The organism is Arthrobacter sp. TMT4-20, from assembly GCF_054510775.1.
On record NZ_JBTNDW010000008.1, the window covers coordinates 1 to 56,871 of the forward strand.

Consider the following 56,871-nt stretch of genomic DNA (forward strand, 5'->3'; position numbering starts at 1 on the left):
GGGCTCATACTCAGGCCCCTAAAGTGTCGCCGATGTCCCGACTCACCGGCGGGTATCAACTGTCGCCCATGTCGCGACTCATGTGTCGCCTATGTCCTGAACCTAGACACCCCCTCGCGCACGGTTTAGACCCCCGGTCATCCGGGGGTCTTTCTCGTTAACGAGAAGTTGTGGGAGTAGTTCCGGGTTCTCGGGGACGGCAGCTACTGAAAGTCTCGCGACTTTGTGGTCGCCTTCATTGTCAACACCTCAAACTTGTCAGCCACAATATTGACTATTCCTTCCGTGGAGCGCTCCAGCATGCCCCGGACCAGGACACCGCTTGCTTCCCGGGCAATGCGCCGGTATCGCTGCCACACCCCCACAGAGCAGATGACGTTCACCAGCCCTGTTTCATCTTCCAGATTCATGAAGGTGATTCCGCTTGCCGTGGCGGGTCGCTGCCGGTGAGTAACCACACCACCAACCTCCACCCTGCGTCCTGGCTCAGCCTGCAGCAGGTCAGCTGCAGTCAAAACACCGCGTTTGACCAGAGTTGCTCTGATGTGACGAACCGGGTGATCGTCGGGTGTGATGCCAGTTGACCAGAGGTCTGAGGCTACCCGGTCTGCAGCAGTGAGGTCGGGGAATAGCGGTGGCTGGATGTAGACAGTGGTGCCTTTCAGTTGGCCCGCTCGCTCAGTGGCTGCCGGGCCGGCATTCCAAAGAGCCTCCCGCTCTGTAAGCCCCATTGATTCGAAGGCTCCAGCAGCTGCCAGGGACTCAAGTTGGCTGGAGTTGAGTTCAGTGCGCCGTGCCAGATCTGCCATATCCGCATAGCCGCCATTGGCGATGCGCTCGGAAACAATTTGTTCTGCAACACGAGTCCCAATTGACTGGACGCTGTCCAGACCCAGCCGGACTGCGAAGTGGGCATCCCTTCGGTGCAGTGTCGAATCAAAGGGGATGGACCTGTCAAAAGGACCTACGGGGGGCTGATTCTGGTGGCAGCAGGAATCCATGCCTGTAGCTTGTCCGGTGGAGGAGTTCGCAGGTCCAGTGAGAGGCTCAAGATCCGCGTGAATTCCTGAAAGCAGCAGGTCCGGCCGGTGTACCTTCACCCCGTGACGGCGGGCATCGGCAACAAGGGTCTGCGGTGAGTAGAAGCCCATAGGCTGGGCCCGCAACAGTGAGGCAAGGAATGCCCCGGGATAGTGAAGTCTCAGCCAGGCACTGACGTAGACCAGTAAGGCGAAGCTGATGGAGTGGCTCTCAGCGAAACCGAAATTAGCGAAGGCCTGGATCTTGAGGTAAATCGAATCGGCTGTCTCTCCGGTGATGCCGTTTGATGCCATCCCCGCGTACAGCTTGTCCCGCAACGTATCAATGCGTTCAAGACCACGTTTGGACCCCATCGCCCGGCGCAACTGATCAGCATCTGCTCCGGAGCAATTCCCCACCACCATTGCCATCTGCATGAGCTGTTCCTGAAACAGGGGTACCCCAAGGGTCCTTTCCAACACCGGTTCCAGTTTGGGGTGGAGGTAGGTGACCGGCTCTTCCCCCAGTTTGCGTTTAATGAAGGGGTGTACAGCGCCACCCTGAATGGGGCCGGGCCGGACCAGGGCTACTTCTATCACCAGGTCATAAAACCTTCGGGGTTGCAGACGGGGGAGCATCCCCATTTGAGCTCGGCTTTCCACCTGGAACACCCCAATGGAATCGGCGAAGCAAAGCATGTCGTAGACGCCCTGCTCCTCCTTTGGAATGGTGTGCAGATCCCAGGACTCACCAAAGTGTTTCTCCGCGAGGTCGAAGTTGTATTGGATGGCTGCAAGGATGCCCAGCCCCAACAAGTCGAACTTCACCAATCCCATCCAGGCGCAATCGTCCTTGTCCCACTGCAGGACAGTGCGGTCTTCCATTCGTCCATGTTCAATGGGACAGACTTCGCCTACCGGCCGATCGGTAAGCACCATCCCGCCGGAATGAATCCCAAGATGTCGAGGAAACTTGAGGACACTCTGGGCAAGGTGAACGACTGCTTCCGGGATGTCATGATCGTCACTGGACACGAGGCCACCCCAACGTTCAATCTGCTTGGACCAGGCATCCTGCTGTCCTGGGCTGTGGCCGAGGGCCTTGGCCATGTCACGAACAGCAAATTTTGGCCGGTAGGTGATCACATTGGCCACCTGGGCGGCATTGAATCGTCCGTATTTGTTGTACACATACTGGATGACTTCCTCCCGGCGATCGGAATCGAAGTCGACGTCAATGTCCGGTTCCTCGTCCCGCATGCTGGAGAGAAAACGTTCAAATGGCAGGTTGTACAGAATCGAATCAACTGCTGTGATCTCCAGCAGATAGCAGACTGCGGAGTTCGCTGCCGAACCGCGGCCCTGACAGAGGATGCCTTTGCTCCGCGCAAAGTGAACCAGGTCGTGAACAATCAGGAAGTAGCCCGGGAAATTCTTGCTCTCAATAACCTCCAGTTCCTTTTCGATCCGCTCCACCACGTCACGCCGGCCTGGATAAAACTTGTCTGCACCTTGCCACACCAGTTTCCGCAAATAGCTCATCTGGGTGTGACCGTCGGGGAGGGCAAGATTAGGCAAACCCGGTTTGACGCTCCGCAACCTGAACGCCAGATCGTCGGCGAGGTCCACAGTCCGTTCGATAGCACCGGGATAGGCAGCGAACCTGGCAGCCATTTCAGCCCCACTACGAAGATGAGCTGAACCTGCCGCGGGTAACCAACCATCCATTTCATCAAGGCTTCTCCTGGCGCGCACCGCAGCCAGAGCCGTAGCTAGCCGATGCTGTTCAGGTGAGGCATAGTGCACGTTGTTGGTGGCAATGACTGGGAGTTTCAACCCTGATGCCACTGACGCCAACGCATCGTTGATCGAACTATCCAGTGGGTTTCCCTGATCCGAGAGTTCAACGACAACGTTGTCCTTGCCAAACAGTTCAACCAACTGCCCGACGGCGTCTCGGGCCCCTAGCTCTCCATTGCGCACCAATGCTTGACGGACTGACCCTTTACGGCAGCCGGTGAGAATCAGCCAATTTCCTGACGCCTGTTCGGCCAGCCTTTCAAGGTTGTAGCGGGGCTTGCCTTTCTCGGCTCCTTCAGCCAATTGCGCTGCAGTGATGGCACCAGCCAACGTCCGGTATCCTTCGGTTCCGCGGGCCAGAATCAACAGATGGCTACCCTCGGGATCCGGTTCGCCATTTTGTGGTTTGGAAAGGTCCAAGGAGAGTTCAGTGCCATAGACAGTGCTCAATTGCGGGAACTTTTCTGCAGCTTCAGCGAGACGCACCACCCCGTACAATCCATCGTGATCGGTCAGCGCCAGTCCGTTCAGGCGCAACCGGTTGGCTTCCTCGACCAGTTGTTCCGGGCTGGAGGCACCATCCAGAAAACTGAAGTTCGAGTGGACATGCAGTTCCGCGTAGGGAACCAGCGGACCACCTGGTTCGGGGGGCGTCGTGGTAGGCAAACGGTATGGCTGCCGTTTCGGTGACCATGCGGGACTATCACCACCATCAGCTCCAGCAGGTGGTGCACCGGGCCTGCTTCGATCGGAGAGGGTCCGCTCAAATTCTGACCACGAGATCGGGGGGTTACTCCACCCCACAGTGGCCTCCCGTTTTCCATAAGGTGATGGCTGCTCTAGTCATAGCTGGCTTCTGCCCACCACTGGTGGTCTTCCAGGAGTAATAGCCAGGCAGCACCCGTCTCATCCACCAGTTGAAAACGGTTGAGAGCCCGCCCTGAGGAGTCCCACCACCGTTCGTTGATGGGCCATGGTCCGGCCCAGTGATGTACCAGGCGCTGCTTGGCGGGTGAACCTGGTGGTGTGAATTGCGCTGGCGCACGGGTGAGCATTCCTCGAGTGTCAACGTCAACGCTGTGACCACTATCGTCGATCACACGCACTTCACGAGGGGAGTCAAAGACTGTAGCTGGTGCTGGTCCGGGCAACTTGCCGGGCCAGGGCAACTGCCGGGCAGCCCTCACCGCTATTGGATTGCTGCCTGAAGAATCCCCCCACGGAATGAGCACTCTGCGATCTTTGAGCATCCGGCCACCAGCAATCATCGCGGTCAGTACGGCTCCATGACCCAACATGCCTTGGACGCGGGCCAACCCGTTGTGGACGCCTTCGTCAGGTCCGGTACCCCACAGGCCATCAGCATGGTCGCCTAGATCCTCGACAGTGTCAGGAATGGTTTGCACTCGGGTGATACCTGATTGAAGACCATGTTCAATCAGTCCGCCACCCTGCAGTTGCCACCTAACCCGATCAAGAATGTCATCGGCATCGAACCATCGTGGATGACGCCACAACCGGTCTGAAACTTCACCGGATTCAGAGTGCAACACCACCCTGACCACTGTGCAAACCAGGCCGGAATCACGCAACCGGTCCACGAATCGGTCCGCGGAGGTGCGGAAAGCAAACGCCAACTGATCAATTCGTACCAAGGCTGGTTCGAAGTCAACAAGGACGTCCAGTTCTGGTGGTGGCTTACGCACCACCACTGAGTGATGATCAAGTCCGCTGGCCTTCCGATGGGCGATTGCACCTTCAACGCCGAACCGGTTCCTAACGTCTCCAGCAGCAAGCGCTGAAAAGTCACCGAGTGTCTTGATCCCCAATCGTCGCAACAAAACTGCGAGTTTTGGTTCGGCCAACACGTCCAGCGGAAAAGAGCTCAAAAACTGGGCTGATTCGCTAGGTGGAACAACCCAGATGGCGTCCTGTTCAGCGCCCTCCAACACCTCAGTGGCACGGGCTGCATGCTCTGCAGCGAACGGTGAATCAGCAACACCGATCCTGGCGTTGGTTAGTCCAAGGGTCGAGAGAGTGGAGAGCAGAACCGATGCCGCTGCGGTTTCACCGCCGTAATACCGGCTCGGCCCCTGTGCAGGGATGGCGCATAAACCAGGGCGTAACAGTTGAACTCCGGGCATAATCTTTTCAATTGCTGAGACCACAGGTTCAAAAACCCGTTCATCGAGGGCAGGGTCGTATTGCTCAACGAGGAGGTCAGCACACCGTGCCTGAGCCTCACGGACCCTGAGCCTGCGTTTTACACCTTCAGACCGCGCCGCTGGTGAACAGGCATAGACCTCACCTTTATCGACCAGGGCTAGTGATGCATCGATAGGGAGGTTCAGCTCGCGCAGGGCAGCAGCGATGGGCCAGTCGGGGCACCAGAGCATCATGATCCTGGTGGCACCCTGCTTGAGTGTTTGAGAGGGTGTTTGCAGCTTCATCAAGCGCCAACCACCTGGGGGACGAAGCGCTGATCAATAGTCCTGCTGTCAGCAGTATTGAGTTGAGGCCAGGTGCGTTGCTGAAGTTCAGTGAGTGAAAGTTCAGAGCTCCTTGACCTACCGTTGTTCCCTTTGGCAGTGACTTTCAACCTGCGGGTTTGCAAATGACCTGATCCGGTTCCCAACCCGCCCCACTGATTGTCGGAGACACTGAGTACCGCCTCACTCTGTGGCCAGGCTCCGATGGTAATGAGCGCTGCTCCCCGTTGCCTTAACCGTGCCCGCAGCCGAGCAGCATCGGTGCTGGTAATAGTTGCCGGCGCGGTGGTCAAAATGATTGACACCACATCCACCATTGCCGCAGTCACAGTGAGCCACTGGCCGTCGAGGTGGGGGATAAGAATAAGACGGTCTAGATCAATGCCCAGATTTGCTGCAGCTTCTACATTGAAATCAGGGATACCTATCACGCTGCACCACGCGCCTGAACCCGAGGGGCCAGCAAGCAATGCCATTGCCAGCGTGGTGGAGTTCTCAACCGAGTAAGCCGCTCCCGCCATCAATCCTCCACCGGGAAGGATCCGTCCCAGAGCGGGAATGGTGGGTAAACGCCGTGAGCCCAACCGGCTTCCCTGCATCTGATTGATCTTTTCCTGCAACCCCGACTCGCTGCGCAGCTGACCAGCAAGTTCAGGTACCAGCAGGTCCTGATCCAGGGTGGTGCCCGGGGACATCCGGGGGCTTATTGCTAGTGCAGTCACCCCTTAATATTCGAAGATATGTTCGATTAAGTCAATCGGTTGTTTTGGTCCTCAGGCACCCCGGGAATGAGGTTTGAAGCTACCCCGGAGTACCCTATCCTCATGTGCGGACGTTTTGTGGTGGCGGGATCTGACCGGGACCTGATAGACCTATTTGACGTTGATTTCGTGGATAAGGATCTACCTGAGCCTTCCTACAATGTGGCGCCCACTGACACCGTGAGACTTCTCATGGAACGACTCGACGACACAGGTGAAACACCCACTAGGCGGCTCACCACAGCACGGTGGGGGCTGGTACCTTCCTGGATGAAAGACCCCAAAAAAGGTCCCCCCTTGATCAATGCCCGGGCCGAGACCATCCTTGAGAAACCATCCTTCCGCACCGCTGCCTCCCGGCGCAGGGGCATCGTGATGGCCAACGGGTATTACGAGTGGGAGAAGGGTCCCGAGGGTAAAATTCCCACCTACCTCCACGGCCAAACCAGCGACATGCTAGCTTTCGCCGCCTTATACGAATACTGGCCGGATCCAACCCTTCCCGAGGACCATCAGGACAAGTGGTTGCGCAGTTGCACCATTATCACCACGACCGCCAGCGACACCCTCGGTCATATTCATGACCGGACACCACTCATCCTTCCAGCAGACCTGTATTCAGACTGGCTTAACCCAAAAATGACCGGTAGTTCCGACGTGCAGGCACTGATTGACGCCATTCCGGAACCGAAACTTGTCCCCCGGGTAGTTGGCAACGCCGTCGGATCGGTCCGCAACAATGGGCCCCAACTAATCGAACCAGTTGCCTCTTGAGAACTACATCTACCCGGGACTTTTCGGTCCTCGTGATCAGCGCCAACCGCGATAAACATCTCGCGAACCTTGTGATTGGGTTGAATCGTTCAACCCGTACGCCTGCAGAGCTGGTCGTTGTGTATATGGGTCAGCCCAACCCCACTCCACTGGACACCGCAATCCCATTACGTCTGGTTCATCTTCCGGCATCCGGGTCTGGGACTTTGAACCTTGCGGCTGCACGGAATGCCGCCGCCGCAGCGGCTTCCACTGATACTTTGGTTTTTCTGGATGTTGACTGCATACCTGCCACCAGGCTCTGTGAAACCTTGATGCGGGACCTCGATAGTTTGGGTGGTCTGGTGATGGCCCAACCCCGCTATCTAAGCGAGGCCGGGTTTCCGATGGATGACTGCGACGCCGGACTAATGCGTGCCTCGATCCCGCACCATGCCCGCACCATGTTGGCACCCGCTGATGGCGAGCCCCCCGCCGCAACTGAGAAGTATGAGCTGTTTTGGTCTCTGGGTTTCGCGGTAGCGGCCGACGATTTCACCCTGATAGGCGGGTTTGATGAATCCTTCACTGGGTACGGCGGGGAAGACACCGACTTTTCCTTCACTGCCCGTGAGAGGGGGGTCATCCTTTCCTTCTCAGCCGCCACCATGTTCCACCAGCATCATGGGGTCACCAGCCCACCCCTGCAGCACTTCACTGACATAGTTGCCAATAGCCTGGTGTTTCACCACAAATGGGGACTGTGGCCAATGACCGGATGGCTGTCGGCCTTTGCGGCCGCCGGGTACATCGGCTGGACTGCCGATGCTGAGGGAATCGATGTACTGAAGCACCCCACTGACGACGACGTTGCTGCCGCTCGCGTGAATGCGCCCTACTAGATACCATCCGATCCAGAACCTGCCGAGTCTGACCCAGTCAACTAAGAGCCAGCTCCCGACGCTTTCGACACCAGATCCAACAACCCCACCTTGAAACTCTCCTGACTGACGAACAAGGCCTTCCGCAGGGCGTTCGCATCCGATGCCGCCGCCTGGCGGAGGAGATCCGGCCAGCTGACATCCGACCAGCTCTCAGCCATTGGAATCCCCGCTGTGATGGCCAACGCCCGCGCAAAGGCGGCCTGCTCACCGAACGGTCTTTCCTCCGGCACCAGGATGGTGGGGCGACCAGCTGCGGCCGCCGCTGCAACGGCGTGGTACCCCGCGGAGGTGATGATGATGTCTGCGGCGGCGAGTTCCTGGGCGGGATCCTTCAGAACGCCAAGCAGGCGAACATTGGGCGGCAGCTCAATGCTCCCGGTGCTCAGCCCTGCCACGTTCCATTGCCAGGAGGGGCAGGATCGAGCGGCCTGGACAAGATCACCGAGATTTACACCGTTGCCACCCAGACTGGTCTGCACAGTGATGATCCTGCCGCCTGGCTTTGCCGAATCTGTCTCAGCGCCGCCGGTAGGTGAAAGCATCCCCAGATACTGGGTCCGATGCCCAAATGCCTCGAGATAGGAGGATTCCTCAAGGCGTCGGGGGTAGTAGGCAACCAGCTCAGAAGCTGACGCATAGGCCAGCTCATGCACTGCATCGGAGCGATCCCCGGGCATGCGCCGGTAGATGACGGGATACCCACAGAGCCGGGCGAAGATTGCCGCCTCGGCCGAAACATCAATAATGATTACCTGCGGATCAAAGTCTCGCCATGCAGCATGCAGCTCGGCGAATCGGTGCCTGATCGCTGAATTGATGGGCGTGTAATGCAGAAATGGTTCCTCGGGTGTCGGGTATGGCTCGCCGTCGGGCCCGGTGTCAGTCGTGAGCTGGGCAAACCGGGTATGCGGAACTGTCCTGAGTCCGGCGGGTTCGGTGGATCCAGTGACCAACAGATCGACAACCTGCAAGCGCGCGATGTTCAGGGCGTGGCGCAGGTGTCCCGAACCGTGGTGGTGGGTGTAGTAGGCCACGCGGGGGAGAGTCGTCATGGGGACAATACGGGGGACGACACGGGGGACAACACGGGAATCAACACTGGCCTAGGATGCCAGCATCTCAGAGTCGGAGAGTATGTCCTGATTCACCAGTTCACCGAGGTGCTGCTCATAGTTGGCAATCATCACGCCGGCTGCAAACCGTGCCGCAGAAGCCCGAACCGCGGTGCTGTCCGCTCTGCGCGCCTGTTCAATTGCCAAGGCAAGGTCTGCAGCAGAGAACCCGCCTGCCACTACTCCGCCGCGCTGGTCAATAATCTCAGCCATCGCACCGCAGGGAAGCGCCGCCACTGGCGTGCCGCATGCCATGGCTTCGACTGTGGTTAGCCCGAACGGTTCCGCCCACAACGGTGAAGCAATAAAGACGGTCCCGGAGCTGAGGAAAGACGCCAGCTGGCCATGGTTCAGGTGACCTACGTGCTGAACTGATTCGCTCAGTAACGGCGCAATGGTTCGGGTGAAGTAGTCCTGATCACTAATGGGTCCGGCAAAGCGGATCCGCATTCCGGCGAGGGATGCGGCCTCGATCGCAACGTGCAACCCTTTTTCGGGGGTAATCCTGCCGGCCCAGACTGCCGTGTTGGAGCGCCGGCGGGTCAGTACTCCTGCATGCCATTCATCGAGCCGGATCCCGTTGTGAACAATGCTGATGTCGTCGAGGTGGTTCCGCCACTGCCGTGCATTGGCCGCTGAAACGCTGACAAACCGTTGCCGAGGCGAGGGGCGGTAGCCGGATGCCTCGAAGACGGCAGTCACCCGCGGTAGCGGAGGGGTATGGAGAATGGTCAACATGGGGGCTGTGGGCGGATCAGCATGAGGTAGCGGGCTGAGGGAGTTGTTGATGACGACGTCGAAATTGCCTTCGTCAATCAGGTTCAGGGTGGTGTTGTGAGCATCATCCAGGTGGCGTGTCTGCGCGTCACGGGCTGGGCCCTCGGGATGCTTGGCGAAGTGGAACCCGGCGTCAAGCACGGGCACCACGGTGCCTGTGGTGTGGCTGCCACCCTTGGCGAAAAGAGTGACCGAGTGTCCACGAGCCGTGAGTTCTTCAGTCAACAGCGCAGTATGCATTTCCAGTCCACCCGGAAATGGGCTGGCAATGGGGTGGTGCAGGTGGGCCATCACGGCAATGTTGAGCGGTTGTGCATGAAGCATAATAGTAAGTATGCTTCATTCCCGCGAAAAGTCGACACGGCCTAGCTGGTTTAGCCTACTGGTCGGCCTTCTCGGCATGCAGATTCTTGGTGATCAGATCCTGTTTGCGGACTGCCGCATGGGTCGAGCGTTCAGCTACCAACCAGGCCGGGGGCTCCTGTAGCAGCGCGGTGATGTCCGGCGTCGTAAGCGGTTCGGTGACCCCGCCACGAGCCAGACCGCTGATGGAAATGCCCAATTTCTGAGCCACCACTGGGCGGGGGTGCGGTCCGTTGCGGCGGAGCTCCGCGAGCCATTCCGGCGGATTCTGCTGCAGTTCGTTGAACTCCGCGCGGGTAACGTCGTTGTCCTGGAACTCTTGAGGAGAGGCTGGCAGGTAGATTCCCAGTTTCTTGGCCGCTGTGGCGGGTTTCATGGTCTGGGGGCTTTTTGCGGGGGTCATTCCTTAACCCTAGCTGCCCCCGCCGACCGTCAACCGCGTCTGGTGCGCATTTTTGCAAAGAACCCGGCAAGCTCTGCAGTCGCGGTCAGTGGCAGCACCTGAGCTACATACTGATCCGGGCGAACGACGACGACGACGCCGTCCCGGCTTACGCCCCGCAGGTCGAAGATATCCTCGGCAGGGTTAACGCCGAAGACCTTTTCCAGATAGTTGAGCTTGAAGGGTCCAACCTGCGGTTTGAACACAGCAGGAACGGCGGTGATGTCCAGGCTTTGGTGATCTTGCTGGTAGATCACCCTGACATCGAACCACGCGTCCTGGTCAGCACCCACGGGAGTTGCAGCGAGGGGTGACTCTGGTGAATTGGCGAGCCATTCCGCGAAGGTGGCCACCTTCGATGGTGCACCTGGCAGCGGTTCATCAGCGAAAACGTAGACGCGCCAACGTCCGTCGGCCGTCGCCTGGTGGCCCAGGTGAAGCAGATTGGTGTCGCAAACGCGGGCGACCTGCGCGGACTTGAACCGTTTGCCGATGGGGAACCCGGTGGCGAGTTCCTGATGGGTGGCCTGGCCGACGATGATGGATGGCTGGTACTCGGTCATGAATCCGGCGGGAAATTCCATGGTGCTGGTGTAAAAGTTTTCGAGTTCCGTGGGGTCCTCAAAGTCTTCTGGTTTTTTGGCCATCAACGAAGACCACTGCTTGTCGAAGTCAATCAGGTTCTTGGCTACTACCTGGCGTTCGGCGGAATAGGTGGAGAGCAGGCTCTCAGCACTGCGGCCCTCCAGGACATGTCCGAGTTTCCAGGCGATATTGAATCCGTCCTGCATCGAGACGTTCATTCCCTGGCCCGCCTTGGCGCTGTGGGTGTGGCAGGCGTCCCCGGTGATGAAGACCCGGGGTGTTCGGGTGCCGACCTCCTCGGGGAGGACGTCGTCGAAGCGGTCCGTCAGGCGGTGGCCGACTTCATAGACGCTATGCCAGGCGACGTTGCGGACGTCGAGGGTGTAGGGGTGGAGGATCGCGTTGGCCTTCTCGATGATTTCAGCAATCGTGGTGCTGCGGATTTCCCCTTTGGTGTGCGTATCGACATCACCCAGATCCACATACATGCGGAAGAGGTGACCACCCTCGCGGGGAATGAGGAGGATACTCCCGCCAGTACCGGACTGAATGGCGCACTTCAGCCGAATGTCTGGGAAGTCGGTGACGGCAAGAACGTCCATGACCCCCCACGCGTGATTCGCCGCGTCGCCGGCGAGCGTGCAGCCGATGGCGCTGCGGACCTTGCTCCGGGCACCATCGGCGCCAATCACGTACTTGGCCCTGACCGACCGCTGCGTTCCTTCGAGCGGCCCAGCGGTATGGGCGAGGGTGACAGCAACGGGATATTCGCCCTCGTTGGCAACATCGAGCCCGATGAAGTCCAGGCCGTAGTCAGGCTTCATCCGGGTAGGGGAGTTTGCCATGAACTCGGCAAAATAATCGAGGACCCGCGCCTGATTGACGATCAGGTGCGGAAATTCGCTGACCCCTGCCGGGTCATCGAGAGGGCGGGCGGTCCGGACAATCCGGGCGGGATCTGCGGGGTCCGGTTTCCAGAACGCCATCTCGGTGATCCGGTATGCCTCGGCGGTAATACGCTCGGCGAAACCAAACGCCTGGAACGTCTCAACACTTCGGGCCTGGATGCCATCTGCCTGACCAATCGCTAGCCGTCCGGGACGGCGCTCCACAATGCGCGTAGTGATCTCCGGGAACTGGGAGAGCTGGGCGGCCGCGAGCATTCCGGCTGGGCCGCTGCCGACAATCAGGACGTCAACCTCGTCGGGCAGTTCGTCCGGCCGATCGATACCGACGCCGGACGCTACCTGGACGCGGGGGTCACCTGATACGTAGCCGTGATGGTGAAAATGCACGGTCTTCCTCGCTCACTTCGTTGTGAAAGTTCTTTATTTGAACACGTAATCCGATAATCGAATGACGCTGCTCACACTGTACGACGGGTATGACCAGCGACACAACGGGTGCCATGATCATGGACTCTTGACGTGGTGCCGGTCACAGTGGGTAGTATATCGTATACGATTTCGTACATTGGGAATCGGAGAGAGAGTTCGACGACGACGAGGAGCGCGATATGACGATGGAGTCCACGACCGAGGCCGTGAGTGCCGAACTGCTGGCCCGCACCCGGAAGGTGATTGCGGTTCACATCAACTACCCCAGCCGTGCCGCGCAGCGAGGACGTATTCCACTGCAGCCTTCCTACTTCCTGAAACCCTCCTCGTCCCTCTCGCTCGGATCGCTTGAGACGCCCGGTGTCGTTGTACGTCCGCTGGGCTGTGAGCTGCTCGGCTACGAGGGCGAAATCGCTCTCATTATTGGCACAACCGCCCGCAGGGTTAGCCCTGCTCAGGCGTGGGGCCACGTCCAATGGGTGACCGCCAGCAACGACCTGGGTGTTTACGACCTCCGCTACGCCGACAAGGGTTCAAACGTTCGCTCCAAAGGTGGCGACGGATTCACCCCGGTTGGGCCACGTTTGATTCCAGCGAATGACATCGATCCCACTGCACTGCGGGTGCGCACCTGGCACAACGAGGAACTCGTCCAGGACGACACCACTGAGGACCTGCTGTTTCCCTTCGCCCAGCTGGTCGCCGATCTGTCACAGCTCCTCACCCTGGAGGTAGGGGACATTATTTTGACCGGCACCCCGGCCGGTGCGTCGGTGGCGAATCCGGACGACATGGTAGACATCGAGGTCACCGCCGGTGCCTACAGCAGCGGGCGACTCAGGACCTGCGTGGCGGAGGGAACGACGCCGTTCGCTGACTTCGGCGCTCAACCCAAAGCCGATGACACTCAGCGGGAAGAAGCCTATGGGTCACGCGAGGCAGCCGGGCTGGAACCGGTAAGCCACGCGCTGGCACCTGAATTGAAGAAGAAGCTGGAGGGCATCGCCACCGCAACGCTGTCCTCACAGCTGCGCAAGCGTGGGTTGAACAATGTGAGCATTGATGGGTTGCAGGCAACCCGCCCTGACCGCCGAGTGGTGGGGCTGGCCCGCACCCTCCGGTTCGTCCCCAACCGGGAGGATCTCTTCACCACCCACGGTGGTGGTTTCAACGCCCAGAAACGCGCCATTGACTCGGTGAACGACGGCGAAATTCTCGTCATGGAGGCGCGGGGCGAAAAGGGTACCGGCACGGTGGGGGACATTCTGGCCATGCGAGCCCAGGTCCGGGGAGCGGCCGCCATCATTACTGATGGTGGCGTTCGTGACTATTCGGCTGTTGCTGATCTCGACATGCCAACCTACTTCGCCAACCCCCACCCGGCTGTCCTGGGTCGACGCCACATCCCATGGGACACCGATATCACCATCGCGTGCGGCGGAACGACCGTCCAGCCAGGGGACATCATCGTGGCCGACTCGGACGGCATTCTCGTCATCCCGCCGGCACTTGCTGAGGAACTCGTGGAGGACTGCATCCTGCAAGAGCAGGAAGAGAGGTTCATCCTCGAAATGGTCAAGCAGGGAAGCGGTGTGGACGGGCTTTACCCAATGAATGCCGACTGGAGGGCGAAATACGTGCAGTGGGTCGCCGACGGAGCAACACGTGGCTGACGCCGTCGTCGCACCGTCACTCGAGACCAGTGGCGGGGCCAGGCGCGGTGATGTCGAACCGGGAAGTAAGTCCGAGCGGGCCTACACCTCGATCAAATCCCGCATCATCGAAGGCTCCTTTTCACCCGGATACCGGCTGGTGCTAGCGAAAATCGCTGAGGATCTTGGCTTCAGTGTGGTCCCGGTCCGGGAGGCAATCAGGCGGTTGGAGGCTGAAGGTCTTGTGACGTTTGAACGCAACGTCGGTGCCACCGTCTCCGGGATTGACCCCACCGAGTACTTGTATACGATGCAGACTCTGAGCATCATCGAGGGGGCGGCGACGGCCCTGTCCGCACCGCTGATCGATTCGGTGGCGGTAGCCCGGGCGCGCGCGGTCAACGCCCAGATGCGAGAGTGCCTTGACCATTTCGACCCGGTCCGTTTCACGGCACTGAACCAGGACTTTCACAGCATCTTGTTTGAGCATTGCCCCAATCCGCACATCCTTGATCTGGTGCACCGCGGCTGGAACCGGCTGGCGGCGCTCCGGTCGTCCACGTTCAGGTTCGTTCCTGGGCGCGCCAAGGAATCTGTCCTGGAACACGAGGCGCTGCTGCAGCTCATCGAATTGGCGGCCAACGCCGACACCATCGAGCACGCCGCCCGCCGTCACCGCTCCGCAACCCTGGACGCCTACCTTGCGCAGGCCTCTGCTCCCATCGAATAAGCTCCACCAAATAGTCAGGAAGAAAACCATGACGTCCACCGTCCCTGAAACCACCCACTATGTACCGCAGGACCTGCCCACCCACATCCAGCACTACATCAACGGAAAGTTTGTCGATTCCGTCAGTGGGAAGACCTTCGACGTGCAGGACCCGGTGTCCAACACCAACTACGCCACCGCTGCCGCTGGGCAGAAGGAAGACATTGACCTCGCGGTCGCCGCTGCACGCGAGGCATTCGTCAACGGCCCGTGGCCGCGGATGAAACCCCGCGAGCGAGCCCGGGTTCTCAACAAAATCGCCGACGCCGTTGAGGCGCAGGAGTCCCGCCTGGCCGACCTGGAGAGCTTCGACACCGGGTTGCCCATCACCCAGGCGAAGGGCCAGGCTCTGCGTGCAGCCGAGAACTTCCGTTTTTTCGCTGACCTCATCGTGGCTCAGTTCGACGACGCCATGAAAGTCCCGGGTTCCCAGATCAACTACGTGAACCGGAAGCCGATCGGCGTCGCCGGACTGATCACCCCCTGGAACACTCCGTTCATGCTCGAATCCTGGAAACTCGCACCGGCACTGGCCACCGGCAACACCGTGGTCCTCAAGCCCGCCGAATTCACGCCGCTCTCCGCCTCCCTGTGGGCCCAGATATTCAAAGACGCCGGCCTCCCCGACGGGGTGTTCAACCTGGTCAACGGCCTCGGCGAAGAAGCGGGTGATGCGCTGGTCAAGCACCCACAAGTCCCCCTGATTTCCTTCACCGGCGAGACGACCACCGGGCAGACCATCTTCCGTAATGCAGCCGAGAACCTCAAGGGGCTGTCCATGGAACTCGGCGGGAAGTCACCCTGCGTGGTCTTCGCCGATGCGGACCTGGACGCGGCGATCGATTCGGCGCTCTTCGGTGTTTTCTCCTTGAATGGTGAGCGTTGCACCGCCGGATCCCGCATTCTGGTGGAACGCGGCATCTACGACGAGTTCTGCGACAAATACGCGGCCCGGGCGAAGTCCATCGTCGTCGGCGATCCCCACGATCCCAGGACCGAGGTCGGCGCGCTGGTCCACCCAGAGCACTTCCAGAAGGTCGCCTCCTATGTAGAGATTGGGAAGTCGGAGGGGCGGCTGCTGGCTGGCGGAGGCCGGCCGGACCACCTGCCCGAGGGCAACTACATCGCACCGACCGTGTTCGCCGACGTCGCTCCTGAAGCACGCATTTTCCAGGAGGAGATCTTCGGCCCGGTCGTCGCCATCACCCCGTTTGAAGACGACGACGAAGCGCTGGCACTCGCGAACAACACCAAATACGGGCTCGCCGCCTACATTTGGACGCAGAACCTGACCCGCGCCCACAACTTCTCCCAAAACATTGAAGCTGGCATGGTCTGGCTCAACAGCCACAACGTTCGCGACCTTCGCACTCCATTTGGCGGCGTGAAAGCGTCGGGTCTGGGACATGAGGGCGGCTACCGGTCAATCGACTTCTACACCGACCAGCAGGCAGTTCATATCAGCCTCGGCGCTGTCCACACTCCGAAGTTCGGCAGCATCGACGACGCACCCAAGGGCTGACCCCCTTCCCCAGGCACCTCCCCCGCGCCCTGCTCAAAGAAGAGAGACCATCATGACAAACTTCGTCCCCACCCCCACTGCTCCGGCCCCCGACATTGTCCGTTGCGCCTACATGGAAATCGTCGTAACTGACCTCGTGAAGTCGCGTGAGTTCTACGTCGACGTCCTCGGTCTGCACGTCACCGAAGAAGACGACAACAACATCTACCTGCGCTCCCTTGAGGAGTTCATCCACCACAACCTGGTGTTGCGGAAGGGGCCGGTGGCCGCCGTCGCCGCCTTCGCCTACCGGGTCAAGTCGCCGGCGGAAGTGGACGCCGCCGAGGCGTATTACATGGAACTTGGTTGCCGGGTGGAGCGCCGAACGGAGGGGTTCACCAAGGGCATTGGCGATTCCGTCCGCGTCGAGGACCCACTTGGCTTCCCCTACGAATTCTTCTACGACGTCGAACATGTGGAGCGCCTCACCCAGCGCTACGACCTCTACTCTGCCGGCGAGCTGGTGCGCCTGGATCATTTCAACCAGGTCACCCCTGACGTACCGCGGGGACGCAAGTACCTCGAGGACCTCGGCTTCCGGGTCTCTGAGGACATCCAGGATTCCGATGGCGTGAGCTATGCGGTCTGGATGCACCGTAAACAGACGGTGCATGACACCGCACTGACCGGGGGTAACGGCCCACGGATGCACCACGTCGCCTTCGCCACCCATGAGAAGCACAACATCATCCAGATCTGCGACAAGATGGGCGCCCTGCGCATCTCGGACCGGATTGAACGCGGCCCCGGCCGGCACGGCGTGTCCAACGCTTTCTACCTCTACATCCTTGACCCGGACGGGCACCGCATCGAGATCTACACCCAGGATTACTACACCGGCGACCCGGACAACCCTACGGTCACGTGGGACGTCCACGACAACCAGCGCCGCGATTGGTGGGGCAACGCCGTCGTCCCCTCCTGGTACAGCGAAGCCTCGCTGGTCCTGGATCTCGATGGGAATCCCCAGCCCGTGATGGTGCGTGAGGAAAAGAGCGAAATGGCGGTGACGGTCGGTGCCGACGGGTTCTCCTACACCCGCAAAGACGATGATGGTGCCGAGCAGGGGTTCAAGTTGGGGGCGCAGCTGTAGCCATGCTGGATGCCACAACAATTGAAGCCATCGCGGATGAGCTGGTCGAAGCCGGGCGCAGCCGCACCCCGGTTCCGCGGCTGACGGCCCGCTATCCGGACATGACCGTTGAGGACGCCTACGCGGTGCAGCTGCTGTGGCGTCAACGCAACGAGGCTGCCGGGCGAACGCTGGTGGGGCGCAAGATCGGCCTCACCTCGAAGGCCATGCAGGCGGCCACCGGCATCACCGAACCCGATTACGGAGCCATCTTCGACGATATGGTGCTGGACACCGGCTGCTCGGTGGACTGGGATCGGTACACCCATCCGCGGGTCGAAGTGGAACTGGCGTTTGTGTTGAAGCAGGATCTGTCGGGACCAGGGTGCACCATCTTCGACGTACTGAATGCCACCGACTACGTGGTCCCCGCCCTTGAAATCCTGGATTCCCGGATCGAGATGGAGGGTAGGACCATCGTTGACACCATTTCGGACAACGCGGCGATGGGCGCCATGGTGGTGGGTGGTCGTCCGGTGAGGCCGGACGCCGTCGACCTCCGTTGGGTAGCCGCAATCCTTTACAAGAACCAGACGGTCGAGGAAACCGGCGTCGCAGCGGGAGTGCTCGACCACCCGGCGGCCGGTGTTCACTGGCTGGCCAACAAGATTGCGGCCCACGGTGACAGTATGAAGGCCGGTGACATCATCCTCGCCGGGTCCTTCACCCGCCCACTGTGGGTCAATAAGGGTGACACTATCCACGCCGACTACGGACCGCTGGGAGTAGTGACATGCCACTTCCACTAAATGACACGTTTCGTGTAGCGCTCGCCGGGGCCGATCGGCCGCTAACTGGCATGTGGGTGTGCTCGGGAAGCCCCTTGATCGCCGAGCTCTGCGCAGGAGCTGGCCTGGACTGGCTCCTCATCGACGCTGAGCACAGCCCAAATGGGCTGGAATCCATTCTTGCCCAGCTCCAGGCCGTTCACGGCTACCCAGTGCATGCAATGGTTCGTCCCCCGGTCAATGACACAGTGCTCATCAAGCAGTATCTGGACCTGGGGGTGCAGAATCTGCTGATCCCGATGGTCCACTCGGTGGCTGACGCTGAAGCAGCAGTTGCGGCTACCCGGTACCCGCCGGGTGGTGTGCGGGGTGTTGGATCGGCGCTGGCACGGGCTGCCCGCTGGAACCGGGTTCCCGATTATCTGGCCGTGGCTGATGAGACCATCAGCGTGACGGTACAGATCGAATCTACCGCCGCCGTCGCCGCCGTCGAGGCGATCCTTGCCGTTGACGGTGTTGACGCAATCTTCGTTGGCCCCTCGGACCTCGCTGCGTCCATGGGCGTGCTGGGCCAGCAGGAGCACCCCGAGGTGCGAGCCGCCGTCGAACACTGTCTCGCAGCGGCACAGAAGGCTGGAAAACCTGCCGGAGTGAACGCCTTCAACCCCGCTACCGCACGCCACTATCTGGATGTCGGAGCCAGTTTCATCCTGGTGGGTGCCGACGTCGCCCTGCTGGCTCGTGGGTCGGAGGCACTGGCTGCCCAGTTCATTCCGGCGCCCGACGACGATTCGCCCGCAAGCTACTGACCTCCCGTGGGTTAGTGTGATCAGATGTCCGAGCCCCAGCCCAGCGTCCTCACCGTCGGCTTTGTCCCCGGTGTGACACCCGGGAAATGGGTCAGCCGGTGGCGCGACAGGTTTCCAGCAAAACCACTGGAAACCCGTGAGTATGAAGCCGCCAGCCAAGAGGAGGCTCTGCGCGCAGGCACGGTTGATCTCGGTTTCGTCCGTCTCCCGGTGGACCGCGAAGGCCTCAGCGTGATTCCCCTCTATGAGGAGCAGCCGGTGGTGGTGGCGGGCAAGGACCACGAATTGTCACTGTTCGACGAGGTTCCCCTCGCCGAACTGGCCGCCGAGAACCACCTTGATGTGATTGCCAATGGTGGCGAGAAGGCCACCATTGAACTCGCGGCAACGGGTGCCGGTGTGGTGATTGTGCCCATGTCGATTGCACGCCTCTACGCCCGCAAAGACGCGGTCCACCGGCCCGTTCTCGATGTTCCGGCCACCACAATTGCCGTGGCCTGGCTTTCAGAGAACACCGCCGAGGACATCGAAGAGTTCATCGGCATCGTCAGGGGGCGCACTGAACGAAGCTCGCGGCAGCCCTCGGCCAAGGAACCTGAGAAAAAGGAAAAGAAGGCGCAAAAGGCGGCAAGCAAAAAGCAACCGTCCGCGCGTTCCTCAAAGCCCACGCAGAAAGCCGGTGGGCCCAAGAAGCCGGCAGCTGGGGGTAAGAAGCAGAACCCGCGCGGCCGGAAGCCCGGCGCCGGTGGGCGTGGCCGCCGCTAGACGTCAACACCCCCTAGCCAGCATCCCCGTTGCCCTTTCCATCCCGTACCCCTTCCTTCGCCGAGACGGTAGATCCGGTGAGCTAAAGGGCGAACAGGTCGCCACATCTCACGGTTTGGCGGGTGGTAGCGGGCGGTCCGGGACTGGGTCTGCGGTGCCTGAATTCCGGTGTCGAAAAATAGTTGAAAAAAGTTTTCCTGGGGGCCCTGAATGGGGCCCTATTTTGTCATTACTGTCAGTGCTCGATGATGGAATGGAGGTATGAAAAGCAGTAAAGCCTCTGCTACCGGATCGGCATTATTCCCCGATTCCGGCCCTGAGTTTGGCTCCGATTCTGGCTCCGATTCCGCTTCTGATAGCGGGTCCGCGAACACTGCCTCGGGCGCCTCGGGCGCCTCGGGCGCCTCGGGTGCCTCGGGTGGGTATGGTCCGGGTGGTCCGCTCAGCGTTGACGCGTTCTGGGAGGCACCTCAAGCCGACGGGCCCGATAAGCCCGGTCCGGTATTTGGTTCGGGTGGGCGGGTGCGTTCCAGTGCGGAATCGCCGGCCTTGACCGGCCAACTCGGGTTGGCTGCGGTGGCGGGTCTGGACTCTGCTCAGACGGTGGACGCGTTGAAGGACGTCGCTGAGCTGAGGTCCTGGCTTGATGCGCAGGAAGCCAAGTTAGCTACCCGGGCGTTGGACCTTCAGGCCGAGCAGATCCACGGCGGCCGTGGGGCCTTTGGATTTGATAAGCCCCTCGCCGCGGCGGAGGTCGGTGCCGCGTTGCATTTGCCGGAACGTACCGCGGGGTCCTTGATCGAACACAGCACCCTGCTGGTCCGGCATTACCCTTCCACCCTTCATGCTTTGGAAGCTGGCCGGTTTTCCCGTCGCCACGCGTGGGCTGTGGTGGAGGAAGTCACCAGCATCCCCCATACCTTCGCGGCGGCGTCGGCGGCGTTTGAGGACCGGCTTATTACGATGGCCGGGAAGATGACGGTTTCGAAGTTCTATTACCAGGCAGTGAGGCTTCGGGAGAGGCTGCACCCCGAGTCGATCAGCACCCGCCGTCAAAAGGCAGTCCTGGGCCGGTTAGTGCAGCTGAGTCCTGACTACGACGGGATGGCGTGGCTCGAAGCCTACCTACCCACCGACCAGGCTGCCGGGATTTTCCACCGGGTCGATACCGCAGCCCGGGCCTTGCAGGGCCCGGACGAGGCCAGGACTCTCACCCAGCTCAGGGCCGATGTTCTGGTGGACGTCCTCACCAGCGCCGGACCCACCGGCGATCATGAAACGGGCGCCGAGGACAACGGCGGCAACGATGGCAAGAGCGGCAGCAAATCGACCGGGTCCAGCAGCCCCAGTCAGCCGCGGGAGGCCGGCACGTTTTGGGGTGTGCAGGCGAAGGTGTTCGTCACGGTCCCGGTGATGACTCTCCTCGGCGGGGACACCCCGGGTGAGTTGGAAGGCTACGGTCCGATTGATCCCGAGACGGCCCGGAAGCTCGCCGGGCACGCACCATCGTTCACCAGGATCCTCACCCACCCCTTTACCGGGGCCAGGCTGGGCGCTGATGCGACCACGTATCGGGTCCCGCAGGACCTGAAGGATGCGGTCCGGGTCAGGGATGGGACGTGTCGGCATCCGGGGTGTAACCGGTTGGCGGTGTTCTGCGAACTCGACCACACCACCCCCTGGTCCCAAGGAGGCAAGACCAGCTACGGGAACCTGGCGGCCCTGTGTAAACGTCACCACATGTTCAAAACCGAAGGCTACTGGCACTACCAACAACCCGAGCCCGGGACCATCATCGCGATCTCGCCTGCCGGTGAAACCTACCTCACCACAGCCGACCCACCACCAGCACCACCACCCGACATACCTCCGCCCTTCTAGTGATCTGCTGCGGCTAGCGACGCCTGTCGGTAAAGGCACAGTGGCGACGACCTTTTTGCCCACACGCGCTGCCCGCACGCGGGTCCAGACCCCACCGCTCAACTGTGAGATCGGGCGACCCGCGACGCTCCAGGCCCGCCACGCTTTAAGCTCGCCAGGCCGCCAGACTAATCAATCGGCGGTAAGGCGGCAAGACGGACGAGGACGGGCTCAGACCGGTCAGGATGGGTAGGCGTTGGTGGGACTACCCGCTGAACGGATAATTTCGGCATATCTGTGGAAGGACGCCCGTGGTACCCGTTCCAGCGTCGCTGGCTCCAGCCGCACCAGACCAAACTTCTTGGTGTACCCCTCCTGCCACTCCCAGTTATCCAGCAAGGTCCAGTGGAAGTAACCCCTTACATCAATTCCAGCCGCGATCGCCTCTCCGACGGCGGCGAGATGCTGCTCCAGAAAGTCGATCCGGCGGGTGTCCTGCAGCGCGCCCCCTGATCCCTGAAGCCCACCCTGCGGGCCGTCGTCGTAAGCGCAACCATTTTCGGTGATGTACACCGGGGGCAGCCGGGGATAGGCGGCTTTCAGTTGCTTAAGAATTCTGAGCAGGCTGGCGGGCATCACCGGCCAGCCAAAGTCGGTGACCGGCACTCCCACAAACTCTTTGGGAGCGAACGGCACCGGATAAAACGGGGGAGCCGCACCCACCCGGGTCGGAAAATAATAGTTGACGCCGTAGAAGTCCAGGGGGGTGGAGATGATCTCCATGTCACCGTCGTGGATCACCTCAAAGGAGATTCCGTCCACCTCCTCGAGTTCCGGTGGATACCTGCCGGTCAGGACCGGCCCAGCGAACTGGCCGTTGTGATACTGGTCGTAAAGGACCGCAAGACGCGCGTCCCGGTCTGAGCCGGTGGCTGGCTGCACCGGCGAATGATTGTTCACGATACCCACCGGCGAGGAAAGGGTCTCCCTAAGGGTACGCACGGCGTTACCGTGAGCCAGGAGAAGATGATGCGCCACGACGAAGGCACTGCCCAGCATCATCAGTCCCGGCGCGGCACGGCCAATTGCGTGCCCGACGCCGGTGTGGACCACCGGCTCGTTGACGGTCATCCAGGCCGCTACCTTGTCGCCGAACTCATCCCGAAGAATCCGGGTGTAGTCGGCGAACGCATCAACGGTGTCGCGGTTCTGCCACCCGCCAGCGTCCTGCAACGCCTGGGGCAGGTCCCAGTGATAAATGGTCACCCACGGCTGAATACCACGGTCCAGGAGGGCATCGAGGAGCCGGTGGTAGAAGGCGACACCCTCGGGGTTGGCCGGTCCGCGTCCGAGGGGTTGAATACGTGGCCACGCGATTGACATCCGATACGCCTGCCCACCCAACTCCCTGAGCAGGTCAAAATCCTCCGCATACCGGTGGTAATGGTCGCAGGCAATGGCCGCACTCGACGCATCCAGGATGTTCTTGTGAGTCCTGGCGTACGCGTCCCAAATACTCTCACCGCGGCCACCCTCGTGGACGCCACCCTCAATCTGGGCTGCGGCCGTCGCCGTCCCAAACACAAACCCGGGCGGCAATCCAAAGCTGGTCACGGTGCGCTCCTTTATGGGCTTTCAGCCTGATCCCTTCACCTAAATCCCACTGACCCCGATGCGTCAATGCCTTGACGCTGTGAACTTGCTGGCTGGCTGCAGAGAGGCAGGGAGGTAGTGTGCTGGATATGCGCATCAACCCCACCCCCGACCACCCCGGCGCACAGGCAATGATCCCCTCGAATGTCCCAGACACGGCACGGGTGTCAGCCCGGTTTGCGAACCCCGCACAGCTTGGTCCGGCGGGCCCGCTGAAGCCCGGGTGGGGACTCTGGCAGGCCGCAGTGGGATTGCTTCTGGTGTTGGCCCTTCCCCTGGGCGGCACGCTAGCGCTCTCTTCGGTGCTCAGCTTCGGGCCTGAACTAGTCTTCGTTTCACTTTGTTTCACCTGGCTTGCCCTGCTGGGGAGCAGTGTTCTGGCCTCAAGGGTGTGGGGATTTGGTTCGCTTGCCAGGGACTTCGGTCTGAGATTCAAATGGATTGACCTGGCCATAGGACTCGGAGTTGGCATCGCGGCCCGCTTTATCCTGGCATTAGTTCAGGTGATCATGACTCTGCTCTGGCCGCTGGGCGAGGGCGAGGTGCTGCAAGGCAACGCGGAAATCTTTCTCACTGGCGACAGCGGTTGGATCTTTGTGAACGCAGTCCTCGGCGGAGCCCTCATTGCGCCTTTCCTTGAGGAACTCTTCAGCCGCGGCCTGGTCCTGCGAGCTGTGCAGAACGCATGGTGGCTGAAAGGCTCAGCGAAGGGCCGGGTCTCGACCGCGACTCCGCAGCGGTCGTTGACGACTGCAACGGTTGTGGCGATCCTGGTCAGTTCCCTCGCCTTCGGCCTCTTGCACACCGGCGCGGTAGGGGACCTAAGGTCGTCGATCTATCTCCTCGTCGGCACGTTTACGGTTGGGGTGATCTGCGGATTCCTAACCGTCTGGACCGGCCGTCTGGGGCCAGCAATCGTAACCCACGTCGTTTTCAACGGAACAGCCATCGGCCTGCTTCTGGCGCTTCCGCCGGAACTGCTCCCCTAGGAATTTTCGGCTACAACCCACGCCGCCACCGTCGACAGGAAACCAATATGCAGTTTAAGGAATATTCAACCATCCAGGCTAGCTACGCTCAGTCGGTGGTAACGATCACCCTCAATCGGCCCGAGGCGCTGAACGCCCTCTCCACCCAGGTCGTCGATGATCTGCACCATCTTCTGAACGTTCTCGAAGGGGAATTCAGGAACGACCACGGCTGGCAGGTCCGCGGGGTCGTGATCACCGGCGCGGGGGAGAAGGCATTTGCCGCTGGGGCCGACATCCGTGAAATGACAGTCATGACACCCGGCCAGGCGTGGGACTACAGCACCAGGATGCAGGCACTCACGCTCCGGCTCGAGTCGCTCCCGGTGCCCGTAATTGCAGCGGTCAACGGATTCGCCCTGGGCGGGGGATGCGAGCTGGCGCTGGCCTGCGACTTCATCTATGCCACAGAATCAGCTTCGTTTGGGCAACCCGAAGTGAGCCTGGGCCTGGTTCCCGGATTTGGCGGTTCAGTGAGATTGCAGCAGCGGGTGGGACCGTCCCAGGCCAGGGAACTGTTGTTCACTGGGCGGCGCATCAGGGCCGAACAGGCTCAACGCCTTGGTTTGGTCAACGCGGTTTTTGGTGATCGGGAAGCGTTGCTGGCCGCGGCTGGGAAAACTATCGCCGAAATCGCCGGGCACTCTCCCACCGCAATCGCAGCGGTCAAGGAAACAATGGCCCACGTTGAAGGCCGGCCCACCTCCGACGGACTGGCGATCGAGGCTGATTCATTCAAGCAGGCGTTCACCACGTCAGACATGCGCGAAGGAACCCGGGCGTTCCTTGCCAAAGAAAAACCTGCCTTCCCCGGTAACTAATCGGGGAAGGCAGGTTTGCTGTACCAGGGCTTTGCTGGACGAAGACTTTACTGAACTAGGCCTTTGCAGGCTGGGTAACCGTTGCGGTCGGTTCCATGTTCTCTGCGTCAACCATCCAGGCGTACTGCTCAAGCTTCTCAATGAAGGCGTGCAGAATGTCGGCGGTGGTGGGGTCTTCCTCGTCGATCTGGTCATGCACGTCGCGCATGGTCTTTACCGTGCCTTCGAGCATGGCAACAACCATGGTGACCGTGTCTTTGGTGGAGACCAGACCGGCCGGGAACTGGTTGAGGGTGGTGCCCTTCGCTACCGAACCGCTCCGGCCATCAGGAACGGCGTGCAGGGCGCGCATACGCTCGGCCATCTGATCGGCAAACAGGCGGGCGTCGTCGATGATCTCGTCCAGCTGCAGGTGCATGTCGCGGAAGTTCTTGCCGACGACGTTCCAGTGCGCCTGCTTGCCCTGTAGGTGCAGCTCGATGAGCTCAACCAGCACGGCCTGCATGTTGTCAGTCAGTGTTTTGGAAGCCTTCATGTTTTTCCTCCTGTGGGTAGAACCTGCCCTCCCCCGGTGCTGGGAAAGCGCCGGGTGCGAGGTTTGGATCAATCTTCAGCCTAGACCGCGGATGTTGTTGAAATCCAGCGGCAAGGAATACAATCAGTTTACTTAGTAGTTCACTGATTGTGGAACTTACAGGAGGAACCATATGACGACAGTCCAGGAATCCATCGACGTAGCAGTACCCGTGAGTACTGCCTACAACCAGTGGACGCAGTTCGAAACCTTCCCCCAGTTCATGGGCGGGGTGGAATCGATCACCCAGACATCTGACACTCGTAGTCACTGGGTCACCAAGATCGGCGGTGTGGAACGAGAGTTCGACACCGAAATCACCGAGCAGCACCCCGATGAGCGAATTGCCTGGAAGAGCGTCGACGGAAAGTCCCACGCAGGAGTGGTGACTTTCCACCGGATTGACGACACCACCTCCCGTGTTGCTGTCCAGTTGGACTGGCATCCAGAGACCTTCACCGAAAAGATTGGCTCGGTAGTCAACGCCGACAATCGGCAGGTGAAATCCGATCTCCAGCGTTTCAAGGAGTTCATCGAAAGCAACAACTCCGAGACAGGGGCCTGGCGCGGTGACATTGACGCGCCACCGTCGGGGACCTCGACGGCCGCAGCCGGAGCAGCGGATCTCAGTGATCCGTCACTGGACGATCCCGAGTCGGGTGGCCCGCGCGCAACCGTCGCGCCGAGCTAGCCGGGACTCACGTTAGAAAGCTTCGGCCGGAACTCCGCATAAGTGGAGGTCCGGCCGAAGCCGTCTAATGGGATTGACCTAGTCGCGGACCGTAATCCCGGCAATCGCCTCAGTTGCGCGTTCGGAGAGCTGGGCGGAAATGGGTGAGCTTTTCGCCGATTCTGCGGCAGCCTCCTGACCCTCGGGGCTAACCACGTAGGTGCCGAACTCCTTGATGAGTCCGACCGTTGTCTCGTCCGGGTACGAAGTGCAGAAGACGTGATAGGACACCAGGATCAGCGGGTAGACGTCCGCTTTGGTGGTGGTCCGGTCGAGGGTCAGCGCAATGTCGTAGCTGGGCCGGCCTTCGACCGGAGTGGCGATGTCGACGGCGGCGGCTGCCGCTTCGGTGCTGACCGGCACGTATTCGTTTCCCACCAGCAGGTTCGCCCTTCCCAGCGGTGGGCCAACAGCTGAATCGTCAGCGTAGGTGATTGCCCCCTCGGTGCCGGCGACGGTGCTTACAACACCGGCGTTGCCCTTGGAGTTCTCGTTCCCGAGCTTACTGGGCCACGTGCCATCCGCTTCGAAGGTCCATTGGTCCGGAACGGTCTCGTGGAGGTAGTCGGTGAAGTTCTCTGTGGTTCCCGAATCGTCCGACCGGCTGACCGGGGTAATCCGGAGGTCCGGTAGATCGACGTCGGTATTCTGTCCGGCAATGGCTGGATCATTCCAGTTGTCGATGTCGCCCAGGAAAATGCTGGCGATGGTTGGTGCATCCAGGTTTAGCTCGGTGAGCCCAGGAAGGTTGAACGTGACACTGATCGGCGATACGTAGGCCGGAATATTGAACGCGCCGTCTGGGCCGCAGGCCTCAGCGGATTCGGCGATTTCCTCGTCATTGAGGTAAGCATCCGAGCCGGCGAACTGCACTGCTCCGGCAAGTAGCGCCCCCCGCCCCGCACCGGAGCCGTCGGGGGAATACTGCAATTGCGCCTGGGAGTGAAGGGTGCCGAAACCTGATATCCAGCCGTCCATTGCTGGACCCTGCGCCGAGGATCCGGCGCCAGTGATGGTGCCTCGAAGGTCTGAGTTGGCACGCTGGGCTGCGGCTTCCTGCTCGGGGCCCAGGGGATAGTCGGACCCGCAGGCGGTGAGTGAGAGGCCGAGGACGGCGGTGGCAAGGAGGGCAAGGCGACGCGTGGGGTGAGGCAGCACCTAATTTACGATACAGGTGAACAGTGGGTGAACGAATTGGGCAGGTTCCAGCGTCAGGTGCCCTTAGTGAGGTCGCGGGTGGCGGGGCCTTCCAGCAAGGTTCCCTCTGCCGTGAATCGTGACCCGTGCAGGGGGCAATCCCAGGACTTCTCGGCGTCGTTCCAACCCAGAACACCGCCCAGATGAGGGCAGACTGCCGAAACCCGGTGGGTGACGCCGTCGACCACGCAGACCCCCTCGGGGCGAGCACCGTTGCGGACCACCACACCTTGACCCTCCGGTGGGCTGACGGTGCTGGTCCGCGCCAGGCCACCAAGCCAACCGTTCAGGAGTTCCAGTCCGGCACCGGCGTTTGTCTTGACCGTACTGAGGGCGTCCTGCCGGGCGACGCGGGTGGCATACAGTTTGTTGGCCCAGGGCATGTGGCCGCCGAGAATTTCGGCCGATAAGGCCAAGGCCGCCGCGACGGCGTTGGTCATGCCCCACTTGTTGTAGCCGGTAGCTGCGTAAATGTTGTGTCGACTCAGTGGGAGCTTGCCCACATAGGGTACGGCTGATGCGGGTTCGTAGTCCTGGGCCGACCAGTGATGAACCGGCTTCACCGACGGAAAGTGTTGCTGGGTCCAACGCACCAGATCATCGACCAGGGCTTGCGTATGGGTTTCGCGGCCGACGCGGTGGCCATTGCCCCCAGCGATCAGGTACGTCCTTCCATCGACGACGGCGGTGCGCAGGGAGCGTGTCGGTCCGTCGATGGACAGGAACATCTCATCCATACCCTCAAGGGTCTGACCCTCAACGGCAAAAGCAACGGCATAGGACCGCTGAGGGGTGAGGACTGAGAAGTGTCCGCCGCGATCGAGAATGGGGGTGCCTGTTGCCAGGATCAAGTGCTCAGCCCACACCGTTCCGCGAGGGGTTTTGACCTCAATTTTGTCTCCCTTCAATTTTCCGGTGCTAATCCCCTCCACCCGGACTCCTTCAATCAGGTGGCCGCCATGAGACCTGAAGTCAGCAGCTAGTCCAGCCAAACCCTGCAGGGGATGAAACTGTGCTTGCCCCGGGAGGCGGAGGCTACCAGTAACGGCGAACGGCAGGGAGGAGGCGTCCTGCAGCACCGGGGTCAGCCCCGCCGCGAGGCACGCCTCATGTTCGGCTTTCAGCGCAGCAGCACCAGTGTCGGTGACGGAGTAGGTGACCGCGTCCCGAGTGTCGAACGGAATGCCGTGCTCGCGGAAGAACCGCAACAACCAGGATTGCCCTTCAAGGTTGCCGGTGACGTAGTGGCGGGCTGTCTCGGCGTCATGGTGCCGGATAATAGAGGAGAGTTGGGTCCCCTGAAGGAGTGATATTTTGCCCGTGGTATTTCCGGTGGTGACATCCCCTGCGCGCCTTGCCTCCAGTACTGCTACCCGTTGGCCTGAGCGTGCCAGCAGCAGCGCGGTAATGATTCCGGTAAGCCCGGCCCCCACCACCACTGAGTCATAGGTGGCGCCGGGCATGAACGGGTCGGCCGGGAACTGCGGACGGGTTGCCTGCCAAAGGGATGTCATCGGATGCCTTCTGCCGTCGGGTAGTGGAACCTAAGCCCACTCCCAAAATCCGTTCCAGTCAAGGACCCGTAGATGTCCCGCGGTGTCTTCGACTACGGCAGGCACCGGATTGAGTAAGTATGCTGATTATCATGCCGCAAGATGAAGAGGATGATGTGACGACGCCGAAGCGGTCAGTACTTTTGGATAGCGGGTCAAACACCCAGGACACCCTTTACGAGAGCGCTGTCGCGGCGGCTGGCTCGGTGTCGCGGGCGCTCGCCCTTGCCGCCGAGCTTGGTGCGCGGACCCCATTGCCGGGCGGAGGATCCACACTGACCCTGTGGGAGACCTTGGCCACCATCGCAGCAGCCGACCTGTCGGTGGCGCGCACCATTGAACCTCACCTCGACGCGGTAGCCATCCTGCGGCAAGCCGAACTGTCAGTCGCAGCGGGAACCTGGGGGGTCTTCGCCGCTGAGGCGCCCGGGCACCGCCTGGAAGCGCACCACTCTTTCAACAACGACGGCGACTGGCAGCTGACCGGGCGGAAACCCTGGTGCTCTTTGGCGGGCAATCTGGACTACGCGATCGTGACGGCCCATGTCCCGGATGGCGAACGGCGCGCCTTCAGCGTAGACCTGCGCCAACCGACGGTTCAGGCTATCCGCGGTACCTGGGTTAGCCGTGGGCTGGCAGCGGTGGACAGCGGCCCCATTGACTTCGATGCGGCATCAGCCCGCCCCGTAGGTGCCGACAACTGGTATTTGCAGCGCGACGGGTTTGCCTGGGGAGGGCTCGGGGTGGCTGCCTGTTGGTATGGGGGAGCGGTCGGCATTGCGCGGCGGTTACTGCGCTCAGTGGGGGAACGAACCCCCGATCAGGTAGCGCTGATGTATCTCGGAGAGGTGGACCGTCACCTGTACGCCGCGCGGGGGGCGCTCGCGGCGGCTGCAACCGACATTGACGCGGGTCGGGCCCACGGTGCCGCCGGGGCGCTGCTGGCTGCGCGGGTGAGGGGCGTTGTTGCCGACGCTGCCGAAGCAATCCTTCGGATGGTAGGCCACGGGCTCGGTCCGGCACCCCTGGCCCTGGAGGAAGACCACGCCCGGAGGGTGGCCGATCTGCAGGTATATCTCCGCCAGCACCACGCCGAACGGGACGCAGCAGCCCTGGGCCGCCAGCTCCAGAACACCGGAGTTGCACCGTGGTGACCTTTTCGCACGAGGACGCCGGAACGCCCGAGCACCGCTGGAGCCAGGACTGGCGCAGCGACGCCCGGCTCAGTATTGAGGCCCTTTTCGATGGGCGAATGCCGGAACGGGTGATAGTGGTTGCGGCTCACCCCGACGACGAGACGCTTGGGGCAGCCGGGCTGGTGCGACGCCTGGCCCGCGCCGGAGTTGCCACGGATATTGTGGTCGCCACCAACGGCGAAGCGTCCCACCCGAACTCCCCGACCCACACTGCTGTCCAGCTGGCCGAGTTGCGGCGGATTGAACTCGAGCAGGCCGTCGAATTGTTGGCACCGTCAGCACGGACGCACTTCCTCAACCTTCCCGACGGCGGGTTGGATGCCGAGGAGCTCACCGAACAGCTCCGCCGCATTGTTGCCGCCGGGGGGCGTCCGGGCGAACGCACCTTGCTGGTGGCCCCGTGGCGGGGGGACGGGCACGGGGATCACGAAGCTGGCGGTACGGCTGCGGCACAGCTGGCAGCGGAACTGAACCTTCCGCTGCTTGAGTACCCGGTGTGGCTGTGGCACTGGGCGACGCCGGATTCCTCCGAGGTGCCATGGAACCAGCTCGAAATCCTTGATCTTGCTGGCGATGAGCAAACCCTCAAACAGTCGGCCCTGCTCATGCATGCGAGCCAGACGGCGCCCCTGTCCGACGAGCCGGGAGACGAAGCACTGCTCGCCCCGGGGTTCCTGGACCACTTCGCCCGCGGTTTTGAGACCTTCATCCCCACCCCATCATCGGGTGTGTTCGAACGGCTGCACGCCGACACCGACGATCCGTGGGGGCTCAAGGACCGCTTCTATGAACGACGAAAACGTTCAGTGGCTTTGGCGCTGTTACCGAGGGAACGGTTTGCGGCTTCACTCGAACTGGGTTGTTCAATCGGTATACTCTCCGCCGAGCTCGCCGCGCGCACGGATTCCCTCCTTGCCCTGGATATCAGTCCAACGGCGGTGGCGGCTACGCAGGAACGGTTGAGCGATTACCCCGAGGCGACTGCCCGGGTTGCGTCCGTGCCACGGGATTGGCCCTCGGGGCAATTCGACCTGATCGTAATCTCCGAGGTGGGCTACTTCCTCAGCCGGGCACAATTGCTGGATGTCGTGGCACGTGCGGTCGCATCGCTGGCAGCCGACGGGGTCATTCTCCTGTGCCACTGGCGGCACCCAATAGATGGCTGGGAACTGGATGGGGACACCGTCCACGAACTATTTCGTTCAGCCTCGTCACTAGCTGTTTTTGCAGAACACCGCGAAGAGGATTTCCGCATCGACCTTCTGGTGCGGCCACCGGCGGTGTCGGTGGCCAGAGCGACCGGTGTCTTGTGAAGGCGTCGTCCGTGCCAGCGGCGGTGGCGGTCGTCGTCCCGGCCCGGAACGAGGAGGAGAGCCTGCCGCGGTGCCTGGCCGCCCTCGATGAGGCGGGCAGGGCGCTCGCCGACGCGTACCCGTCAGTCGCCCTGTCCGTCACCGTGGTCCTGGACGGATGTACCGACGCTTCGGCACGGGTGGTGGCCGAGTATCCAGTTGCCCAGCCTCTGGCAGTTGACTTCGCCTCGGTGGGATTGGCACGTAGGGCCGGGGTCGCCCACGCGGTGGCTCAGCTCGGCCAGCCAGCCAGCCAGATCTGGGTGGCGAACACCGACGCCGACACTGAGGTGCCCGGGCAGTGGCTCGTCGAGCAGTGCCGGCTGGCCGCCTCGGGGGTGGAACTGATCCTGGGGACGGTGGTTCCCAACCCGGTAGGCCTGGATGCCGCGCTGGAGCGCGCCTGGCATGCCGCTCACCCGCTCGACGACGGCCACGACTACGTTCACGGCGCGAACCTGGGATTCCGGGCGGACAGCTACCTGGCGGTCGGTGGTTTCGCTGCCCTAGACATCCATGAGGATGCAGATCTGATCGCTCGGCTGAAATCGCTGGGGGTGAGGTGGGCTGCGGTGGACTCCATCAGGGCCACGACATCCGCCAGGACAACGGGCCGGACACCCGGCGGGTTCGCCGGCTATTTGCGGGACCTTCCCCTGTAACCAGGGAAAGCGGAGCGAACAGGACGTTCGGGATCAGTCAGCCCGTTTGAGCCGGTATCCGTCTTCGCAATGGATGAGGCGGCGGCCAGCACCTTCGTTGAGTTGAATCCACAACACCGAGGCGTCGTCGGTGCGCATCTCGACAACCCCCGCTACGGGCCCATCGCTGTCGTGATTGAACGCGACCCGCTGCCCACGGCGGAGGGTGGACCAGTCCGAGATGCCCTCGCGGGACGGAGACGAAGTTTCCATGGTCGGTGGGTCCTTTCAATACGGAAAGCTAATGCCTTCAACGTACTGCGCCTGTCTGAACGGCAAGTGAATGCCACCTGAGTGTTCGGGGTGGCTCCTGGCACCCGGGCATGGAACGTCAGACTGCGCGCCACTTACCGCTGGTCAGGTGGGAACCGGCCTGCGGGCCCATCTGGAGCATGCCGCCGTCGACGACCCAGGAGGCGCCGTTGACGTAACTCGACGCCGGTGATGCCAGGAACGCGATCACTGCCGCGACTTCCTCCGATGCACCGGGGCGGCCCACGGGGATACCCGGGCGGTCAATGTCGTGGGGATCCTTGTCCTCGGCATCGTTCATTGCCGTAGCAATTTCGCCAGGCAGGACCGCGTTCGCGGTAATGCCCTGATCGCCCAGCTCCAGGGCGATCGTCTTGATTAACCCGCCGAGACCGTGTTTTGACGCATCGTAGGCTGCGGAGCCCACGCGCGGCTGTTCCTGGTGAACGCTGGTGACGGCAATGATCCTGCCGCCGTTCCCGGCGGAAATCATTTGTGCCGCCGCACGCTGGATGCAGACAAATGCGCCATCCAGGTTGGCTGCCAGGGTGCCGCGCCATTCGTCATAGCTGGTATCCATGAAGGGGGTTCCGCCGTTGACACCAGCGTTGTTCACGAACACGTCAAGTCCACCGAGGTCACTGATCATCTGGTCCACCACATCGCCGCAGGCTGGCGCATCAGTGGTGTCCAACCGGGTCACCACCGCTTTACGGCCAAACTCACGGACTAACCGCGCGGTCTCGTTGGCACCGTCCTCATCGGAGTGCCAGGTGATACCGACATCACAACCTGCCTCAGCGAGGGCCAGGGCCGTGGCCCGGCCAATGCCCGAGTCGGATCCGGTGACTATTGCAGTGCTGGGTGTGTAGGCCATCACCCCATCCTTCCGAGGAAGGACCCTGGAAAGCAAGTGTGCTGACCTTCTTAGGGCATAAAATCCGGGTTGTAGACCTAAAACTCGGCTGTTGACACAAATCCGGCCTGTTGACACAAAACCGGCCCCCCGCGTTGGCGGAGAGCCGGTGGTGGTGCCTGCGCGGGGCCTTGATCCCCGGGCCTTCCGCGTGTGAAGCGGATGCTCTACCAGACTGAGCTACACAGGCGCGCGCCCAACCCAGACGCGGTCGGACAGTTGCCAGTTTAGGCCATACCCGGGCTGGAAAAAATTCGGCCGCTTGAACCATGGTGACCGTGGTCCCTATTCCCTGCCGCCCGGCCGAACAGTCAGTTCGCTACAAGATCCCTCGGCGAGCCCCCATCGTCTGCTGCGTGGGTTACCCCAGGGTGAGGCTGCGGGCTAACGCCGTGCCAGCCAGCCGAGGGTCAAGCCGCCCAGGGTGCGGCGGAATCCGCTCTCACCGCGGGTCAGCTCAAGCACTGCCCACAGTCCGAGGCACACCCGGCTGAGAGTCAGCAATAGCCGCTTGTTTCCGTCCTGCTGCGCCAGGAGGGAAGCGAGGCCGAAGACCGTCCACCCGAGGACCGGCGCGTTGGGTGCCTGCACGATGGTCTGCTCGCCACGCGAATTGGTGAAGAAGCTGGGCAGAAGTGAGGACGAGGTGGCCATCAGGCGCCTTTCGATTTTGTTTTGGCTGGTGCTGAGGACCCTTTGGATGCCGGTTTTTTCTGATCGGACGGCGTGCCCTTTTTCTCACGGTTCTTCTCGACGCTCCGCCGGAGTGCCTCCATGAGGTCGAGGACTTTGCCACCGCCCTCGTCGTCGTCGGATTCCCCGAAAGTTTCCTCAGTGTCGAGGGCTTCCCCCTTCTCAAGTTTCGCCTCGATCAGAGTGCGCAGCTGTTCCTGATACTCATCGGTGAAGTTCTCAGGATCGAAATCGGTCGAGAAGGAATCCACCAGCGCAGCCGACATTTCCTTCTCCTTGGCCGAGATCCGTACCCGCTCGTCAAGGGCGGGGAACTTGGCCTCGCGTACCTCGTCATCCCAGAGCAGCGACTGCAGCATCAGAACGTCCCCACGCACCCGCAGCGCACCGAGCCGGCTCTTCTGCCGCAGCGTGAACTGCACGATAGCCGTGCGGTCGGTCTCCTCAAGGGTGCGGCGCAGCAGCACATAGGCCTTGGTGGAACTGGAATCCGGCTCCAGAAAATAAGACCGGTCCAGCATGATCGGGTCTATCTGGTCGCTGGGCACAAACTCGACGACGCCGATTTCCCGGCTCTTCTCGACGGGAAGGGTCGCGAAGTCCTCGTCGGTGAGCACCACGGTGCGCTCGCCGTCGTCGTACGCCTTGTCGATGTTTTTGTATTCGACCACCTCCCCGCAGATCTCGCAGCGGCGCTGGTAGCGGATCCGGCCGCCGTCCTTGTCGTGGACCTGGTGGAGGCTGATGTCGTGGTCTTCGGTGGCGCTGTAGACCTTGACCGGCACATTGACCAGCCCAAAAGCGACGGCGCCCTTCCAGATGGCTCTCATGTACCAAGTGAACCAGTGTTTGGGTTCCGCGGATACGATGGCTTGGTGAATCCTGAAAAAGCTGAGCCCACGGTCACCAAGACCACAGTCGACGGCAAGCCCGCCCTCCGGTTCGAGATGCGGTACAACTTTGCCGCGTCAGTGCTCTGGAAGCACCTGACGGACCCCCGCAAACTCAAGTACTGGTTCCCCTGTGAACTTGACCTGCTCCCGCGTAAGGGCGCCGAAGTGACCTTCACCTTCCCTGGGGAACGGCCCACCAAAGGCACGGTCCTCGAAGCCGAGAAGCCGAACCTTCTCGCCTACACCTGGGATCGGGAGGTGCTGCGCTGGGAGTTGGCGAACGACGGCGACTCCGGCGCCCTGCTGACCCTCACCAACACCCTGCAGGACCCAGACGCCGCGGGTAGTTCGGCGGCGGGCTGGCACTTCACGCTGATTGGCCTCGACGATCTCCTGAACGAGCGTCCGCTGGGCCAGAACCCCGCTGACTGGGAGCGCCTCGTCGCTCAATACCAGGAGAAACTCAGCGACTAGCAGCACCCCGGGACAGGATCCCGTGCCCTGCTTTTCCGGGCACGTGTGGCGTTTGCGGCGCTTCCAGACAAGACTGGTGTCATGGGTTCCAGCACCGGTCAGCAGCAGCAGACTGTCACTGTGGACGGTCAACGCCTCCGGCTGACGAACCTCAACAAGGTGATCTATCCCGCCTCCGGGACCACCAAGGCGGACGTTCTCGCCTACTATGCTGCGATCGCCGGCTACCTGATTCCGCACGCCAGGGACCGGGCGGTGACCCGCAAGCGCTGGGTCAACGGGGTGGGAACCACGGAGCAGCCCGGACAGGTCTTTTTCCAGAAGAACCTCGACCAGTCGGCGCCTGCGTGGGTGCAACGACACTCCATCGCCCATAAAGACCACGTCAACGTGTATCCGATGGTCAATGACCTGGCCACCCTGACCTGGTTTGGACAGATTTCGGCCCTGGAAATCCATGTTCCGCAGTGGAGGTTCGGCCCGGACGGGGAGATCAACAATCCGGACCGGCTGGTCCTCGACCTTGACCCTGGCGACGGGGTGAGCCTCGGCGACTGCGCCGAGGTTGCACGCCATGCCCGCGTGATCCTGCAGGACATGGGCCTGGAACCCTACCCCGTCACCAGCGGCTCCAAGGGCATCCACCTGTATGCGGCACTGGATGGTTCCCAGTCCTCCGACGAGGTATCCACCGTTGCCCATGAGCTGGCCAGGGCGCTCGAGGCTGACCACCCCGACCTGGTGGTCAGCGATATGAAGAAGTCCCTGCGCGGGGGGAAGGTGCTGGTGGACTGGAGCCAAAACAGCAGGAACAAGACCACCGTGGCGCCCTACTCCCTGCGTGGCAGGCTGCGCCCCACTGTTGCCGCGCCCCGCTCCTGGGCGGAGTTGGAGGACCCTGAGCTGGCGCAACTCGACTACCGGCAGATGATGGACCGGGTGCAGGAACTCGGTGATCTCCTCGCCGGGCTGGATGAGACCTCCGGAGGGCCTGACGGCGACCGGGGCGGGCCCGGGGACAAAACGACATCCGAGCCTCGCGTTCCTGACCGCCTGCACACCTACCGCTCCATGCGGGACAGCGCAAAGACCCCTGAGCCGATCCCCGACAGCGTCAGTGACGCCGGCGGCAACCGTTTTGTCATCCAGGAGCACCACGCCCGCCGGTTGCACTACGACTTTCGGCTGGAACGCGACGGCGTCCTCGTCTCCTGGGCTGTACCCAAGGGGCCGCCGGACACCCCCAACAAGAACCACCTCGCCGTCCAGACCGAGGACCACCCCCTGGAGTACGCCGCCTTCGAGGGCACCATCCCCAAGGGGGAATACGGCGCCGGGGAGATGTACATCTGGGATTCCGGGACCTACCACGCCGAGAAATGGCGCGATGGAAAGGAAGTGATCTGTACGGTTCAGGGGCGCGACGACGGTGGTCTGGCACGCAGCGGCAGCCCCGTCCGGCGGTATGCCCTCATCCACACCGGCGGCGACGAGTCGGGCAAAAGGAACTGGTTGATGCACCTGATGAAAGACCAGGGCGCCGCTGACGCCTCGGCCGAAGCCCCGGCGTCGGGCGCCGCCGAGACCCCGCCGGAGCTGATGCCGATGCTCGCCTCGCCCGGCTCGGCTGGTGACGTGACAGCCGACGAGGACTGGGCTTTCGAAATGAAGTGGGACGGGGTCAGGGCAATCGCCACAGTGACACCCGACGGGGTGCGTCTCACCAGCCGCAACGCCAATGACATGACGGCGCTTTACCCCGAACTGGCCGATCTGGGCGACTACGTCAACGGCAACAATGTCGTGCTCGACGGGGAAATAGTGGCACTGAACAAGTCGGGCCGTCCCGACTTCGGGTTACTGCAGAACCGCTTCAATCTCACCAAAAGCTCCGAGATCGACGCCGCACGCCGTAAAGCCCCAGTGCATTTCATGATTTTCGATCTGCTTTATCTCGACGGCAACTCGCTGCTTCAACTGCGGTATGCCCAGCGCCGGGAAATCCTTGAGCAGGCGGTGGACAGCCCCGCGGATGGCCATATTCAGGTGCCCCCAGCCCTGGATGCCACCATCGAGGAGGCCGTGGCCGCCAGCAGGGAGCTCGGTTTGGAGGGGGTGGTCGCCAAGCGCACCTCCGGTACGTATACGGCCGGTCGCAGGTCCCGGGGCTGGGTCAAGATCAAAGACCAGCTCACCCAGGAAGTGGTGGTGGTCGGGTGGCGGCCGGGCAAAGGCAGCCGTGCGCACAAGGTGGGTTCCCTCCTGGTGGCCGTGCCCGACGGCGTCGACCTGAAGTATGTGGGCCGGGTGGGGTCAGGCCTGACCGAACGTGATCTTGCTGAAATTGGTTCACGACTCCGCAAGATGTCCCGGAAGACTGCACCACTTGCGGATGTGCCAGCCGCTGATGCCTCAGACGCGCACTGGGTCCGCCCAGCTTTGGTCGGGGAGGTGCAATTCAGCGAACGAACCGGAGCGGGGAAACTCCGCCACCCCGTCTGGCGGGGTTGGCGGCCCGACAAACTGCCGTCCGACGTCGTCGTCGAACTGTGAATATGACTGACCAACAACATCAAGGAGTACAACAATGAGTGACAAGAAAATCACCTCGTCCCGCGTCATCGACGCTTCAGCTGACGCGATCTTCAACGTCCTGTCCAACCCCGCGCGCCACGCGCAGATTGACGGCTCAGGCATGGTGCAGTCCGACGAGAAGTCGGACAGGATTACGGCTGTGGGACAGATGTTCACCATGAACCAGTACTGGGACAAGCTGGGTGGGGACTACAAGACCGACAACCATGTGGTGGGTTACGACCACAACAAGCTCCTTGCCTGGAAAACGGCTGAGGCTGGGGCCGAGCCTGCCGGTTGGCAGTGGGTGTGGGAGTTGACGCCCCAGGGCCCCGACTCCACCGAAGTGACTCTCACCTACGACTGGAGCAGCGTCACCGATTCGACTGTGCTCAAGAAGGTATCCTTCCCGGCGGTTTCCGCCCACGATCTGGAGGCTTCGCTGAACAACCTGGCCGCCGCGGTGTCCGAGGTTTAACCCACCTGACGTTCGACGCCGGACCGCCGCCAGCCCAACGATGGTGGCCGTCCGCGTTGTCGTCGAGCTTTGGAACGCCCAGCTTCCCGGGAGTGGGTCGTGTACCGTCCATAGGGTGGCGTCCGACACATAACGGGCGGTGGGGGACCGCACGGGCACTCCAGTATTGACCCGGCCGATACCGGCGAGGCACTGGAACTTCCGGCCACTCATCCTTTGTAAATCCCATAGAAGGGGCTGTAGTGGACCTCAGTCAGTTTATTGTTGTCGGCATTGTGCTTGCCGTGTTGGTGGTATTGGCAGTTATTGCCGCCATCGTCGCGCGTCTTGCACTGCGGATTGCGAGCCCGTCCGAAGCACTGATCATCACCGGCAAAGGCAGCCAGGAAAGCCAGCGTGTGGTGTTCGGTCGCACATTCATCAACCCGTTCAGCCAGAAGGCGTTCTCCATCTCGCTCGCCTCACGCCAGGTGACCCTTCAGATTGAGGGTATCTCCAAGAACGGCATCAAGCTTCGGCTGACCGGTGTCGCCCAGATCAAAGTGGGGGGCGACGAAGAGGCGGTGCGCCGCGCCGCTCAACGATTCTTGAACCAGCAGGATCAGATCGACCATTACACCCAAGAGACCCTGTCCGGTTCGTTGCGCTCCATCGTGGGCACGCTGAGCGTGGACTCGATCATCAAGGACCGTGCTTCTTTCGCCAAGAGTGTCAAGGAAGAGGCCGAGCACTCAATGCATAACCAGGGTCTGGAGATTGATACCTTCCAGATCCAGTCGGTCGACGACGATTCCAGCTACCTGAAGAACCTGGGCCGGCCCGAGGCGGCACTCGCTGAGAAGCAGGCGAAGATTGCCGAAGCGAATGCGGCGCAGGAAGCTGCCGAGGCCGCTGCGATCGCGGACGAGCAGGTTGCGCTTGCCGAACAGCGGCTCGCCATCCGCCGGGCCGAGCTCAAGGAGGTCGCGGACGCACGGCAGGCCCAGGCCGACGCGGCGGGTCCCTTGGCTGCAGCTGAGCAGCGCCAGTCGATCCTGGTCAAGGAACAGCAGGTTGCTTCACGGCAGTCCGAGCTGCGTGAACGTGAACTGGATATTGAGATCCGCAAGCCTGCCGACGCAGAAAAGTACCGGGTGGAGCAGGAAGCGGCCGGTAAGCTCGAGCAGCGCAAGCGCCAGTCTGAAGCCGATCAGGTTGAGGCGGAAGTAGCGCTGACCAAGCGCCGCCTCAGCGCTGAGGGTGACAAGGTCACCGCTGAAGCTGAGGCCGCCGCCAACACCGCACGCGGTAACGCAGCGGCGTCAGTGACCCGGGCCAACGGTGCAGCGGAAGCGGAGATCATCGCGCTTCGCGGCCAGGCCGAGGCAGACGTTGTCCGGCAGAAGGGAATCGCGGAGGCCGAGGGAATCGAAGCCCAGGCCAAGGCGTACGAGCAGTTCAACGAAGCAGCAATTCTCAACAAGGTGATGGAAATCCTCCCGCAGATCGCTCGGGAAATCGCCGCCCCAATGTCGGGAATCGACAACATGACCGTCATCTCCAACGACGGTGCCACCCAGTTGAGCAAGAACGTGTCCGGCGGGTTGCAGCAGACCTTCCAGCTACTCAAGGACACCACCGGGCTGGACGCCGTCGAGATGCTGAAAAACTGGGGCGCCACGGACGGTGCTGCCACGGAACCGGCATCGCCAACTGAAAACACCCACGCGCCGTCGGTCTAATTCACCCGTCGATGAAATCGGCAGTCGCCCGCAGGAAGGTTGCCGCTGCTCGTGCGCGTGCGGCGGCAACCTCCGGGGCGACTGCACTGGTTTGACTGGTTTCACTGGTTTGACCGGACGCTGGACGGAGGCCCTGGCCGGCATCCACGGGCCGGGTCAGCGGTGCCAGGAACGTCTTGGCGGAAGCAGCAGCGACACCGTAGAAGTAGGGGTTCTGCCGCGGCTGATGAGCAAACGATTCGAGCACTTTGGCCAGAAAATCGGCGTTGGTGATCTTCTCGGCGCTTGGGGCCAGCAGCAGGCTTGCTGCGGCGGTGAAGTCGCCGTGCCCGCCGGTCTCGTAGGCCACTTCGTCAGGCTGACAGGCGCTAAACAGCAGTTCGCGGGCGGTGGCTCGTTTGCCCGGGTTCGCAGCTGCGCCGCGACGTAACCGGAAGTTTTCAATGGTGGTCGTGTCAGGGACCAGGAACCGTGCCCGTCGGCCATGATTGGCTGCCTGCTCGGCCCCGTCAGTGACTGCAGTGCCCAGCGACGGTAAGAGCCGGGTACCGTCACCTGAATGACAGGAGTCGAAGAAGGCGGTGAGGCTTACCCCTTCCGGGAGTAGGTCGAAGAGTTCCCCAAGATCGTCATCGATGATCAGGTTTCCGCCCTGAAAGTCCACCGGGCAAAGCGCCTCGTCGAACAGCTTTTCCCCGTTGCCATCCTCCGCTTCATCACCATCGAGGTCATCAATGTACGTCCCATGGCCCGCGTACTGCATGACGAGCACATCCCCGGCGGTGCTATGCGCCACCAGGTCGAAAATGCCCTGAAGAATGTTGACCCTGGTGGCCGCCCCATCGAGCAGGGTTGTCACCTCGAATCCGACCGACTCCAGCTGTTTACCCCACGCCTCCGCGTCAGCGACGCAGCCATACAGTTCTTTGCCCGGCGGGTAGGCGTTGATTCCGATACATAGGGCGCGTCGGGTACTTACGGGGGGTTCCTCGCGGACGGTGGGGGCCACAGCCCACGGCTCACTGATCATTCGGGCGCCGAAGGGTTTCGGTTTCCTGCCCGTAATCCTGCGGGCGACGCTCTCCATGGTCGTAGTGTTGTCGTCGAATCCCCCGTGGGTGGTCGCAGTGCTCCGGCGTGTTTCAGGTCCGGTCTCGGAAATTGACCAGATCACCTCTGCCTTCGCCTTGCCGCCGTCGTCATCGAAGAACTTGAGCAGTTCGGGGTCCGCGTTGACGCACTCCTGCAAACCCAAAATGGGCGTGAACTCTTCCTTTTCGAAGGACGCACGGACCAGATACAACAACGATTTCCCGTAGCCACCGGGGCAGGTGTCAGTAAGCTCGGCCTGCTGCGTCATGGTGTACATCGCCAGGGATTTGATGCCTTTACCGGCCTCGGGTGCCAACTTCGCCTTGAACGTATCGGTGCGGACGGCGGGTGCCAGTAGGCTGACCGTCGCGAACTCGGGGACCCCGGCCTTCAGGGCGGCTGGCACAAAGTAGGAGTGGAAGATGGAGCCGGCGCTGTGGCCGACGGCGTGGACGCTGGTCTTCGGGTGTGCTGCCACATAATTGCCGAGTGCTTTTGCCACGTAGAGCGCGCCGCCACCCGTTGCCGAGGCGTCTTCGGCAAACCGCTTCATTTCGCCCCAGATCCGCTCACCGTTAGCGGCCCGTGCCATCAGCTCGATTGCGCGGTCCCTCACATCTCCCAGGACGCCTCTGGTTCCGGGCAGAGAGCCGAACAGTGCATCGAGGAAGCCTGTCTCCCAGACGAAGAAGATCGGGTACACGCCATTCGATTTCCACCATTCGCTTTGCTGATGTGCGGAACGGAGGCCAGCTGCCTCGCTCACCAGACCGCCGTGGGCGTAGACCATGATCGGTGCGTCGCCGTCTGGTGCGAACTTGGGGAGATGATCCTGGAAAATGGCATCCACGTCGGCTGCAGTAGTACTTATTTCACCACCGGTCGAGAACTTGCCTCGGCTGAGGTTCACTACATGCGGTTTCAGGGCCGTGATCTGGGCGGCGCTGAGCCCGGACCCCCGTTGGGTAGCGGCGGTCGCTGCAGTGGTATTCATGGCTACTCCTCGTTGAGTGGCATCGACTGGAGCGGCGTTCGTCAGGTAGCAGTGTCCACGCGACGGCGCCGGCGGTTGGCAGCCAGTATCTGCTGCACGGTGTTATTGGGGTGTTACTGGGATTTTGGTGCTTGACGGCCGGGGCGCAGGGGTAGATATTTTTGGTAGCGGTCCGGTGGAAGACTGATCCCGGGTCGCAGTAGGGAGAGGTGCCAATGGCGGGCGTGATGCTGGGGCCCGGAAGCCATACCGGGGAGCTGCGCCCCCTGACCATTCTGGCCGAGGGTCCGTTCACGTTGGGCGCCGAAGGTCCGATGACCACGACGCTCCGCGTGCCCGTTGAGCGCATTGGTGGGGGGCCGCGCAGCGCGCGATTCGACATCGTCGTTCGCGGCCCGCGTGGGAAACCGTTGGAGCTACTCCTGGGCGAGGACGTCGATCCGTGGATGCTGATGGACGAGAATCCACCGAATGAGCTCGGTGAGCTGCTGGCCAACCGCCGCTTCCTGGCCCAGCACACGTACGCCGTGGCGGCGTCGACGCTGGCAGCCTTCGAGTCAACCCTCGGCCGCCGGATGGGATGGGCCCGAGGACGGCGGCTGCGGATCCACGCGTATGACACGGTGCCCTACGCCGATTCTGGCTACGACCGGGAAGACGGAGTGGTCCGGTTTGGGCATCGGCGGGATGGCCGGGAGCGTCTGTCGGTGCCGTTGGCGTTGTATCGCGACCTGGTGGCCCATGAGGTGACCCACGCGATCCTTGCGGGGTACCGAACCCGCTGGTCGGACCAGTTCGCTTCCCTCGACCAGTTTGCGCTGCATGAGGCGATCGCTGACCTGGTGGCCATGCTGTCAGTGTTTTCCTCGGCGGAGCGGGTGGAGCAGTTGTTGGATCCACTGGGGTCCGGGGCAACCGACCTGACCGGGCTGGATGAGCAGATCCTGCTGAGTGGTCTCTTCAGCTTTGGCGACGGTTTGTTCTCGCATGGGCCAGCGCGACAGCCGATGCGGACGCCGGTCCCCACCGGCTGGCGCACGCTGCCGGACCCGCACCGACGCGGCGAGCCAGTGGTGCGGGCGATGCTGAATGTGGTGGCGCGGCTATGGCAGATCCGTCTGGACCAGCCCGGTGGCCGCTCGAGCCTGCACCAGGTGGCGAAGTCCGGGGCGAAGGTGGGTGAACAGGTCCTGGCGATGCTGATCCGTGGGCTCGGGTACATGGCTCCGGTGGACGTGACCTGGCCGGACTTGCTGCGGGGCATCCTCTCCGCCGACCTGGTGCTGGTTCCGCAGGATCGTTTTCACTATCGGCAGGTGGTGCGGGACTGCTTCGCCGAGGTGGGGGTTACGGTGCCGGCCGATGATTTGCTCACCGGGATCGAACGCATGAGCAACCTCAGGTACCCCGTCCGGCTGTCAGCGCTGGGAACTGACCCGGAAGAGATCGTGAGGTTCATCTGGGAGAACGGGGACTTGTTACGGGAAACCGCGATGGATGAGCGGCATTCAATCACCGTGGACCGGGTGCGACCCAGCATCCGGATCAGCCCGGACGGGTTCGTCGTCTCGGAGATCGGCGCCTCCTTTGTTCAGGAGTTCACTATCGGGCGGCCCGAAATGCGCCGCATGGGGTTGTCCGGGCCCGGACCCGTCATCCTGCGCGGAGGTGGGTTGCTCAGATTCGACGAGGGAGGCCACCTTTGTTACGCGGCGTTGAAACCGGTCTATGACCCGGTGAGGCAGCAGGAAAACGCACAGGAGAAGGTTCGGGATGCCACCACCCTGGCGGAAATCTCTCCTTCTGGTGCACGGCCCAGGTCTGGCACTGGAACACCGAAAATCACGTTCCATAGCCGGGGGCGCGGCCGCTAGTTCCTAGAAAGCGGTGCCCCACGCGGCGCTTTTGGCCGCCGCTGGCGCTTCCAATTGGGCCCGCTGGGTGAACTTCCCATCCCGTAAGTCGGCGCTGACGCGTTTCAGCAGCACTCGCCGGCTTGCCGATGGGTCGTCTTTGACGGCCTGGAGCAGGTAGTGGCTGAAGGCACCGCTATATCGTCCAGCGAAGTCAGCATCAGCCGCTGTCTGATCCGACCGGCAGGCGGCAAACAGGACTGGTTTCGCCTGCGCATCGGACCGGACCAGGTCGCGGAAGGCGCGCGGATCCGCCGATTCGGTGAGCTCCAGGCCGAGCGGCGTCGGGGGCGGAACGAACCGGGGCCGGCGGGTGGGAAGTAGGTCCAGCGCCCTGAGCCCGGTACCGCTGTGGCACGTGTCCAGCACGACGTCGAGCAGGACCCCGTCGGAAAGGGTGCCGAGCAGGTGATGTAACTCGTCGTCGAGAATAAGGGTGGCGGCGTCCCACTGGTCACCCTTTTGCCGCATATCAAAGGTGACGAATGCTTCGTCGGCGCCGTCCGGTTCATCACCTGAGACATCGAGGACCTGGGTGCCGTGGCTGGAGAACGTGAAGACAAGGTGATCCCCGGGTTTCGCCCGTTTGAGCATGGCCTGCAGCTTCCCGACCACCGCAGCCTTCGTAGCCTTTGAATCGAGGAGCACCGCAACGTTCCGCTTCGCGAATCCGTAATGCCCGGTGAGAAGCGCGGCGAAGTCCTTGGCGTCGTTGACACAGCCATTGAGCCACGCGTTGGTCGGAAGGTTTTCGAACTTATTGATGCCGACGCAGAGTGCGTACTTGGCCATGGCACAGTTCCTTCCGCAGGACCTGCCCCGTCGCAGGTATGCCGCAACCTAGCGGGACGGGTGTTACTGAGGCGTTATTTGCTGGCCTCCAGCGCCCGGAAGGTGGTCATCTGCCGATGCCGACGCTGCAGGCTGTCGCGTCGTGGCGAGACCGCTGCATCGGCTGCCTCGGCGGTGAGGTCGATGTGGCGTTCCCCGTAGTGCCACAGCAGCACGTCGTCGAGCAGCCGGTCCGGGCCCGGCGAGTAACGGTGGTCCAACGCTCGGCGAACCGACGTAATGGTGTCCGCCTGGAGCAGCGACGCCAGCGACGTCGTCGTCGTCAGTCCATGGGCGGCGAGCAGTTCCGCAGCCCAACCCCAGTTGTCGTCGGATTTTCGGTCAACGTGGGGGAGGAGGGTCTGCCACACGTCGCGGACCCGGTTGGGGGTCAGGGGGGCGCTTCCCTCCCCGTCCTCATCCCAGAACCCGGTCACTGTCTCGTACCGCTCGTGCAGCTCGGCGAAAGCTGATTCCACTGACTCGAGCATCGCGGCGGTGCCAGTGAATTGCCGGTCGAAGTAGGGGCTCCATGCCCGAGGATTCGATGCCTTGAACCGGATGTCGTGCTCGATTTCGGACCACGCATGAGCCAGAACCGTACGGATCTGCACCTCGAGCATGTAACTGCCGCCGGCCTTGGCTGCCGGGTCCAGGGCGCGCTGGTACTCTTTGACCGCTTCGCTTTGGATGGTGCGCAGGATGAGGTGCCGACTGGAGTAGCCGTAGGTGCCGGACTCGATGGTGCCGATGTCCTTCTCCCGGTCGCCCCGGCAGTCAAACTCCTGCCGCTGCCGCTTGATCAGATTCGCTGCGACGTCCACCTCGTGGGGCAGGGTGGTGATCACCCGAACGCCGACGACGTCGGTCAGGTTTCTTAGCGGGTCGGGGAACACCAGGGTGGGGGCGTCTCCGGGGACTGTTGAGGCGAGCATGCGTGAGGCCTTGTCACGGAATGAATCGATACTCTTGGTCCGAGCAGTGACGAACAGTGGGCTGAGTTCGGTGCCGACGAAGATTTCCTGGATGCTGGCCTGCATTTGCCGGGTCACTTCTTCAAGGCGCGGCCGTACCCGCTCGAACTCACGGGTGCTCGCTTCCACCGCGGGGCGGAGACGGTCATCCAACTGATCCCAGGCGCTCATTAAGACTCCTCCGACGATGGCTTCAGGCCATCATATCGGCCGGGTCTGACAGTGCTGGTGGAGGGCTGGCTAGAGGGGCCCGCCGATCTGCCCCTGGCGGGCGGCAGTCGGCATGGAGTGGCTGTCGATGGGTCGATCATCGTCCTGGGTGGTTGGCTGCCGGGTGTCGTAGCTTCGGGGAGTGCCTAAGTCTCGTGATCGCAATCGCAGGCCGGTGACGACCAGAACCAGTCCCCCCGCCAGGAGTGCCGCCCCGAGGACGAAGAGCACCATCGTCAGGCCCTCAGCTGTTCCGTTGAAGACTTCGAACAGTGGTGTTGGCAGGACGAAAATCGTGGCTACCAGCGCGATACCGCCCGTGATGAGCCGCCGGGTTCCTTTGGTCTGCATTGTTCCCCCTTGATTGGTCCATTCATTCAAACACCCTCCCCGGCGCATGTGAAGGGTCGGCAAGGTTACGCTTCCGGTGTGGACAACCTACGCCGACGCACCGTCCTGGGCGCCGCCGGCCTCGCTGCAGCGACCGCACTCGCCGGCTGCGCGCCCGGCAGTTCAGCCAACCTCACCCAGCAACCGGAGGAACCAGTGACACCCCAGCGCTACACCTATGGCGATGATCCCAGCCAGTTCGCCGAGTTGTACCTGCCAGCCGGGGAGCACCTCCCGGGCGTCATCGTGGTTATCCACGGGGGCTATTGGCGCTCAGGGTACGGACTGGATCTTGGCCGGCCTCTCGCCGAAGACCTGTCGTCCCGGGGCTACGTCTGCTGGAACCTTGAATACCGCCGGGCCGGCAACGGGGGTGGCTGGCCGGAAACCTTCGCCGACGTGAGCGCCGGGATAGATCTCCTGGCGACGGCGGCCGACGAACACAGCCTCGATCTGGGCACGACGACGGCGCTTGGCCATTCGGCCGGCGGCCACCTCGCGGTATGGGCCGCCGGGCGGTCAACGCTGCCCGACGGAGCTCCCGGCGCCGGAACGCCCCTGGTACCGCTGACCGGCGTCGTGAGCCAGTCGGGTGTGCTGAATCTGGCAGCAGCCCATGAGCAGGGGCTGGGAGACGGTGCCGTGCTGAACCTGCTGGGCGTGGACCCGGCCGAGGATCCCGTTCGGTACCGGTCGGCTGACCCGATGACAGCGATCCCGCTGCCCATTCCGGTGCTAGCCCTGCACGGTGAGGACGACTCAACGGTGCCGCTCAGCCAATCGGACAGTTATGTGACGACGGCGGCGGCCGCAGGTGCGGTTGCTGAGTTGATCATGATCCCCGGCGACCACTTCGCGATGATCACCCCGGGGACCGAAGCCTGGGTGCGGGTGGTGCAGGCGGTAGATCGGCTGATGGCGGTCTAGCCGATTCAAGGGAGGCTGCCGCGAGGACCGCAACGAATTACTGTTGATCCTGGTTCGCAGATACCGTATTCGGACAGACTGAAAGGCACCCATCAATGAGTGGCAACACTATCCCTGTGCTCGAAATTGGAGGCACCCACCTCACGGCCGCGGTGGTGGAATCCGGAACGTGGGTTATCGACCGGGACTCCCTGGCTCGGGTCGACCTGCAGGCCCAGGGGACCGCCGAGAGCCTGGTCGAGGAGATTGGTGCTGCTGCCGACGCGCTTCGGGGCGAGCCGGGAGCGACCTGGTCGGTAGCTATTCCCGGCCCCTTCGACTACGACCAGGGCATTGGCCGTTTCGAGCATGTGGGAAAGTTTGACAGCCTGAACGGCTTCGATCTCGGTGAAGCGCTGATGAAGCGGATTAAACCGACCCCCGGCACGATCCATTTCCTCAACGACGCCGACGCGTTCGGCATCGGGGAATACGCCCTCGGGGCGGCTCGGGGGAATGAGCGGGCCATCTGCATCACGTTGGGCACCGGCGTCGGCTCCACCTTCCTGATCAACGGGCAGCCGGTCAGCACCGGGCCGGCGGTCTCACCGGATGGGAGCATCCACCACGAGGTCTATCAGGGCCGACCCCTGGAAAATACCGTGTCCCGACGCGCCATCCGCGCGGCCTACGCCGACGCGGCCGGTCTGAGCCCGGACGCCGGTCCCGACGTCCACACCATTGCTGAACTCAGCCGGGCCGGTGACGAAACTGCACGACTCGTGCTGGACGGAGCTTTCGGAGCTCTGGGCGAGACTCTCGCAATCGTGATCAGCCGGTTCGACGCGGGGATCCTGGTGATCGGCGGGTCCATGTCCAGGTCCTGGGATCTGGTTGAACCGGCAATTCGCGCGGGAATGGCTCTTGCCGACCCGCGGCTCGCAGATTTCAGGATTGAGCAGGCGATCCTGCCCGACGACGCCGCGCTCGTGGGTGCCGCCTATTGGGCTTCGCTGGGCTCCGACACTGAGAGCTGAGTTGCACTCGGAGCCGGAGGCCTAAACCGGGTTACTCCGCCGGGATTTCTGCGTCAGGGGTTTCTTCCAGGTAGGTAGCCTGCCAGGCGCCGTCTGAATAGACAATTGTCGCTGAGTAGATGGTGCCGGCCGGGTCGAACGGGCGGGTCTCCTGGACCTCACCCGATTCGCCGAACGAAGTGTAGGCGTCAGGGTTGACGGTGATCAGGGCGTCAACCTCGACCTCCTCGGCTACCTCGTCCGCTGGGGTGGTGACGATGATCTGCTTGACCTTCGGCTGTCCGCCGAGAACCCAGCCGCCGTCCTCGTACATGGCCGCGAATTCCTCAGCCTCTTCGGTTGCTGCTTCGGCACCATCGAAGGTGGCGAGCAGCTGCTCGGTTTCACCGGTCCGCTGGTTGTAGGACTTCAGCTCGAAGACGTGATGCAGGAAGGCTCGTGCGCCTTCGGGGCTGGCCTCGGCCATGAGGTCGTTGGTCTCCGGAGCCTGGATGTTCTGCGCGGGTGCCGTGGAGTTCGCCGGCGTGGGAGCGGCGGCCTCGGAAGGGGCCGCAGGCTCTGATGCCTCGCCACAGGCGGTCAGCGAGGCGAGTGCGATGACGGCGATGGCCGCCGCGTTCTTGATTTTCATGGTTTCCCCAACAACTAGTAAGTGGTTAGCGCCGCGGATAGCGGCAATCCCGCACCATCCTAGCCGTAGCCTTAGGCAACTAGCGGATTGTTCCGGCGAGTGTGCGTGAGATCACCTAGGCTCGAGGGTCAGCCGGGGTTCTCGATCCCGTTGTCCCCACAAGGGTCTTTCCGCTGCCCGGGATGCTAACTTATTAGCGTGCTCACAGTGATCGGGGAAACCCTCATAGACGAAGTCATCAGCGATGTCTCCTCGCCACGCGCCCATGTTGGCGGCAGCCCCATGAATGTGGCTGTGGGCCTGGCCCGGCTGGGGCACCCCTGCCGGTTCATCGGGCGTTGGGGCGACGACCAGTACGGCCGGATGATCCATGAACACCTTCACAGCAACTCGGTGCTGACCCCGATCGGGCCAGATGGTCACCCCACCAGCATTGCAACGGCACGCCTGGACCCTGCCGGTGGTGCCTCCTACACGTTTCAGCTCGTCTGGGACCTGCCCACCGTCCGTGAGCAGATGGACCTGATCCTCGACGGCACCACACTGCTGCATACCGGCTCGATTGCCACCATGCTTGAGCCGGGAGCGGCCGAAGTGCTCGCCGTCGTCCAGCGGGCTCACCCATTGGCCACCATTTCCTATGACCCCAACTGCCGTCCCAGTATCGTCACCGATGTCGATTACGCCCGCGCGCAGGCCGAGAAATTCGTTGCCCTCGCCGACGTGGTGAAGGCCTCCGACGAGGATCTTCAATGGCTCTACCCGGGCCAGGACGTCTTCGAGACTGCACGGCTGTGGCTGGCTAAAGGGCCGGCCATGGTGGTGGTGACGCGTGGTTCCCTCGGTCCGTGGGCCGTCGTCGAACGCGGTGAAACCTCGGTGCCCGCGCCGGCCACCCAGGTGGTGGACACGGTGGGGGCGGGGGATTCCTTCATGTCGGCGCTCCTGGGCTCGCTGGCGGACCGCGGGCTCGTTGGGGCCCAGCTGCGGAATGACCTACGCCACATCTCCGTTGAACAGGTGGAAGCGGTCCTTGCCTACGCGGCAAAGGCGGCGGCAGTGACCGTTTCCCGTGCTGGCGCGAATCCACCGGTGCGCAGCGAGCTAGTAGCAGACCCCAAGTGAACCAGGAGCAGTAATGACCCGCGATCCGTACGCAGACCTGCCAGCAGTCCCCGAATTCGCCCTCGCCAGCACTGACATTGAGCACAACCAGCCGCTGGATGCGAGGCATGCTTCAGGAGTCATGGGGATCGATGGCGGGAAGGACCTGTCACCGCAGCTGTCCTGGAGCGGGTTCCCGGAGGGCACCAAAAGCTTTGCCGTGACGGTCTACGATCCGGACGCCCCAACCGCCAGTGGCTTCTGGCATTGGGCGGTCTTCAACCTCCCCGTGAGTACCACTTCCTTGCCTACTGGTGCCGGAGTCGAGGGGAGCACCGACCTGCCGGAAGGCACCATCCAGTTGAAGAACGACGGCGGCTTCAGCGGCTTCATCGGCGCTGCCCCACCGGCCGGTCATGGACCGCACCACTACCACGTTGTAGTGCATGCAGTAGACGTGGAAACCCTCGAGGTGCCCGCGGAAGGCAGCAATGCCTACCTCGGGTTCAACCTGTTCTCGCATACCCTTGGGCGGGCCCGCCTGATCGCCACCTTCGAGCAGTAGATCCCGCCCAACCAGCTTCCTCTCGATGCCCCGGACGCGTGTCACGCACCGGGGCATCGGCCTGCTCCGGGCAGGTACGCTTAAACTCACCTGCTCACTGAAGGAGTACCCGCATGCGCCTGGTCGCCAGCGACATGGACGGAACTATTGTCGGTCACGACGGCAAGATCAGTCCCCGCACCGTCGAAGCGTTTCAGAGGTGCCTGGATGCTGGTGTCGAGGTGGTGTTTGTAACGGGGCGGCCGCCTCGCTGGCTGGACCCGCTGCGTGAACAACTGGGTCACCGTGGCACGGTCATCTGTTCCAACGGGGCCGTGACCTACAACCTGGATGATGAACGGGTGCTGAGCGCCCACCTGCTCGAGCACAGCAACATTCTGGCGGCTCGCGAAATCATCCTGGACCTCTATCCCGCGGCCGCTTTCGCCGCCGAGACCGTCACCGGATTCCACATCGAGCATGGGTTCGCCGAGGAGGGTTCGGTTGAACTACTCGCCGGCGCAGTCGCCATGCCCCTTGCGGATTCGCTCGCAGGTCAGGGCGTCATCAAGTTCCTGGCCCGTGAACGCGAGGTTTTGCCCGACAATTTCCTCAACCGGGTCCGCCCGGCGGTCGCCCATTTGGTGACTGCCACCCATTCTGCGCCCAGCGTTGCCCTCCTGGAGATGTCGATGCCTGGCATCAATAAGTCGGTAACCCTCGCCGAGTTCGCGGCCAGCCGGGGTATCAGCCAGGCCGACGTCGTCGCCTTCGGGGACATGCCCAACGACGTGCAGATGCTCAGTTGGGCCGGCACCGGCTACGCAATGGCGTCGGGGCACCCGGAAGCTATTGCCGCGGCGGATCAGCAGGCGCCAGCGTTTGAGGAGGACGGGGTGGCGCAGATTCTTGAGGAACGCCTCGCCGCGCTGAGAGCCTCCTTCTAGGCATGTTGCCGTACCTGCGAAACATCGGACTGGACGGGGAGCAACGGCCGCTCGCCCTGTCGCATCGCGGCTTTTCGCTCGACGGGCTGGAAAATTCGATGGTCGCTTTCGAGGCGGCAGCCGAACTGGGTTTCGGCTATTTGGAGATAGATATCCGCACCACCCGCGATGGAGTGGTCATGGTCTTTCACGATGAACTCCTGGACCGGGTTTGTGACGCATCGGGGCCAATAGCGGACCGGTCGTTGGAGGAGTTGCGGACCGTCCACATTCAGGGCACCGAACCGATCCCCACGCTCGAAGAGGTGCTGACCCGGTGGCCGGCGATGAAGTTGAATATCGACATCAAGGACGACGCCTCGGTGGAGCCTTTCGCTGACGTAGTTGAACGCCTGGGCGCGCATGACCGGGTGTTGGTTGCCTCCTTCTCGGACCGGCGGCGCCTGCGGGTCCTGAAGCGGTTGTCGCGACCGGTGGCGTCTTCGGCCGGTCAGGCGTATTCAGCGCTGCTTTGGTTGCTGAGTCCGCTGGGTCAGACCCGGCGCCTTGCCCGGATGCTCCGGGTCGATTGCCTGCAGGTTCCGGTCCGGCACGCCGGAGTGACAGTGGTGACCGAGCGCTTTGTCCAACGCTGCAGGCGGGCAGGGCTGCCGCTTCACGTCTGGACCGTCAACGACCCAGAAGCGATGGAACGGCTGCTCACCCTGGGTGGTGGCGTGGACGGTCTGGTATCCGACCGTGCAGACCGGTTGGCTGGGGTCATGCACCGCAGAGGGTACTGGCCCCAATAATCCGGCCCACCTCCCTCCACGGCCAGAAAAGTGCTTCGCCTGGAGATTAGTTGCTGCTCAACGACTAACCTGCGGGTGCGGCACTTTTTCGGCCGAGGTGGCTTCGGTCCACAGGTGAAACAGGGCATACGCCCGGTACGGCCGCCACCGTTCAGACTGGATGTCGGCTTCCCTGATGCTGGGGTTGCCCATGGCACGGCGCAACACCAGATCCCCCGGGGTGAAGGCATCCCGATCCCCGAGTACTCGCACCATCAGGTAGTCTGCCGACCATGGCCCGATCCCCGGGATGGCCAGGAGCTCCTGCCGGATATCGGTGGGGTCGCCGTGGAGGATCAGCCCGTCGCAGAAGGCCCGGGCAACGTGCTGCACGGTTGCTCCGCGGGTTCGGGTCACGCCCACCGCACTGCGAAGCTGCTCCGGCGGCGCGGAGGCAAGCGCCTCGGGGGTGGGGAAGACGGTGAGGCCGGCCGCCCCGGGTGTCCCGTACGCAGCGGCCAACCGTCCGCCAAACGTGCCAGCGGCCGCCACCGACACCTGCTGGCCAAGGACTGTCATGATCGCTGCTTCAAACGGTTCGGGATAGCCCACGGCACGCAGCCCGGGGCGGTGCCGGACCAGCGGACCCAGCAGGGCGTCGTCGTCGAACGCTGCTGCCACCGCCGTGAGATCGGTGTCCAGATCGAGCCAGCGCCGGATGGTTGCGGTGAGGCCGGGGACCTGGCTCAACGGCGCAGAAGTGCTCACTTCAACCCCGGACGAACCAACGGTCAGGGTGACAGCGTGGTGCCCGCTGGCGGTACTGAGGAGCCGGGTGTGTGAGCTGCCGGAGCGATCCGGAACCTCACAACCCGGGATGAAGTGGTTCGCGAGCAGGGCAACCATGGGTACGGTCTCGATTGACCCGTTGGCTGCGAGAAAGACGCTGTTCACCTACCGCAGCACCGGATCCGTCAGGGTTCGCAGGTACTCGAGGGCGTGTGGGCCGTACTCGCTCATTGCCGAATCGTCGGCGTGGATGAGGAGGCGCAACCACGATCCATACCGGTGCAGCCGCGCCAGTTGGAGTGCCGGTTCGACGGCGAGACGTAGCTCCGCGAGGGGGGCGTAATCGGTCCAACACTCAAGGTAGGCGCTGATGACGCGGCGGATCCGGGCATCGTCAACAGTTGTCTCCCACTGTTCCTGCATTACGGTCAACGGAACGTAGAGCGAACTGAACGGGTGGGCCCAGTAGGAGTCGCCGAAGTCGAAGAATCGTAGTGGCGCTGTGGTGGTGCCCGGGATGAAGGCGTTCCCTGAGTGCAGGTCGTTGTGTTCCAGGCTCAGGGGGACACCAGAGGCCAGGACCGCGGCAGCGGCTTCCTCCAGCGCCGGAATGCTGAGGTAGACCCCGTCGGCGGCCTGCGGCGAGAGATGCAACGGATGCTCGGGGGGCAGGCCGGTGTGGAGGAGCAGCTGGTTGCTGGCGAAATTCCCGGCGATCGCGGGGTCCATGCTCACTAGTCCGGCGGCGGCCAGCGGCACTTTATGGGGAATGAGTTGTTTTTGAAGGTCGGCGAAGTCCATCACCACCCGAACCCATAACTGGTAGTCAGTCGATTTTAGTGAGGCAAGGGTCTTTCCATGGTCAGGAGTGAGCATCCAGCCCTTGGCCGGCTCTATCGCCAGGGGAGTCACCACATGGTCCGGCACCAATTCGGACATGCACGCCACGAGGGCCGCCTCGGTGAACTGACCGGGGTTGTTCGCTTTGAACCAGAGCCGCCCGTGATTGGTGGGGACCGTCAGCTGGGTGGACCAAAACCGGATACGGGCCGGCTCCAGGGGGCCGGTCTGTGACAGGTTGCAACTGTCCAGCACCTGCGTGATCCACTGCTGGACCTGGTCCCGCCAATCAGGGGACGCCCAGACCTTTTGCAGATCCATCAGGACTCCGTCGGCTCGGCTGAATGAAGTCCGCCCGGCCGGTCCGTTTCCGTAGCGGTGATCAGCCGGTAGTACCCAGTGTGATTTCCCCTGCGCACGCCGCCCGACAGCCCGATCCTCAACATCACACCAGTTTAGGCACTACCGGGAGGGCGGGGCTCACCCAGGGCCTGAGTGGGGTGTGGGGTCAGGCGAAGGTGTCCAGCCAGTCGACGGCTGCGTCCTCGGAGGTGAAGAACTGCGCTGGGTGAGCGGCGTTATCGGCGAAGGCGGCGACTACCCGGTCAACGGGATCCTCGCCGAGCAGAGCGATGGCGGTAATGCCCTGCTCGGTGCAGATGGCCCGGCGGGCGGCGTTGGTGAACGTCACAGCTGTCATACTCATCAGGATCCGCCGGGATCCGGGGTTGAGGAGCGATGCATCGAGAGTGACCCGCGCGTCGTCGACAGAGACCACCGTCGACGGTCGCCACCAGACGTGCAGGATGCCGTCTTCCCGCAGGGTCAAACGTTGGGTTTCGCCGGCATCCGGGTGGCGTTCAGTAGTAGTGGTGATGCATGAAGTGTTCATGATGTGTCCTGAAGTCTCAGCAGATCCATTTAACTTAGTAGCAAGCGTCAATGGGGTACTTCGTCGTCCACGACAGTTTGGATGTGTCCGACAGCTCACCAAAAGACGTCCGCAGCTGCTCCTGCGCGGGCGGGGCCTTCGGGTGAAGGACGACTTGTTTGCCTTCCTAGCGTGCGGTGGAAAGTAGCCCAGCCAGTTCCTGCTGCAGCTCGGGGAAACGCTGGTACCCGTCGGCGGACCCGAAATGGCCACCGCCGGGGATGGTGATGAGCGTTGCGTGCAGCCTGGCCGCGAGCCGGGCAGTGGCGGCAGGATCAACCACTGTGTCGTTGTCTGAGCTGATCACTGTGCAACGGGAGACCACTAGTTCGTCGACGAAACCGTTGTCGGCGGTGAAGGGATCGAGGAGCGGAAGTGAAGCGACGGGTTCGGCGAACCCTGCGACCAGGATCAGCCCCCTGAGAGACCACCCCGGCTCCAGCGACGCCAGATAGCGAAGGGCGGTAATGCAGCCGAGACTGTGCGCAACGATCACCGTGTCCCCGGTGGGACGGCCGATGGCGCGGTGCAGTTCGGCAGTCCAACCGCTCTCCGCAGGTTCATTCGGGGTCGGTAGTTCGAGCACCGTCACGCTGTCCTGTGCCGTGGTGAAGCGGGACTTCAACCACGGAAACCAGTGCTCGCCGGGGGACGCCTGGTATCCATGAACCACGAAGATCTTCATCCGGCTCAGCCCAGCTTCGAAGGCCGGGACCCTTTGTCGGAGGCGTCGACGGCGTCGGGCCCGGTGAGATGTTCGCTGCCCCGCCAGCGGGCGAGCCCGTTCATCACGTGGTAGATCGCGAGTGTCGCTGCGGTACCCAGGGCAATGCCTTCGAAGGTGAGCTCCCCAATGGTCCAGGTGAAGTTGGCGATGCCCACCACCAGGGCAACCCCTGCGGTGGATAGGTTGATGGGGTTGGAGAAGTTGACCTGGTTCTGTACCCAAATCCGCACCCCGAGAATGCCGATCATGCCGTAGAGCACCACTCCTGCGCCCCCAATGACCCCGGCCGGGACAGTGGCGATCAGGGCGCCGAACTTCGGGAACAGGCTCAGCAGGATTGCGACAATGCCTGCCACCCAGTAGGCGGCCGTGGAGTACACGCGGGATGCCGCCATCACACCAATGTTTTCTGCATACGTGGTGGTTCCGGAGCCACCGCCGGACCCGGCGAGCATCGTGGCGAGGCCATCGGCCATCAGCGCGCGCCCGGTGACGGGGTCAAGGTCGCGGCCGGTCATTGCCGCCACCGATTTCACGTGGCCGATGTTTTCGGCGACGAGAACCAGCACCACCGGGATGAAAAGACCCACCACTGAGAGGTGGAACTCGGGGGTCTGGAATGGGGGGAGACCAATCCAGGCGGCGTCGCCGATCGCAGCGAAGTCCACCTCACCGCGCAGCATGGCGACAACGTACCCGGCCAGGACACCCACCAGGATGGACAATCGCCCGAGGATGCCCTTGAACAGGACCGTGACCAGCAGGATGACCACCACG

The 56,871-nt window shown here is 62.5% G+C and carries 52 protein-coding genes, 1 tRNA gene and 1 pseudogene (1 of these 54 only partly in view); 28 read left to right on the forward strand and 26 right to left on the reverse strand.

Going from position 1 to position 56,871, the window contains the following annotated elements:
- Positions 1-203 precede the first annotated feature (203 nt).
- Genes ACX80Z_RS09080 through ACX80Z_RS09090 form a run of 3 tightly spaced genes read right to left on the reverse strand, consistent with a single transcriptional unit; the run spans position 204 to position 6,030 of the window.
- Positions 204-3,623 (reverse strand): error-prone DNA polymerase, encoded by a 3,420-nt coding sequence (locus ACX80Z_RS09080; RefSeq protein WP_459315614.1) that lies wholly within the window; start codon positions 3,621-3,623, stop codon positions 204-206.
- Positions 3,624-3,658: 35 nt separating this feature from the next.
- Complete coding sequence (locus ACX80Z_RS09085; protein WP_459315615.1) at positions 3,659-5,269, reverse strand: DNA polymerase Y family protein; 1,611 nt, start codon at positions 5,267-5,269, stop codon at positions 3,659-3,661.
- Positions 5,269-6,030: a hypothetical protein gene (locus ACX80Z_RS09090; RefSeq protein WP_237742147.1), complete on the reverse strand. Its 762-nt coding sequence runs from the start codon at positions 6,028-6,030 to the stop codon at positions 5,269-5,271. The genes ACX80Z_RS09085 and ACX80Z_RS09090 overlap by 1 nt, the downstream gene beginning before the upstream one ends.
- 102 nt (positions 6,031-6,132) lie before the next feature.
- Between ACX80Z_RS09090 and ACX80Z_RS09095 the strand changes: the two genes are divergently transcribed.
- The 3 genes and pseudogenes from ACX80Z_RS09095 to ACX80Z_RS09105 all read left to right on the forward strand — a co-directional run bounded on the left by ACX80Z_RS09095 (position 6,133) and on the right by ACX80Z_RS09105 (position 7,724).
- Positions 6,133-6,843 carry an SOS response-associated peptidase gene (locus tag ACX80Z_RS09095; protein WP_459315616.1) on the forward strand — a complete coding sequence of 237 codons (711 nt, stop codon included), beginning with the start codon at positions 6,133-6,135 and terminating at the stop codon, positions 6,841-6,843.
- A 125-nt stretch (positions 6,844-6,968) separates the two neighbouring features.
- Positions 6,969-7,178: pseudogene (locus tag ACX80Z_RS09100) on the forward strand (glycosyltransferase); the annotation flags it as partial.
- A 12-nt stretch (positions 7,179-7,190) separates the two neighbouring features.
- Positions 7,191-7,724, forward strand: a complete 534-nt coding sequence (locus ACX80Z_RS09105; protein WP_459315765.1) for a glycosyltransferase family 2 protein — start codon at positions 7,191-7,193, stop codon at positions 7,722-7,724.
- Positions 7,725-7,765: 41 nt separating this feature from the next.
- Here ACX80Z_RS09105 and ACX80Z_RS09110 read toward each other — a convergent pair whose 3' ends face one another.
- The 4 genes from ACX80Z_RS09110 to ACX80Z_RS09125 are packed head-to-tail and all read right to left on the reverse strand — an operon-like array spanning position 7,766 to position 12,340.
- Positions 7,766-8,818, reverse strand: a complete 1,053-nt coding sequence (locus ACX80Z_RS09110) for a glycosyltransferase (protein ID WP_459315617.1) — start codon at positions 8,816-8,818, stop codon at positions 7,766-7,768.
- A gap of 51 nt (positions 8,819-8,869) precedes the next feature.
- Positions 8,870-9,979, reverse strand: coding sequence for a glycosyltransferase (locus ACX80Z_RS09115; protein WP_019482021.1), 1,110 nt, complete (start codon positions 9,977-9,979; stop codon positions 8,870-8,872).
- A gap of 55 nt (positions 9,980-10,034) precedes the next feature.
- A complete protein-coding gene (locus tag ACX80Z_RS09120; protein WP_026040977.1) occupies positions 10,035-10,421 on the reverse strand; it encodes a DUF5997 family protein in 387 nt (128 codons plus the stop codon).
- A gap of 29 nt (positions 10,422-10,450) precedes the next feature.
- Positions 10,451-12,340 carry an FAD-binding monooxygenase gene (locus ACX80Z_RS09125; RefSeq protein WP_024476988.1) on the reverse strand — a complete coding sequence of 630 codons (1,890 nt, stop codon included), beginning with the start codon at positions 12,338-12,340 and terminating at the stop codon, positions 10,451-10,453.
- A 221-nt stretch (positions 12,341-12,561) separates the two neighbouring features.
- Between ACX80Z_RS09125 and ACX80Z_RS09130 the strand changes: the two genes are divergently transcribed.
- From ACX80Z_RS09130 to ACX80Z_RS09165, 8 genes are all read left to right on the forward strand, one after another.
- Complete coding sequence (locus ACX80Z_RS09130) at positions 12,562-14,055, forward strand: fumarylacetoacetate hydrolase family protein (RefSeq protein ID WP_024476989.1); 1,494 nt, start codon at positions 12,562-12,564, stop codon at positions 14,053-14,055.
- Positions 14,048-14,764: a GntR family transcriptional regulator gene (locus tag ACX80Z_RS09135; protein ID WP_459315618.1), complete on the forward strand. Its 717-nt coding sequence runs from the start codon at positions 14,048-14,050 to the stop codon at positions 14,762-14,764. The genes ACX80Z_RS09130 and ACX80Z_RS09135 overlap by 8 nt, the downstream gene beginning before the upstream one ends.
- Before the next feature lie 28 nt (positions 14,765-14,792).
- Positions 14,793-16,325 (forward strand): 5-carboxymethyl-2-hydroxymuconate semialdehyde dehydrogenase, encoded by a 1,533-nt coding sequence (gene hpaE, locus ACX80Z_RS09140; protein ID WP_459315619.1) that lies wholly within the window; start codon positions 14,793-14,795, stop codon positions 16,323-16,325.
- Positions 16,326-16,377: 52 nt separating this feature from the next.
- Positions 16,378-17,457, forward strand: a complete 1,080-nt coding sequence (hpaD, locus tag ACX80Z_RS09145) for a 3,4-dihydroxyphenylacetate 2,3-dioxygenase (RefSeq protein WP_459315620.1) — start codon at positions 16,378-16,380, stop codon at positions 17,455-17,457.
- A 2-nt stretch (positions 17,458-17,459) separates the two neighbouring features.
- Positions 17,460-18,245, forward strand: a complete 786-nt coding sequence (gene hpaH, locus ACX80Z_RS09150; RefSeq protein ID WP_459315621.1) for a 2-oxo-hept-4-ene-1,7-dioate hydratase — start codon at positions 17,460-17,462, stop codon at positions 18,243-18,245.
- Complete coding sequence (locus tag ACX80Z_RS09155) at positions 18,230-19,033, forward strand: HpcH/HpaI aldolase family protein (protein ID WP_165802558.1); 804 nt, start codon at positions 18,230-18,232, stop codon at positions 19,031-19,033. Before hpaH ends, ACX80Z_RS09155 begins: the two co-directional genes overlap by 16 nt.
- Before the next feature lie 24 nt (positions 19,034-19,057).
- Positions 19,058-19,798, forward strand: coding sequence for a LysR family substrate-binding domain-containing protein (locus ACX80Z_RS09160; RefSeq protein ID WP_019482012.1), 741 nt, complete (start codon positions 19,058-19,060; stop codon positions 19,796-19,798).
- 261 nt (positions 19,799-20,059) lie between these two features.
- Complete coding sequence (locus ACX80Z_RS09165) at positions 20,060-21,679, forward strand: HNH endonuclease signature motif containing protein (protein ID WP_459315622.1); 1,620 nt, start codon at positions 20,060-20,062, stop codon at positions 21,677-21,679.
- 219 nt (positions 21,680-21,898) lie between these two features.
- On the opposite strand, the gene ACX80Z_RS09170 is transcribed toward ACX80Z_RS09165, so the two are convergent.
- Positions 21,899-23,272 (reverse strand): GH1 family beta-glucosidase, encoded by a 1,374-nt coding sequence (locus ACX80Z_RS09170; protein WP_459315623.1) that lies wholly within the window; start codon positions 23,270-23,272, stop codon positions 21,899-21,901.
- 128 nt (positions 23,273-23,400) lie between these two features.
- Here ACX80Z_RS09170 and ACX80Z_RS09175 point away from each other — a divergent pair, with 128 nt between their 5' ends.
- Both ACX80Z_RS09175 and ACX80Z_RS09180 read left to right on the forward strand, forming a co-directional pair.
- Positions 23,401-24,300, forward strand: coding sequence for a CPBP family intramembrane glutamic endopeptidase (locus tag ACX80Z_RS09175; protein WP_459315624.1), 900 nt, complete (start codon positions 23,401-23,403; stop codon positions 24,298-24,300).
- A 47-nt stretch (positions 24,301-24,347) separates the two neighbouring features.
- Complete coding sequence (locus tag ACX80Z_RS09180) at positions 24,348-25,160, forward strand: enoyl-CoA hydratase/isomerase family protein (RefSeq protein WP_459315625.1); 813 nt, start codon at positions 24,348-24,350, stop codon at positions 25,158-25,160.
- A gap of 55 nt (positions 25,161-25,215) precedes the next feature.
- Here the strand turns inward: ACX80Z_RS09180 and ACX80Z_RS09185 are convergent, their stop codons facing one another.
- Positions 25,216-25,695, reverse strand: a complete 480-nt coding sequence (locus ACX80Z_RS09185; RefSeq protein WP_019484051.1) for a Dps family protein — start codon at positions 25,693-25,695, stop codon at positions 25,216-25,218.
- A gap of 172 nt (positions 25,696-25,867) precedes the next feature.
- On the opposite strand from ACX80Z_RS09185, the gene ACX80Z_RS09190 reads away from it, so the two are divergent.
- Positions 25,868-26,425, forward strand: a complete 558-nt coding sequence (locus ACX80Z_RS09190) for an SRPBCC family protein (RefSeq protein ID WP_459315626.1) — start codon at positions 25,868-25,870, stop codon at positions 26,423-26,425.
- A 78-nt stretch (positions 26,426-26,503) separates the two neighbouring features.
- Here the strand turns inward: ACX80Z_RS09190 and ACX80Z_RS09195 are convergent, their stop codons facing one another.
- Together ACX80Z_RS09195 and ACX80Z_RS09200 are read right to left on the reverse strand one after the other, a co-directional pair.
- Positions 26,504-27,622, reverse strand: a complete 1,119-nt coding sequence (locus ACX80Z_RS09195) for a phosphate ABC transporter substrate-binding protein PstS (protein ID WP_459315627.1) — start codon at positions 27,620-27,622, stop codon at positions 26,504-26,506.
- A 53-nt stretch (positions 27,623-27,675) separates the two neighbouring features.
- Positions 27,676-29,175 (reverse strand): FAD-dependent oxidoreductase, encoded by a 1,500-nt coding sequence (locus ACX80Z_RS09200; RefSeq protein WP_459315628.1) that lies wholly within the window; start codon positions 29,173-29,175, stop codon positions 27,676-27,678.
- 131 nt (positions 29,176-29,306) lie between these two features.
- Here ACX80Z_RS09200 and ACX80Z_RS09205 point away from each other — a divergent pair, with 131 nt between their 5' ends.
- From ACX80Z_RS09205 to ACX80Z_RS09215, 3 genes are read left to right on the forward strand one after another with little or no spacing between them, the layout of a single operon-like run.
- On the forward strand, positions 29,307-30,368 hold the full coding sequence (locus ACX80Z_RS09205; RefSeq protein WP_459315629.1) for an acyl-CoA dehydrogenase: 1,062 nt from the start codon (positions 29,307-29,309) through the stop codon (positions 30,366-30,368).
- Positions 30,365-31,723, forward strand: a complete 1,359-nt coding sequence (locus tag ACX80Z_RS09210) for a bifunctional PIG-L family deacetylase/class I SAM-dependent methyltransferase (protein ID WP_459315630.1) — start codon at positions 30,365-30,367, stop codon at positions 31,721-31,723. Before ACX80Z_RS09205 ends, ACX80Z_RS09210 begins: the two co-directional genes overlap by 4 nt.
- 11 nt (positions 31,724-31,734) lie before the next feature.
- Entirely contained in the window at positions 31,735-32,424 is a 690-nt protein-coding gene (locus tag ACX80Z_RS09215) for a glycosyltransferase family 2 protein (RefSeq protein ID WP_162148058.1), read from the forward strand.
- 33 nt (positions 32,425-32,457) lie between these two features.
- On the opposite strand, the gene ACX80Z_RS09220 is transcribed toward ACX80Z_RS09215, so the two are convergent.
- The 5 genes from ACX80Z_RS09220 to ku all read right to left on the reverse strand — a co-directional run bounded on the left by ACX80Z_RS09220 (position 32,458) and on the right by ku (position 35,154).
- A complete protein-coding gene (locus tag ACX80Z_RS09220) occupies positions 32,458-32,676 on the reverse strand; it encodes a hypothetical protein (protein ID WP_019484043.1) in 219 nt (72 codons plus the stop codon).
- Positions 32,677-32,794: 118 nt separating this feature from the next.
- Positions 32,795-33,592, reverse strand: a complete 798-nt coding sequence (locus ACX80Z_RS09225; protein ID WP_024477135.1) for an SDR family oxidoreductase — start codon at positions 33,590-33,592, stop codon at positions 32,795-32,797.
- 152 nt (positions 33,593-33,744) lie between these two features.
- A tRNA-Val gene (locus ACX80Z_RS09230) sits at positions 33,745-33,821 on the reverse strand.
- Positions 33,822-34,015: 194 nt separating this feature from the next.
- Positions 34,016-34,285: a hypothetical protein gene (locus ACX80Z_RS09235; protein WP_019484041.1), complete on the reverse strand. Its 270-nt coding sequence runs from the start codon at positions 34,283-34,285 to the stop codon at positions 34,016-34,018.
- Positions 34,285-35,154 carry a non-homologous end joining protein Ku gene (ku, locus tag ACX80Z_RS09240; protein ID WP_019484040.1) on the reverse strand — a complete coding sequence of 290 codons (870 nt, stop codon included), beginning with the start codon at positions 35,152-35,154 and terminating at the stop codon, positions 34,285-34,287. Before ku ends, ACX80Z_RS09235 begins: the two co-directional genes overlap by 1 nt.
- 45 nt (positions 35,155-35,199) lie before the next feature.
- Between ku and ACX80Z_RS09245 the strand changes: the two genes are divergently transcribed.
- From ACX80Z_RS09245 to ACX80Z_RS09260, 4 genes are all read left to right on the forward strand, one after another.
- On the forward strand, positions 35,200-35,691 hold the full coding sequence (locus tag ACX80Z_RS09245; RefSeq protein ID WP_133185503.1) for an SRPBCC domain-containing protein: 492 nt from the start codon (positions 35,200-35,202) through the stop codon (positions 35,689-35,691).
- 81 nt (positions 35,692-35,772) lie between these two features.
- A complete protein-coding gene (locus tag ACX80Z_RS09250) occupies positions 35,773-38,244 on the forward strand; it encodes an ATP-dependent DNA ligase (protein WP_459315631.1) in 2,472 nt (823 codons plus the stop codon).
- A gap of 34 nt (positions 38,245-38,278) precedes the next feature.
- A complete protein-coding gene (locus ACX80Z_RS09255) occupies positions 38,279-38,743 on the forward strand; it encodes an SRPBCC family protein (protein WP_019484037.1) in 465 nt (154 codons plus the stop codon).
- A 242-nt stretch (positions 38,744-38,985) separates the two neighbouring features.
- Positions 38,986-40,464, forward strand: coding sequence for a flotillin family protein (locus tag ACX80Z_RS09260; RefSeq protein WP_019484036.1), 1,479 nt, complete (start codon positions 38,986-38,988; stop codon positions 40,462-40,464).
- Position 40,465: 1 nt separating this feature from the next.
- Here the strand turns inward: ACX80Z_RS09260 and ACX80Z_RS09265 are convergent, their stop codons facing one another.
- Positions 40,466-42,550, reverse strand: coding sequence for a caspase family protein (locus ACX80Z_RS09265; protein ID WP_459315632.1), 2,085 nt, complete (start codon positions 42,548-42,550; stop codon positions 40,466-40,468).
- 215 nt (positions 42,551-42,765) lie between these two features.
- On the opposite strand from ACX80Z_RS09265, the gene ACX80Z_RS09270 reads away from it, so the two are divergent.
- Complete coding sequence (locus tag ACX80Z_RS09270) at positions 42,766-44,424, forward strand: gluzincin family metallopeptidase (protein WP_459315633.1); 1,659 nt, start codon at positions 42,766-42,768, stop codon at positions 44,422-44,424.
- A 3-nt stretch (positions 44,425-44,427) separates the two neighbouring features.
- Here the strand turns inward: ACX80Z_RS09270 and ACX80Z_RS09275 are convergent, their stop codons facing one another.
- The 3 genes from ACX80Z_RS09275 to ACX80Z_RS09285 all read right to left on the reverse strand — a co-directional run bounded on the left by ACX80Z_RS09275 (position 44,428) and on the right by ACX80Z_RS09285 (position 46,829).
- Positions 44,428-45,255: a caspase family protein gene (locus ACX80Z_RS09275; protein ID WP_459315634.1), complete on the reverse strand. Its 828-nt coding sequence runs from the start codon at positions 45,253-45,255 to the stop codon at positions 44,428-44,430.
- 74 nt (positions 45,256-45,329) lie between these two features.
- Entirely contained in the window at positions 45,330-46,439 is a 1,110-nt protein-coding gene (locus ACX80Z_RS09280) for a GTP pyrophosphokinase (RefSeq protein WP_459315635.1), read from the reverse strand.
- A 69-nt stretch (positions 46,440-46,508) separates the two neighbouring features.
- Positions 46,509-46,829, reverse strand: coding sequence for a hypothetical protein (locus tag ACX80Z_RS09285; protein WP_459315636.1), 321 nt, complete (start codon positions 46,827-46,829; stop codon positions 46,509-46,511).
- 78 nt (positions 46,830-46,907) lie between these two features.
- Here ACX80Z_RS09285 and ACX80Z_RS09290 point away from each other — a divergent pair, with 78 nt between their 5' ends.
- Both ACX80Z_RS09290 and ACX80Z_RS09295 read left to right on the forward strand, forming a co-directional pair.
- The gene (locus tag ACX80Z_RS09290; protein ID WP_459315638.1) at positions 46,908-47,795 is read left to right on the forward strand and encodes an alpha/beta hydrolase family protein; all 888 of its coding nucleotides are present in this window, start codon (positions 46,908-46,910) and stop codon (positions 47,793-47,795) included.
- Between the two features lie 95 nt (positions 47,796-47,890).
- Positions 47,891-48,811, forward strand: coding sequence for an ROK family protein (locus ACX80Z_RS09295; RefSeq protein ID WP_459315640.1), 921 nt, complete (start codon positions 47,891-47,893; stop codon positions 48,809-48,811).
- 31 nt (positions 48,812-48,842) lie between these two features.
- Here ACX80Z_RS09295 and ACX80Z_RS09300 read toward each other — a convergent pair whose 3' ends face one another.
- Positions 48,843-49,442, reverse strand: coding sequence for a DUF6318 family protein (locus tag ACX80Z_RS09300; RefSeq protein ID WP_459315642.1), 600 nt, complete (start codon positions 49,440-49,442; stop codon positions 48,843-48,845).
- Between the two features lie 198 nt (positions 49,443-49,640).
- Here ACX80Z_RS09300 and ACX80Z_RS09305 point away from each other — a divergent pair, with 198 nt between their 5' ends.
- The 4 genes from ACX80Z_RS09305 to ACX80Z_RS09320 all read left to right on the forward strand — a co-directional run bounded on the left by ACX80Z_RS09305 (position 49,641) and on the right by ACX80Z_RS09320 (position 52,828).
- Positions 49,641-50,567, forward strand: coding sequence for a carbohydrate kinase family protein (locus tag ACX80Z_RS09305; protein WP_019484028.1), 927 nt, complete (start codon positions 49,641-49,643; stop codon positions 50,565-50,567).
- 13 nt (positions 50,568-50,580) lie between these two features.
- On the forward strand, positions 50,581-51,111 hold the full coding sequence (locus ACX80Z_RS09310; protein WP_459315643.1) for a YbhB/YbcL family Raf kinase inhibitor-like protein: 531 nt from the start codon (positions 50,581-50,583) through the stop codon (positions 51,109-51,111).
- Between the two features lie 113 nt (positions 51,112-51,224).
- Positions 51,225-52,037 carry an HAD family hydrolase gene (locus ACX80Z_RS09315; RefSeq protein WP_019484026.1) on the forward strand — a complete coding sequence of 271 codons (813 nt, stop codon included), beginning with the start codon at positions 51,225-51,227 and terminating at the stop codon, positions 52,035-52,037.
- A 2-nt stretch (positions 52,038-52,039) separates the two neighbouring features.
- Positions 52,040-52,828 carry a glycerophosphodiester phosphodiesterase gene (locus ACX80Z_RS09320; RefSeq protein ID WP_459315645.1) on the forward strand — a complete coding sequence of 263 codons (789 nt, stop codon included), beginning with the start codon at positions 52,040-52,042 and terminating at the stop codon, positions 52,826-52,828.
- Positions 52,829-52,885: 57 nt separating this feature from the next.
- On the opposite strand, the gene ACX80Z_RS09325 is transcribed toward ACX80Z_RS09320, so the two are convergent.
- From ACX80Z_RS09325 to ACX80Z_RS09345, 5 genes are all read right to left on the reverse strand, one after another.
- A complete protein-coding gene (locus ACX80Z_RS09325; protein ID WP_207771340.1) occupies positions 52,886-53,761 on the reverse strand; it encodes a DNA-3-methyladenine glycosylase family protein in 876 nt (291 codons plus the stop codon).
- On the reverse strand, positions 53,762-54,757 hold the full coding sequence (locus ACX80Z_RS09330; RefSeq protein ID WP_459315647.1) for a phosphotransferase: 996 nt from the start codon (positions 54,755-54,757) through the stop codon (positions 53,762-53,764).
- Between the two features lie 187 nt (positions 54,758-54,944).
- Complete coding sequence (locus ACX80Z_RS09335) at positions 54,945-55,328, reverse strand: DUF7793 family protein (RefSeq protein ID WP_459315649.1); 384 nt, start codon at positions 55,326-55,328, stop codon at positions 54,945-54,947.
- A 166-nt stretch (positions 55,329-55,494) separates the two neighbouring features.
- Positions 55,495-56,052, reverse strand: coding sequence for an RBBP9/YdeN family alpha/beta hydrolase (locus ACX80Z_RS09340; RefSeq protein WP_459315650.1), 558 nt, complete (start codon positions 56,050-56,052; stop codon positions 55,495-55,497).
- A gap of 5 nt (positions 56,053-56,057) precedes the next feature.
- Positions 56,058-56,871, reverse strand: partial view of a uracil-xanthine permease family protein gene (locus ACX80Z_RS09345; RefSeq protein WP_019484020.1) — the 3' portion only. The gene runs 515 nt beyond the window's last position; the window shows 814 of its 1,329 coding nt (coding positions 516-1,329); the start codon falls outside the window, past its right edge; it ends in the stop codon at positions 56,058-56,060.

What these genes read in the sequence shown, in the direction of transcription:
- ACX80Z_RS09180 (WP_459315625.1), top strand. Translation starts at nt 24,348, where the DNA reads ATGCAGTTTAAGGAATATTCAACCATCCAGGCTAGCTACGCTCAGTCG.
- ACX80Z_RS09165 (WP_459315622.1), top strand. Translation starts at nt 20,060, where the DNA reads ATGAAAAGCAGTAAAGCCTCTGCTACCGGATCGGCATTATTCCCCGAT.
- ACX80Z_RS09200 (WP_459315628.1), bottom strand. Translation starts at nt 29,175, where the DNA reads ATGACATCCCTTTGGCAGGCAACCCGTCCGCAGTTCCCGGCCGACCCG.
- ACX80Z_RS09275 (WP_459315634.1), bottom strand. Translation starts at nt 45,255, where the DNA reads ATGGCCAAGTACGCACTCTGCGTCGGCATCAATAAGTTCGAAAACCTT.
- ACX80Z_RS09270 (WP_459315633.1), top strand. Translation starts at nt 42,766, where the DNA reads ATGGCGGGCGTGATGCTGGGGCCCGGAAGCCATACCGGGGAGCTGCGC.
- hpaE (WP_459315619.1), top strand. Translation starts at nt 14,793, where the DNA reads ATGACGTCCACCGTCCCTGAAACCACCCACTATGTACCGCAGGACCTG.
- ACX80Z_RS09225 (WP_024477135.1), bottom strand. Translation starts at nt 33,592, where the DNA reads ATGGCCTACACACCCAGCACTGCAATAGTCACCGGATCCGACTCGGGC.
- ACX80Z_RS09340 (WP_459315650.1), bottom strand. Translation starts at nt 56,052, where the DNA reads ATGAAGATCTTCGTGGTTCATGGATACCAGGCGTCCCCCGGCGAGCAC.
- ACX80Z_RS09300 (WP_459315642.1), bottom strand. Translation starts at nt 49,442, where the DNA reads ATGAAAATCAAGAACGCGGCGGCCATCGCCGTCATCGCACTCGCCTCG.
- ACX80Z_RS09310 (WP_459315643.1), top strand. Translation starts at nt 50,581, where the DNA reads ATGACCCGCGATCCGTACGCAGACCTGCCAGCAGTCCCCGAATTCGCC.
- ACX80Z_RS09330 (WP_459315647.1), bottom strand. Translation starts at nt 54,757, where the DNA reads ATGGATCTGCAAAAGGTCTGGGCGTCCCCTGATTGGCGGGACCAGGTC.
- ACX80Z_RS09155 (WP_165802558.1), top strand. Translation starts at nt 18,230, where the DNA reads ATGCCACTTCCACTAAATGACACGTTTCGTGTAGCGCTCGCCGGGGCC.
- ACX80Z_RS09205 (WP_459315629.1), top strand. Translation starts at nt 29,307, where the DNA reads ATGCCGCAAGATGAAGAGGATGATGTGACGACGCCGAAGCGGTCAGTA.
- ACX80Z_RS09335 (WP_459315649.1), bottom strand. Translation starts at nt 55,328, where the DNA reads ATGAACACTTCATGCATCACCACTACTACTGAACGCCACCCGGATGCC.
- ACX80Z_RS09095 (WP_459315616.1), top strand. Translation starts at nt 6,133, where the DNA reads ATGTGCGGACGTTTTGTGGTGGCGGGATCTGACCGGGACCTGATAGAC.
- ACX80Z_RS09265 (WP_459315632.1), bottom strand. Translation starts at nt 42,550, where the DNA reads ATGAATACCACTGCAGCGACCGCCGCTACCCAACGGGGGTCCGGGCTC.
- ACX80Z_RS09120 (WP_026040977.1), bottom strand. Translation starts at nt 10,421, where the DNA reads ATGACCCCCGCAAAAAGCCCCCAGACCATGAAACCCGCCACAGCGGCC.
- ACX80Z_RS09315 (WP_019484026.1), top strand. Translation starts at nt 51,225, where the DNA reads ATGCGCCTGGTCGCCAGCGACATGGACGGAACTATTGTCGGTCACGAC.
- hpaD (WP_459315620.1), top strand. Translation starts at nt 16,378, where the DNA reads ATGACAAACTTCGTCCCCACCCCCACTGCTCCGGCCCCCGACATTGTC.
- ACX80Z_RS09175 (WP_459315624.1), top strand. Translation starts at nt 23,401, where the DNA reads ATGCGCATCAACCCCACCCCCGACCACCCCGGCGCACAGGCAATGATC.
- hpaH (WP_459315621.1), top strand. Translation starts at nt 17,460, where the DNA reads ATGCTGGATGCCACAACAATTGAAGCCATCGCGGATGAGCTGGTCGAA.
- ku (WP_019484040.1), bottom strand. Translation starts at nt 35,154, where the DNA reads ATGAGAGCCATCTGGAAGGGCGCCGTCGCTTTTGGGCTGGTCAATGTG.
- ACX80Z_RS09255 (WP_019484037.1), top strand. Translation starts at nt 38,279, where the DNA reads ATGAGTGACAAGAAAATCACCTCGTCCCGCGTCATCGACGCTTCAGCT.
- ACX80Z_RS09280 (WP_459315635.1), bottom strand. Translation starts at nt 46,439, where the DNA reads ATGAGCGCCTGGGATCAGTTGGATGACCGTCTCCGCCCCGCGGTGGAA.
- ACX80Z_RS09235 (WP_019484041.1), bottom strand. Translation starts at nt 34,285, where the DNA reads ATGGCCACCTCGTCCTCACTTCTGCCCAGCTTCTTCACCAATTCGCGT.
- ACX80Z_RS09130 (WP_024476989.1), top strand. Translation starts at nt 12,562, where the DNA reads ATGACGATGGAGTCCACGACCGAGGCCGTGAGTGCCGAACTGCTGGCC.
- ACX80Z_RS09110 (WP_459315617.1), bottom strand. Translation starts at nt 8,818, where the DNA reads ATGACGACTCTCCCCCGCGTGGCCTACTACACCCACCACCACGGTTCG.
- ACX80Z_RS09160 (WP_019482012.1), top strand. Translation starts at nt 19,058, where the DNA reads ATGTCCGAGCCCCAGCCCAGCGTCCTCACCGTCGGCTTTGTCCCCGGT.
- ACX80Z_RS09190 (WP_459315626.1), top strand. Translation starts at nt 25,868, where the DNA reads ATGACGACAGTCCAGGAATCCATCGACGTAGCAGTACCCGTGAGTACT.
- ACX80Z_RS09250 (WP_459315631.1), top strand. Translation starts at nt 35,773, where the DNA reads ATGGGTTCCAGCACCGGTCAGCAGCAGCAGACTGTCACTGTGGACGGT.
- ACX80Z_RS09285 (WP_459315636.1), bottom strand. Translation starts at nt 46,829, where the DNA reads ATGCAGACCAAAGGAACCCGGCGGCTCATCACGGGCGGTATCGCGCTG.
- ACX80Z_RS09105 (WP_459315765.1), top strand. Translation starts at nt 7,191, where the DNA reads ATGGCCCAACCCCGCTATCTAAGCGAGGCCGGGTTTCCGATGGATGAC.
- ACX80Z_RS09085 (WP_459315615.1), bottom strand. Translation starts at nt 5,269, where the DNA reads ATGAAGCTGCAAACACCCTCTCAAACACTCAAGCAGGGTGCCACCAGG.
- ACX80Z_RS09320 (WP_459315645.1), top strand. Translation starts at nt 52,040, where the DNA reads ATGTTGCCGTACCTGCGAAACATCGGACTGGACGGGGAGCAACGGCCG.
- ACX80Z_RS09185 (WP_019484051.1), bottom strand. Translation starts at nt 25,695, where the DNA reads ATGAAGGCTTCCAAAACACTGACTGACAACATGCAGGCCGTGCTGGTT.
- ACX80Z_RS09115 (WP_019482021.1), bottom strand. Translation starts at nt 9,979, where the DNA reads ATGCTTCATGCACAACCGCTCAACATTGCCGTGATGGCCCACCTGCAC.
- ACX80Z_RS09220 (WP_019484043.1), bottom strand. Translation starts at nt 32,676, where the DNA reads ATGGAAACTTCGTCTCCGTCCCGCGAGGGCATCTCGGACTGGTCCACC.
- ACX80Z_RS09295 (WP_459315640.1), top strand. Translation starts at nt 47,891, where the DNA reads ATGAGTGGCAACACTATCCCTGTGCTCGAAATTGGAGGCACCCACCTC.